The sequence below is a fragment of the Clostridium sp. 1001271B_151109_B4 genome, assembly GCF_015670405.1.
GTDB lineage: Bacteria > Bacillota > Clostridia > Clostridiales > Clostridiaceae > Clostridium.
In genome coordinates this window covers 115343-173013 of record NZ_JADPBQ010000002.1, presented here as the reverse complement: position 1 = coordinate 173013, position 57671 = coordinate 115343, and the positions used below count along the sequence as shown (strand labels likewise).

57 protein-coding genes (2 of these 57 running past the window's edge) are annotated in these 57671 nt (G+C 29.2%); 54 read left to right on the top strand and 3 right to left on the bottom strand.

The window, feature by feature from the left end:
- The 36 genes from I4V63_RS02460 to I4V63_RS02285 all read left to right on the top strand — a co-directional run.
- Positions 1-672 carry the 3' portion of a sigma-E processing peptidase SpoIIGA gene (locus tag I4V63_RS02460; protein ID WP_195999717.1) on the top strand. Its footprint begins 129 nt before the window's first position, so the window shows 672 of its 801 coding nt (coding positions 130-801); the start codon falls outside the window, past its left edge; the stop codon is at positions 670-672.
- 9 nt (positions 673-681) lie between these two features.
- Positions 682-1389: an RNA polymerase sporulation sigma factor SigE gene (gene sigE, locus I4V63_RS02455; protein WP_195999716.1), complete on the top strand. Its 708-nt coding sequence runs from the start codon at positions 682-684 to the stop codon at positions 1387-1389.
- A gap of 82 nt (positions 1390-1471) precedes the next feature.
- The gene (gene sigG / locus I4V63_RS02450) at positions 1472-2245 is read left to right on the top strand and encodes an RNA polymerase sporulation sigma factor SigG (RefSeq protein WP_195999715.1); all 774 of its coding nucleotides are present in this window, start codon (positions 1472-1474) and stop codon (positions 2243-2245) included.
- Positions 2246-2430: 185 nt separating this feature from the next.
- A complete protein-coding gene (locus I4V63_RS02445) occupies positions 2431-2712 on the top strand; it encodes a YlmC/YmxH family sporulation protein (RefSeq protein WP_195999714.1) in 282 nt (93 codons plus the stop codon).
- A gap of 60 nt (positions 2713-2772) precedes the next feature.
- On the top strand, positions 2773-3231 hold the full coding sequence (gene nrdR / locus I4V63_RS02440; protein WP_195999713.1) for a transcriptional regulator NrdR: 459 nt from the start codon (positions 2773-2775) through the stop codon (positions 3229-3231).
- Between the two features lie 209 nt (positions 3232-3440).
- Positions 3441-4181, top strand: coding sequence for a peptidoglycan editing factor PgeF (pgeF, locus tag I4V63_RS02435; protein ID WP_195999712.1), 741 nt, complete (start codon positions 3441-3443; stop codon positions 4179-4181).
- A 19-nt stretch (positions 4182-4200) separates the two neighbouring features.
- Positions 4201-4899, top strand: coding sequence for a response regulator transcription factor (locus tag I4V63_RS02430; RefSeq protein ID WP_195999711.1), 699 nt, complete (start codon positions 4201-4203; stop codon positions 4897-4899).
- A 3-nt stretch (positions 4900-4902) separates the two neighbouring features.
- Complete coding sequence (locus tag I4V63_RS02425; protein WP_195999710.1) at positions 4903-6582, top strand: HAMP domain-containing sensor histidine kinase; 1680 nt, start codon at positions 4903-4905, stop codon at positions 6580-6582.
- Between the two features lie 247 nt (positions 6583-6829).
- Positions 6830-7678, top strand: coding sequence for a phosphate ABC transporter substrate-binding protein (locus I4V63_RS02420; RefSeq protein WP_195999709.1), 849 nt, complete (start codon positions 6830-6832; stop codon positions 7676-7678).
- 91 nt (positions 7679-7769) lie between these two features.
- Positions 7770-8663 carry a phosphate ABC transporter permease subunit PstC gene (gene pstC, locus I4V63_RS02415; protein ID WP_195999708.1) on the top strand — a complete coding sequence of 298 codons (894 nt, stop codon included), beginning with the start codon at positions 7770-7772 and terminating at the stop codon, positions 8661-8663.
- A gap of 2 nt (positions 8664-8665) precedes the next feature.
- On the top strand, positions 8666-9490 hold the full coding sequence (pstA, locus tag I4V63_RS02410) for a phosphate ABC transporter permease PstA (protein ID WP_195999707.1): 825 nt from the start codon (positions 8666-8668) through the stop codon (positions 9488-9490).
- Positions 9491-9585: 95 nt separating this feature from the next.
- Positions 9586-10350 (top strand): phosphate ABC transporter ATP-binding protein PstB, encoded by a 765-nt coding sequence (pstB, locus tag I4V63_RS02405; protein ID WP_195999706.1) that lies wholly within the window; start codon positions 9586-9588, stop codon positions 10348-10350.
- Between the two features lie 97 nt (positions 10351-10447).
- The gene (phoU, locus tag I4V63_RS02400) at positions 10448-11104 is read left to right on the top strand and encodes a phosphate signaling complex protein PhoU (protein ID WP_195999771.1); all 657 of its coding nucleotides are present in this window, start codon (positions 10448-10450) and stop codon (positions 11102-11104) included.
- A 108-nt stretch (positions 11105-11212) separates the two neighbouring features.
- Entirely contained in the window at positions 11213-12550 is a 1338-nt protein-coding gene (locus I4V63_RS02395; RefSeq protein WP_195999705.1) for a DUF512 domain-containing protein, read from the top strand.
- Positions 12550-13869 carry a ribosome biogenesis GTPase Der gene (gene der, locus I4V63_RS02390; RefSeq protein ID WP_195999704.1) on the top strand — a complete coding sequence of 440 codons (1320 nt, stop codon included), beginning with the start codon at positions 12550-12552 and terminating at the stop codon, positions 13867-13869. Before I4V63_RS02395 ends, der begins: the two co-directional genes overlap by 1 nt.
- A 2-nt stretch (positions 13870-13871) precedes the next feature.
- Positions 13872-14864 (top strand): NAD(P)H-dependent glycerol-3-phosphate dehydrogenase, encoded by a 993-nt coding sequence (locus I4V63_RS02385; RefSeq protein ID WP_195999703.1) that lies wholly within the window; start codon positions 13872-13874, stop codon positions 14862-14864.
- A gap of 257 nt (positions 14865-15121) precedes the next feature.
- Entirely contained in the window at positions 15122-16600 is a 1479-nt protein-coding gene (gene spoIVA / locus I4V63_RS02380; protein WP_195999702.1) for a stage IV sporulation protein A, read from the top strand.
- A 190-nt stretch (positions 16601-16790) separates the two neighbouring features.
- On the top strand, positions 16791-17195 hold the full coding sequence (locus tag I4V63_RS02375) for a PBECR2 nuclease fold domain-containing protein (RefSeq protein WP_195999701.1): 405 nt from the start codon (positions 16791-16793) through the stop codon (positions 17193-17195).
- A gap of 392 nt (positions 17196-17587) precedes the next feature.
- Positions 17588-18556, top strand: a complete 969-nt coding sequence (locus I4V63_RS02370; protein WP_195999700.1) for an asparaginase — start codon at positions 17588-17590, stop codon at positions 18554-18556.
- A 270-nt stretch (positions 18557-18826) separates the two neighbouring features.
- Positions 18827-20191: an NCS2 family permease gene (locus I4V63_RS02365; RefSeq protein ID WP_195999699.1), complete on the top strand. Its 1365-nt coding sequence runs from the start codon at positions 18827-18829 to the stop codon at positions 20189-20191.
- A 389-nt stretch (positions 20192-20580) separates the two neighbouring features.
- On the top strand, positions 20581-21462 hold the full coding sequence (locus tag I4V63_RS02360) for a YicC/YloC family endoribonuclease (RefSeq protein ID WP_195999698.1): 882 nt from the start codon (positions 20581-20583) through the stop codon (positions 21460-21462).
- 13 nt (positions 21463-21475) lie between these two features.
- On the top strand, positions 21476-21745 hold the full coding sequence (locus I4V63_RS02355) for a DUF370 domain-containing protein (protein WP_042396960.1): 270 nt from the start codon (positions 21476-21478) through the stop codon (positions 21743-21745).
- A complete protein-coding gene (gmk, locus tag I4V63_RS02350) occupies positions 21745-22377 on the top strand; it encodes a guanylate kinase (RefSeq protein WP_042396957.1) in 633 nt (210 codons plus the stop codon). The genes I4V63_RS02355 and gmk overlap by 1 nt, the downstream gene beginning before the upstream one ends.
- On the top strand, positions 22358-22576 hold the full coding sequence (gene rpoZ, locus I4V63_RS02345) for a DNA-directed RNA polymerase subunit omega (protein WP_195999697.1): 219 nt from the start codon (positions 22358-22360) through the stop codon (positions 22574-22576). Before gmk ends, rpoZ begins: the two co-directional genes overlap by 20 nt.
- 2 nt (positions 22577-22578) lie before the next feature.
- Positions 22579-23766, top strand: a complete 1188-nt coding sequence (gene coaBC / locus I4V63_RS02340; RefSeq protein WP_195999696.1) for a bifunctional phosphopantothenoylcysteine decarboxylase/phosphopantothenate--cysteine ligase CoaBC — start codon at positions 22579-22581, stop codon at positions 23764-23766.
- A 97-nt stretch (positions 23767-23863) separates the two neighbouring features.
- A complete protein-coding gene (priA, locus tag I4V63_RS02335; protein WP_195999695.1) occupies positions 23864-26071 on the top strand; it encodes a primosomal protein N' in 2208 nt (735 codons plus the stop codon).
- A gap of 12 nt (positions 26072-26083) precedes the next feature.
- Positions 26084-26527: a peptide deformylase gene (gene def / locus I4V63_RS02330; protein ID WP_195999694.1), complete on the top strand. Its 444-nt coding sequence runs from the start codon at positions 26084-26086 to the stop codon at positions 26525-26527.
- An 11-nt stretch (positions 26528-26538) separates the two neighbouring features.
- Positions 26539-27465, top strand: a complete 927-nt coding sequence (gene fmt, locus I4V63_RS02325) for a methionyl-tRNA formyltransferase (protein WP_195999693.1) — start codon at positions 26539-26541, stop codon at positions 27463-27465.
- A 20-nt stretch (positions 27466-27485) separates the two neighbouring features.
- Positions 27486-28178, top strand: a complete 693-nt coding sequence (locus I4V63_RS02320; protein ID WP_195999770.1) for a zinc metallopeptidase — start codon at positions 27486-27488, stop codon at positions 28176-28178.
- Positions 28179-28188: 10 nt separating this feature from the next.
- Entirely contained in the window at positions 28189-29502 is a 1314-nt protein-coding gene (rsmB, locus tag I4V63_RS02315) for a 16S rRNA (cytosine(967)-C(5))-methyltransferase RsmB (protein WP_195999692.1), read from the top strand.
- 11 nt (positions 29503-29513) lie between these two features.
- A complete protein-coding gene (rlmN, locus tag I4V63_RS02310; RefSeq protein WP_195999691.1) occupies positions 29514-30545 on the top strand; it encodes a 23S rRNA (adenine(2503)-C(2))-methyltransferase RlmN in 1032 nt (343 codons plus the stop codon).
- A 16-nt stretch (positions 30546-30561) separates the two neighbouring features.
- On the top strand, positions 30562-31278 hold the full coding sequence (locus tag I4V63_RS02305; protein ID WP_195999690.1) for a Stp1/IreP family PP2C-type Ser/Thr phosphatase: 717 nt from the start codon (positions 30562-30564) through the stop codon (positions 31276-31278).
- Positions 31279-31280: 2 nt separating this feature from the next.
- Positions 31281-33416 (top strand): Stk1 family PASTA domain-containing Ser/Thr kinase, encoded by a 2136-nt coding sequence (pknB, locus tag I4V63_RS02300; RefSeq protein ID WP_195999689.1) that lies wholly within the window; start codon positions 31281-31283, stop codon positions 33414-33416.
- Between the two features lie 167 nt (positions 33417-33583).
- A complete protein-coding gene (gene rsgA, locus I4V63_RS02295) occupies positions 33584-34447 on the top strand; it encodes a ribosome small subunit-dependent GTPase A (RefSeq protein ID WP_195999688.1) in 864 nt (287 codons plus the stop codon).
- Positions 34447-35094 carry a ribulose-phosphate 3-epimerase gene (gene rpe, locus I4V63_RS02290; protein ID WP_195999687.1) on the top strand — a complete coding sequence of 216 codons (648 nt, stop codon included), beginning with the start codon at positions 34447-34449 and terminating at the stop codon, positions 35092-35094. Before rsgA ends, rpe begins: the two co-directional genes overlap by 1 nt.
- A 2-nt stretch (positions 35095-35096) precedes the next feature.
- The gene (locus I4V63_RS02285; RefSeq protein ID WP_195999686.1) at positions 35097-35735 is read left to right on the top strand and encodes a thiamine diphosphokinase; all 639 of its coding nucleotides are present in this window, start codon (positions 35097-35099) and stop codon (positions 35733-35735) included.
- A gap of 329 nt (positions 35736-36064) precedes the next feature.
- On the opposite strand, the gene rpmB is transcribed toward I4V63_RS02285, so the two are convergent.
- The gene (rpmB, locus tag I4V63_RS02280) at positions 36065-36256 is read right to left on the bottom strand and encodes a 50S ribosomal protein L28 (RefSeq protein WP_005213497.1); all 192 of its coding nucleotides are present in this window, start codon (positions 36254-36256) and stop codon (positions 36065-36067) included.
- Between the two features lie 220 nt (positions 36257-36476).
- On the opposite strand from rpmB, the gene I4V63_RS02275 reads away from it, so the two are divergent.
- The 6 genes from I4V63_RS02275 (at position 36477) to I4V63_RS02250 (ending at position 42649) form a co-directional block, all read left to right on the top strand.
- Positions 36477-36827 carry an Asp23/Gls24 family envelope stress response protein gene (locus I4V63_RS02275; RefSeq protein WP_195999685.1) on the top strand — a complete coding sequence of 117 codons (351 nt, stop codon included), beginning with the start codon at positions 36477-36479 and terminating at the stop codon, positions 36825-36827.
- A gap of 11 nt (positions 36828-36838) precedes the next feature.
- Positions 36839-38485, top strand: coding sequence for a DAK2 domain-containing protein (locus I4V63_RS02270; protein WP_195999684.1), 1647 nt, complete (start codon positions 36839-36841; stop codon positions 38483-38485).
- Positions 38486-38642: 157 nt separating this feature from the next.
- The gene (gene recG / locus I4V63_RS02265) at positions 38643-40673 is read left to right on the top strand and encodes an ATP-dependent DNA helicase RecG (protein ID WP_195999683.1); all 2031 of its coding nucleotides are present in this window, start codon (positions 38643-38645) and stop codon (positions 40671-40673) included.
- Positions 40674-41047: 374 nt separating this feature from the next.
- Positions 41048-41599 (top strand): 16S rRNA (guanine(966)-N(2))-methyltransferase RsmD, encoded by a 552-nt coding sequence (gene rsmD / locus I4V63_RS02260; RefSeq protein WP_195999682.1) that lies wholly within the window; start codon positions 41048-41050, stop codon positions 41597-41599.
- A gap of 15 nt (positions 41600-41614) precedes the next feature.
- Positions 41615-42094: a pantetheine-phosphate adenylyltransferase gene (gene coaD / locus I4V63_RS02255; RefSeq protein ID WP_195999681.1), complete on the top strand. Its 480-nt coding sequence runs from the start codon at positions 41615-41617 to the stop codon at positions 42092-42094.
- Between the two features lie 18 nt (positions 42095-42112).
- Positions 42113-42649, top strand: coding sequence for an ATPase (locus tag I4V63_RS02250; RefSeq protein ID WP_195999680.1), 537 nt, complete (start codon positions 42113-42115; stop codon positions 42647-42649).
- On the opposite strand, the gene ylbJ is transcribed toward I4V63_RS02250, so the two are convergent.
- Positions 42635-43807, bottom strand: coding sequence for a sporulation integral membrane protein YlbJ (gene ylbJ / locus I4V63_RS02245; RefSeq protein ID WP_195999679.1), 1173 nt, complete (start codon positions 43805-43807; stop codon positions 42635-42637). The genes I4V63_RS02250 and ylbJ overlap by 15 nt on opposite strands.
- Before the next feature lie 48 nt (positions 43808-43855).
- On the bottom strand, positions 43856-45061 hold the full coding sequence (locus I4V63_RS02240) for a nucleotidyltransferase (RefSeq protein WP_195999678.1): 1206 nt from the start codon (positions 45059-45061) through the stop codon (positions 43856-43858).
- Positions 45062-45287: 226 nt separating this feature from the next.
- On the opposite strand from I4V63_RS02240, the gene pta reads away from it, so the two are divergent.
- The 12 genes from pta to ffh all read left to right on the top strand — a co-directional run.
- Positions 45288-46295 (top strand): phosphate acetyltransferase, encoded by a 1008-nt coding sequence (gene pta / locus I4V63_RS02235; protein ID WP_195999677.1) that lies wholly within the window; start codon positions 45288-45290, stop codon positions 46293-46295.
- A gap of 32 nt (positions 46296-46327) precedes the next feature.
- Positions 46328-47527, top strand: a complete 1200-nt coding sequence (locus tag I4V63_RS02230) for an acetate kinase (RefSeq protein WP_195999676.1) — start codon at positions 46328-46330, stop codon at positions 47525-47527.
- Positions 47528-47685: 158 nt separating this feature from the next.
- A complete protein-coding gene (locus I4V63_RS02225) occupies positions 47686-48183 on the top strand; it encodes a DUF177 domain-containing protein (protein WP_195999675.1) in 498 nt (165 codons plus the stop codon).
- 12 nt (positions 48184-48195) lie between these two features.
- On the top strand, positions 48196-48381 hold the full coding sequence (gene rpmF / locus I4V63_RS02220; RefSeq protein ID WP_195999674.1) for a 50S ribosomal protein L32: 186 nt from the start codon (positions 48196-48198) through the stop codon (positions 48379-48381).
- A 56-nt stretch (positions 48382-48437) separates the two neighbouring features.
- Complete coding sequence (plsX, locus tag I4V63_RS02215; protein ID WP_195999673.1) at positions 48438-49439, top strand: phosphate acyltransferase PlsX; 1002 nt, start codon at positions 48438-48440, stop codon at positions 49437-49439.
- A 132-nt stretch (positions 49440-49571) separates the two neighbouring features.
- Entirely contained in the window at positions 49572-49802 is a 231-nt protein-coding gene (acpP, locus tag I4V63_RS02210) for an acyl carrier protein (RefSeq protein WP_042396875.1), read from the top strand.
- Between the two features lie 126 nt (positions 49803-49928).
- Positions 49929-50627: a ribonuclease III gene (gene rnc, locus I4V63_RS02205; protein ID WP_195999672.1), complete on the top strand. Its 699-nt coding sequence runs from the start codon at positions 49929-49931 to the stop codon at positions 50625-50627.
- A complete protein-coding gene (locus I4V63_RS02200; protein WP_195999671.1) occupies positions 50620-51648 on the top strand; it encodes a radical SAM protein in 1029 nt (342 codons plus the stop codon). The genes rnc and I4V63_RS02200 overlap by 8 nt, the downstream gene beginning before the upstream one ends.
- A 386-nt stretch (positions 51649-52034) precedes the next feature.
- Entirely contained in the window at positions 52035-55592 is a 3558-nt protein-coding gene (gene smc, locus I4V63_RS02195) for a chromosome segregation protein SMC (protein ID WP_195999670.1), read from the top strand.
- 14 nt (positions 55593-55606) lie between these two features.
- The gene (gene ftsY, locus I4V63_RS02190; RefSeq protein ID WP_195999669.1) at positions 55607-56521 is read left to right on the top strand and encodes a signal recognition particle-docking protein FtsY; all 915 of its coding nucleotides are present in this window, start codon (positions 55607-55609) and stop codon (positions 56519-56521) included.
- Positions 56522-56781: 260 nt separating this feature from the next.
- Positions 56782-57111 (top strand): putative DNA-binding protein, encoded by a 330-nt coding sequence (locus tag I4V63_RS02185; RefSeq protein WP_195999668.1) that lies wholly within the window; start codon positions 56782-56784, stop codon positions 57109-57111.
- A gap of 16 nt (positions 57112-57127) precedes the next feature.
- On the top strand, positions 57128-57671 hold the start of the coding sequence (gene ffh / locus I4V63_RS02180; RefSeq protein ID WP_195999667.1) for a signal recognition particle protein. It continues 806 nt past the right edge of the window; the window shows 544 of its 1350 coding nt (coding positions 1-544); its start codon is at positions 57128-57130; the stop codon falls past the right edge of the window.

Genomic DNA, 57671 nt, shown 5'->3' with positions numbered 1-57671 from the left:
GGCTTATACGGGTTAGTTATTTTTTGTAATGTAAATTTATTAAATTCCATAGCATTTAAATTATTGATACCTGCAATTATGATATATATTTCTTTGGAAAGTAAAAAAATTAAATATGTATTAAAATCAATCCTGGTCTTTTTTATGTTAGCTTTTATGCTAGGAGGAATATGTTTTGGTGCTTTACAAATGCAAAACACATATATGATCGGACAGGCATTTGTACTTGAAAACAATTCAATAAAATATATAGTGCTAGCTGTAGCAATTGTATTTATTTTTATAAATAGAATTGTGGATTTACTTAAAGATAGAGCCTTAGTTAAAAATTTTTTATATGATATATATATTACAGAGGGAACAAGAACAGTACTAGTAAAAGGGTTTTTAGATACAGGAAATGAATTAAGAGAGCCAGTGACAAATTTACCATGCGTTATTGTTGAGAATAACTACTTCAATCAATTTGATATTCCAGATGATAAAAAATTTGTTATTAAATATGATACTATAAACGAAGTTGGAGAAGTTAAAGGATTTAAAGGAAATATAATGATAAAAAATGAAGATAGCAATAGCTGGACAAGAGTTGATGCAATAGTATGTGGATGTGAAAGGAAATTGAGTAAAGAAGATGAGTTCCAGGCTTTGTTATCAAGGGGTATAGTATAAGGAGGATATATGGGAAAGTTAATTTTACTATTAAATAAATTTTTATCTAAATTTAATATTTTTAGAAAAAGAGTAGATTATATAGGTGGAAATGATGCACTTCCACCACCATTAAAAAAAGATGAAGAAGAAAAGTTAGTTGGGAACTTAGCAAGTGGGGGCGAAGAAGTAAGAAATATTCTTATAGAAAGAAATTTAAGACTTGTAGTTTATATTGCTAGAAAATTTGAAAATACAGGAGTTGGAGTAGAAGATTTAATTTCTGTTGGAACAATAGGCCTTATAAAGGCTGTTAATACATTTAATCCTGAAAAGAAAATTAAATTAGCAACCTATGCATCAAGATGTATTGAGAATGAGATTTTAATGTATTTAAGAAGAAATACAAAAGTTAAGGCTGAAGTATCGTTTTATGAGCCATTAAATATAGATTGGGATGGAAATGAATTGTTATTATCTGATATTTTAGGTACTGAAAATGATACAGTATATAACTTAATTGAAGATGAAGTTGACAAGCAATTATTATTTTTAGCATTAAAAAATTTAAATGACAGAGAAAAAGAAATTGTAAGATTAAGGTTTGGACTTTCTGGTAATACAGAGAAGACTCAAAAAGAAGTAGCAGATATGCTTGGTATATCACAATCATATATTTCAAGATTGGAAAAGAAAATAATAAATAGATTAAAGAAAGAAATAAATAAAATGATTTAAGGTTGTCTTTAGTATAAAACAATCCTCTAACGGAAATAATTTTAAATGCAGTATGTTATTACTTCTGAAGGAGTGATTGACTTTGATTATCAACAAAGTTGAGATTTGTGGGGTGAATACTTCCAAATTACCAGTACTAAAGGAAAAGGAAAAAAGAGAACTCCTATTAAAGATGAGAAGCGGAGATACACAAGCAAGAGAAACTTTCATTAAGGGGAATTTAAGATTAGTTTTAAGTGTTATTCAAAGATTTAATAATAGAGGAGAAAATGTAGATGATTTATTTCAAGTTGGGTGTATTGGTTTAATGAAATCAATAGACAATTTTGATTTATCTCAAAATGTAAAATTTTCTACATATGCTGTACCTATGATAATAGGAGAGATCAGAAGGTATTTAAGAGATAATAACTCTATTAGGGTAAGTAGATCTTTAAGGGATGTAGCTTATAAGGCTTTATTAGTAAGAGATAAATTGATAAAGGATAATAATAAGGAACCAACAGTATCCCAAATAGCAAAAGAATTAAATATACCTAGAGAAGAAGTTGTTTTTGCTTTAGATGCAATTCAAGATCCAGTTTCCTTGTTTGAACCAATATATCACGATGGAGGAGATGCTATTTATGTAATGGATCAAATTAGTGACTCTAAGAATAGTGATGATAGCTGGTTAGAAAACATTTCAATTAAAGAAGCTATGAAAAAATTAAATGACAGGGAAAAATTAATTTTAACATTAAGATTTTTTAATGGGAGAACACAAATGGAAGTTGCAGATGAGATTGGAATTTCACAAGCGCAAGTTTCAAGGTTAGAAAAAACAGCATTAAAGCATATGAGAAAGTATGTATAGGACTCTTTGAGTCCTATTTTTTTGTTAAAAAGGTGATATAATCTAAAATTATAAGGAGTGGACAAGTATTAGTATTTTATATATTTCTTAAAGCATAAAATATAAATAATTTAATAAAATGAAAGGTCACATCATATATATAAATATGGTAAAGAAAATACATATTTAAGTTGGAGGAGATAATTATGGAGAGTGACTTAATTTTATATTCTGTAAATGCTATAAGAAGTATGGAGGTAGTTGATATATCAACAGGAAGTAAGCTTGGATATATAAGGGATTTTAAGGTTGATTTAGATACAAATAAAATAGTATCAATATTTTTACCTTCTAATAGTAATAAAGGGTGGTTTTCTAAAGAAGATGATATAGAGATACCATGGGAGAAAATAGTTAAAGTAGGGGTTGACGTAATAATTGTCGATGCGACAGGTATAGAAATTAATCAAGATGAAAATAAAATATAGTATTAAGTACAAAAAGATTGTATAATACAAATATAACTATAAGGGAAAGGCGTGATTTGTTTGAAGTGTCCTTTTTGTTTTTATGATGAAAGTAAGGTTGTAGATTCTAGATCCACTGATGATAATACAACAATAAGAAGAAGAAGGGAATGCAGTAGTTGTGGTAGAAGATACACTACTTATGAAAAAATTGAAGATATTCCGATTTTAGTTGTTAAGAGAGATTCTACAAGGGAAAACTTTAATAGAGAAAAAATTGTAAATGGGCTTATTATTGCATGTCAAAAGAGACCTATATCTAGAAAGCAAATCGAAGAATTGGCAGAAGATATTGAAAAAAATATTTCAAATAATATGTTAACTGAAGTTGAATCAAGTGTTATTGGTGAAATGGTAATGGATAGATTGAAAAATCTTGATGAGGTTTCATATGTAAGATTTGCATCTGTATATAGAGAATTTAAGGATATAACTACATTTATTGATGAGATAAATGTATTAAGAACAAATAATAAATAAAATGGGCTACCTATGGGTAGTCTTTTTTATAGATATAATAAATTAATGACTATAATTAAAGAAATATTTTAATTTAGGTAAGGCTTATATATAAAATAAATTACTGAGTGTTTTTTCAAAGTTAAAATCGTGTTAAAAGTTGTTTAGATTAATTGGTAAATGAATATCTAAAATGTTAAAATACAGATATAGAAATATAGGGGTGGATTATGAATTATTTAAATGTTAATGATTTTAAAGCTTTTAAGGATTTTTGGATTTTAGAAGGTGAAAATATTAATGTAGTATTTTCTAATGCAGAAATGAATAGAAGCTTTAATAGACACACAGAAGATGGAATGAATAACCTTTTATCATTAAAAGAAGACTTTAAAGTTAATGAAGTTAAGTATATTAGACAAATACATAGTGACAAGGTTTTTGTTTATAAGGGTAAAGACGAAGAATTTATTGAAAATGAAGGAGATGGAATAGTAACAAATGAAAAGTCTGTTATAGTTGGTGCATTTACAGCTGATTGTGTACCTGTAATATTACTGGATGAGGTTAATTGTGTAGTTGGAGCTGTTCATAGTGGTTGGAAGGGGACCTTTAATGATATAAGCAAAAAAGCTGTAGAAAAGATGATTAATGAATATGGCTCGAATGTTAAGAATATAAAGGCTTATATTGGACCGCATATTAGACAATGCTGCTATGAGATATCGGAAGAGTTAAAAGAAAAATTTATTGAAAAATTTAATACGATTCCGGCAGAAAAACTTTTTAATGGAAGAAATTTAAGTATGGAACTTTGTATAGAACATGATTTAAAGAATATTGGGTTAAAAAGTGAAAATATTTATTCATTAAAGCTTTGTACACATTGTGAAAAGAAAAGTAAATTATTTTCCTATAGAGCTAGTAATGGTACTTATGGAAGATTATTTTCATTTATTTATATTAAATAAAATTTTGGGGTGATAGAAAATGGCAAATGAAAAAATATTAGTGGTAGATGATGAAGAACATATTTTAGAACTTATAAGCTTTAATTTAACGAATAATGGATATAAAATAATTAAAGCTAATAATGGAATTGATGCAGTAAAACTTGCAATTGAAGAAAAGCCAAAATTAATTTTATTAGATTTAATGATTCCTGGTAAAGATGGATATGATGTTTGCAGGGAAGTTAGAGGTAATAGTGAAATAAGAAACACTCCAATAATAATGCTTACTGCTAAAAGTGAGGAACTTGATAAAATACTAGGATTAGAATTAGGTGCAGATGATTATATTACTAAACCATTTTCTGTTAGAGAATTACTTGCAAGAGTAAAGGCTGTATTAAGAAGATTTTCTGTGGTTGAACCAGAAAGTAGTGTATTGGTATTTGGAAATTTAAAAGCTGATTTTGAAAAAAGAGAAATACATGTCAAAGATAAAAAGTTAGATTTAACTCTTAAAGAGTTTGAGCTTCTTGAAATTTTAATTAGGAATAAAGGAAAAATATTAACCAGAGATACTTTGCTAGATAAGATATGGGGATATGAATACATAGGAGAAACACGAACAGTAGATGTTCATATAAGATATTTAAGAAAGAAAGTTGAAGAGGATGATAAAAATCCTAAGCTTATTGAAACTATAAGAGGAGTAGGATATAGATTTAATCCTAATTGTTAAAGTATGAAAAAAAGAATTATAACATCAGTAATTATTACTGTAATATTTGCTTTAATAATAGTAACTAGTTCTTTTATAGCATTAGTTAATATTAGTACGATAAATGATGCAAAAGAAACTTTAGCATTGTATAATTCGCTTTTAGCAAAGGAAGAAACTATTAATGAGATAGATTTATCTTTATATAAATTTAAAGGTAATGTAGTTCGTTTTACTCTTGTAAATAAAGATGGGGATGTAATTTTTGATAATGAAGTTAGTGGTCTAGAAAATCATAATAATAGGCAGGAAATTATTGATGCTTTTAAAAATGGGACTGGCAGTAGCGTAAGGTATAGTGCAAGTTTAGGAACTAATTTAGTTTATTATGCAACTAAAATTGATGATAATACTGTTCTAAGAAGTTCGGTGCCAATAACTGCAATTAAGGTATTTGCATCAGGAGCTTTAAAATATTATATTGCAATAGTAATTGCTGTATTTATACTATCTTTAATATTTGCAATAAAGCTTGTAAGAATAATAGTGTATCCTATTAAGGAGCTTGAAAAAGTTACGACTAAAATAGCAAATGGTAATTTAAATAAAAGAGCAATTATTTATAATTATGATGAAATTGGATTTTTAGCACAAACTTTTAATAATATGGCGGATCAGCTTGAAATAAAGATAAAAGATTCATTAGATAAGCAAAATAAACTTGAAGCTATTTTAGAAAGTATGGAAAGTGGAGTTATTGCTATTGATAATAATGAAAAAATAATTTTAATTAATCCATATTCAAAAATGTTATTTGCTTTAAAAGAAGATATTATAGGAAAGAGTTTATCAGATTGTATTATAGATTATGATTTAATAAACTTTATTAGAGAAATGCCTGAAATAGCTGCAAGAGAAATTAAATTATTCCATCCAGTAGAAAGGGAATTAAGAGTTAAGAAAGCACCTATTATTAGTGGTTCAAAAAATACCATAGGTGTTGTAATATCTGTGCTAGATATTACTGATATTAAAAGATTAGAAAATATGAGAAGTGAATTTGTAGCAAATGTTTCACATGAATTAAAAACGCCATTAACTTCAATAAAAGGATTTTCAGAAACATTAAGATATGTAGAAAATAATGAAACTAAAAATAAGTTTTTAGATATTATCGATAAAGAATCAGAAAGATTAACTAATTTAATAAATGATATTTTGGTGCTTTCTAATATTGAAAATCTTCACAAAATGGATAGTGAATGTTTTAAACCAGGAGAAGTGGTTGAAAATGTGCTAGAAATAGTAAAAAATCAAGCTTTAAAGAAAAATATAGTTATTGAATATAAAGATGAATTTGAGGATACGATTGTAGGAAGTAAAGATAAATTTCATCAATTAGGTCTTAATTTAATTGAAAATGCAATTAAATATTCTAATGATGGAGCAATTGTTAAAATTAATTTAACTTTAGATGGTAAATACTTTATATTTAAAGTTAGTGATAATGGTATAGGAATTCCTAAAAATGATATTCCGAGAATATTTGAAAGATTTTATAGGGTAGATAAATCAAGATCTACTAGGGGAACCGGATTAGGTTTAGCTATAGTTAAGCATATTGTAAGGTTGTTTAATGGAGATATAAGTGTGGAATCAGAGCTTGGAGTAGGAAGTACGTTTACTGTTAAAATTAAAAAATAATTATTATAAATGCTAATAAAAGTGTAAATAAAGATAATGTGGTGAAATGTTTTTATGTTTCCTGCTTATCTTTATTTTTTTTATTATTATTACAGAATAAGACAAGAATATACCTATTTAACATTCTCTTAACATTTCTCTAACTCTATTTAACATTTTAGTAATATTAGTTTAACTTTAGAGGAATAATATTATTTGTGTAAGGTATATGAATAAAAAATTCATTTATGAAAGTGGAGGAATAAAAATGAGAAGTAAAAAATTGAAATTAATGGTAGGGGCATTATTAGTTACTATGGTTGGAGCAACATTTGTAGGATGTGGATCTAATGAATCAGCAGAAGGAGATACAACTGGTTCAGGAGCGGTAACTATTTCAATTTCAGGTTCAACTTCAGTAGGTCCATTAATGGAAAAAGTCCAAGAAATTTATGAAGAAGAAAATAGTAATGTTACATTAGAAATACAACAAAATGGTTCAGGAGCAGGAATAAAAGATGTTATTGGAGGAGTTTCAGAAATAGGAATGTCTTCAAGAGAATTAAAAGATGAAGAAAAGAGTTCAGTAGAAGCAACTACTGTTGCATATGATGGAATTGCCTTATTAGTAAATCCCAAAAATACTGTTAAAAACATAACTTTAGAAGATGTTAAAAAAATATATACAGGTGAAATTACAAACTGGAAAGACTTAGGTGGATCAGATGCACCAATCGTAGTTGTTTCAAGAGAAGAAGGTTCAGGAACTAGAGATGCATTCCAAGAAATTGTTGGATATAAATCAGAAGAGTTAACTAAAGATGCATCAATTTCAGATGGTAGCGGAGCTGTTAAAACTACAGTAGCTGGAAATGTAAATGCAATTGGATTTGCTTCTTTCGAATATATTGATGATACAGTTTCAGCTTTAAATGTTAATGATGTTGAACCAACAGCTGAAAATGTAAAAGCTGGAGACTATAAGATTTCTAGACCTTTCTTATTAGTAACTTCAAAAGATAATTTAACAGAAGAAGGACAAAAGTTAGTTGACTTCGTATTAAGCTCAGAAGGACAACAAATAGTAGCGGATAACAAATTAATAACTATAGAATAACAAAATAAATATTGTGAAAATGCCTCTATGGAGGAGGCATTTTTACTATAAAAATCAATATTAGTGTGTTATTACCATTAGGAGGACTAAAATGGTAGAGGAAAATAAAAAAAATAAAAGTAAATACATCGTAGATAAAGCTACGAGAACAATATTTTTAATATGTGCGCTTATAGCAGTTATAAGTTTAGTTTTAATAATAGGATTTGTATTTTATAAAGGATTGAGACCATTTTTTGTAGAAGGAAAATCATTTACCCAATTTATTTTTGGTACTGAATGGTATCCTACATCAGAAAATCAAAAGTATGGTATATTACCAATGATAATTGCATCTATTTATGGTACGATAGGAGCTTTAATAATAGGGGTACCAATAGGATTGTTAACAGCAATATTTATTGCAGAAGTTGCACCAAAGGGTGTATCAAAATTTATTATTCCAGCAGTTGAGCTTTTAGCTGGAATTCCATCTGTATTATACGGATTATTTGGTTTGGCAGTAATTGTTCCATGGATACAGAATACCTTTAATTTACCACAAGGACAAAGCTTATTAGCAGTAATTATAGTTTTAGCAATTATGATGCTTCCAACAATAATTTCAGTTTCTACTACTGCAATAAAAGCTGTTCCTAAAAGTTATAAAGAAGGATCTCTTGCACTTGGAGCTTCACATATAGAAACAACGTTTAAGGTTGTTGTACCTGCAGCAAAGTCAGGTATACTTGCAGCCATAGTTTTAGGCTGTGGTAGAGCAATTGGAGAAACAATGGCTATTATATTGGTTGGCGGAAATTCAGTTCAAATACCTACATCTATTTTTGATAAGGTTAGACCTCTTACAAGTAATATAGCTTTAGAAATGGGATATGCAACTCAATCACACCAAGAGTTATTATTTGCTACAGGTGTTGTATTATTTGCATTCATCTTAATATTAAATTTAGTTATTTCTAAACTTTCTAATAAGGAAGGTAAGTAAAAATGAGAAAATTTAAAGAAAATATCTTAAAGATATTATTATATTTATCAGCATTAATAACTGTTGGAATTTTAGTATTTATAATAGGATTTATATTTTTAAAAGGATATAAACTTATAAACTTTAATTATTTATTTGGTGAATATAAACCATCAGGTGGTGGTGGAATTAAGCCATTTATAATTTCAACTTTATATACTATTGGATTATCATTAGTTATTGCTACACCAATAGGTGTATTAGCAGCAGTTTATTTGCAAGAATATGCTAAGCAAGGAAGATTAGTTAGAATAATTAGATATTCAACTGAATCTCTTGCAGGTATACCATCAATCGTATATGGATTATTTGGTGCAGCATTTTTTGTAACAACATTAAAATTTGGATATTCACTTATAGCAGGATCTTTGACTCTTGCAATAATAATTTTACCAGTAATTATTCGTACAACAGAAGAAGCTTTAAAGGTAGTTCCACCATCATATAGAGAAGCTTCACTTGGGCTTGGGGCAACAAGATTCCAAACTTTATACAAAGTTATACTTCCAAGTGCAATTCCAGGAATACTTTCAGGAGTAATACTATCAATGGGGCGTGTGATTGGAGAATCAGCAGCACTTTTCTTAACCGCAGGTACAGTTTATAAGGTGCCTACTAGTATAATGGCAAGTGGTAGAACTTTAACAGTTCATGCATTCCTTGAGACTAAGGAGAAGGGTGATATTGCCTCAGCAGCTGCAGCTGGAATAGTTTTAATTGTAATGATTTTAGTATTAAATATTTTAGCAAAGTTTGTGAGCAAGAAATTTAATAAAGCAAATTACTAATGTTTAATTTTGAGTATAGTGAAATAATTAATAGTTTTTATTATGATAAGCAATTATTTTAATGAAAGAAAATCATAAGATTTTGAGGTGTAAATATGTCAAATATAATTAAGCCTGAGATTCAGGTTAAAAATTTAGAACTGTTTTATGGTGATAATAAAGCATTAAAAAACATAAATTTAGATATAGAATCAAAAAAGGTTACGGCATTAATAGGTCCTTCAGGATGTGGTAAATCAACATTCTTAAGAACTTTAAATAGAATGAATGACTTAATTGAAGGTGTAAAGATTAATGGTCAAATATTAATAGATGGAAAAGATATATATAAAGATTATGATGAAATAGATTTAAGAAAAAAAGTTGGAATGGTATTCCAAAAGCCTAATCCATTCCCTATGTCAATTTATGACAACATAGCTTATGGACCAAGAATTCATGGAATTAAAGATAAAAAGAAATTAGATGAAATAGTAGAAACAAGTTTAAGAGGTGCAGCTCTTTTTGATGAAGTTAAAGATAGATTAAAAAAATCTGCGTTAGGTCTTTCAGGTGGTCAACAACAAAGATTATGTATTGCTAGAACTATAGCAGTTTCACCAGAAATAATATTAATGGATGAGCCTACATCTGCATTAGATCCTATTTCAACTAACAAAATGGAAGAACTTATGGATCAATTAAAGAAGCAATATACTGTAGTAATTGTCACTCATAATATGCAACAAGCAGGAAGAATTGCTGATAAAACTGCATTTTTCTTATCAGGTGAAGTAATTGAATATGGTAAGACGGAGGATATATTCTACAGACCAAAGGATAAGAGAACAGAGGATTATATCACAGGAAGATTCGGCTAAAATTTAGAAATGGATAAATTTAAGTATTGCTAGGTGTAAATTAAAGTTTTAATATAAAAATCATTTGAATAGAATTAAGTAAGTAGGGAGTGAGATGATGACAAGAAATCTTTTAGATAAAAGAATGAAACTTCTAAAATCTGAGCTTGCTGAAATGGGAAGTTTAGTAGAAAAGCAAATATATAATAGTATAGAAGCTTTTAAAAACAAGGATATGGCCCTTGCAAAGCAAGTAATGGATAATGATGATAAGGTTGATGAATTAAATAGAAAAATTGAAGAGCAATGCTTAAAGTTCATGGCTATGGAATCTCCTGTAGCAACTGATTTAAGAAAGATATTTACTACTTCAAAGATAGTTACGGATTTAGAAAGAATGGCTGATTATGCAGTTGATATTTGTAAAATTGCTCAAAGAGTAGAACTTGATGTATTAGGTGAAGAATGTGAACCAATCTGGCAAATGGTAGATATTTTGAGAAAAATGATAAAAAAATCAATAGAAGCATTTGTTGCAAGTGATGTAGAAGCTGCTTATGAAATTTGCAAAATGGATGATGAAGTTGATATTTTATATCGTGGATTATTTAATGATATGTTAAAGAAGATGGCAAAAGATGAAGCAATGATAAATAAGGGAGCACAAATATTATTTGCATCTAAATACCTAGAAAGAGTTGGGGACCATGTTACAAATATTTGTGAATGGATAATTTTTTCTTCAAAAGGTGATTATGTAGATTTAAATGAGTAATAATAAAGAATATGGGGGAAACCTATATTCTTTTTTTGTTAGTTGACAAAAATAAAAATATTAGGTTAATATAACATAGAGATGGTAGGTAATTATAGGAGTGACATTATGAAAAATGTAATAACAAGTGTAATGCCTGATAGTATTGCTGAAGAAGTAGGCATTGAAGAAAATGATATTTTATTATCAGTAAATGGAGAAAAGATAGTTGATATTATAGACTACAGGTTTTTAACTAACGATGAAGAAATAGTTTTAGAAATACAAAAGCCAAATGGAGAGGTCTGGGATTACGAAATAGAAAAAGACTATGGAGAAGAATTGGGCCTAGAATTTGGTGGAGGTATTATGGATAAAGCAAAAAGATGCAGTAATAAATGTATGTTTTGCTTTATAGACCAAAATCCTAAAGGGATGAGAGAAAGTTTATATTTTAAGGATGATGATTCGCGTCTTTCTTTCCTTCAAGGTAACTTTGTTACTTTAACTAATATGAAAGAAGAAGATATAGATAGAATTATTAAATACAGAATAAGTCCTATAAATATTTCGGTGCATACAACAAATCCAGAGTTAAGAGTAAAAATGCTTAGCAATAGATTTGCAGGTGCAGTTTATGATAGAATGAAAAGACTAGCTGAAGCTGGAATAGAAATGCATTGTCAAATAGTTCTTATACCTGAAGTAAATAATGGTGAGGAGCTTAAGAGGACAATTACTGAGTTATATGAATTATATCCTTCAGTTGCCAATATTGCAGTAGTGCCTATTGGAGTTACAAAATATAGAGAAGGATTAGTTAAAGTAAAAACATTTAATGAAGAAACTGCAAGAAAAGAATTAGAAATGATTATGGAATTCCAAAAAAGATTTATGGAAGAGATAAATGATCCATTTGTAAGATTTTCTGATGAGTTTTATTTAGTATCAGGTATAGATGTACCTGATGAAGATTTTTATAATGGATATGAGCAAATAGAAGATGGAATTGGAATGATTAGATGTTTTAGAGAATCCATAAACTATACAGCTCAAGATTTGAATAAAAATATAAAAGGAACCTTTTCAGTACCAACAGGTAAACTTGCTTATGAAGAAGTAAAAAGTGGAATGGAAAAGTTAATGAACGCTAACCCTAATATTAAAATAGATACATATGAAATTATTAATAATTTCTTTGGTGAAACAATAACTGTTGCAGGGCTTCTTACTGGAACTGATATTATTGGACAATTAAAAGGAAAAATTAATAGTGAGTACTTAATCATGTCAAACAATATGTTTAGAAAAGGATATGAATTAGGTCCAGCTGAATATATCATGCTAGATGATACAAGAATAGAAGATATAGAAAGAGAGTTAGGGGTTAAAGTTCTTGTATGTGATCATACAGGAGAAGATATAGTAAGCATAATAAATGATGCGTGTCAGGAGGAAATAAAATAATGGCAAAACCAATAGTTGCTATAGTTGGAAGACCTAATGTAGGGAAATCTACATTATTCAATAAATTAGCAGGAAAAAGAATTTCAATAGTTCAAGATACACCAGGTGTAACAAGAGATAGAGTATATGCAGAGGCTGAGTGGCTAAATCATACTTTCACAATGATTGACACTGGTGGTATAGAACCAGAAAACCAAGATATAATAGTTAAGCAAATGAGAAGACAAGCAAACATTGCTATAGAAACTGCTGACGTAATAATGTTTGTAGTTGATGGTAAAGAAGGAATGACGGCTGCTGATAATGAAGTTGCTACAATGCTTAGAAAATCTAAAAAACCAGTAGTTTTAGTTGTTAATAAAATTGACAACTTAAAAGATGAAGAAAATGCTTGGGAATTCTACAATTTAGGAATTGGAGATCCAGTAGCTGTATCTGCAGGACAAGGAAAGGGTCTTGGAGATATGCTTGATATGGTAGTTGCTCATTTTGATTCAATTGCTGGAAAAGATGAAGAAGATGATGACATAAAAATTGCTATGATAGGTAAACCTAATGTAGGAAAATCATCTTTAATAAATAGATTATTAGGTGAAGACAGATTAATAGTATCTGACATAGCAGGTACTACAAGAGATGCTATCGATAGTAAAATTGAATGTGAATTTGGTAAATTTACATTAATTGATACTGCTGGTCTTAGAAGAAAGAGTAAAGTTAAAGAAGAAATCGAAAGATATTCTGTAATTAGAACTCTTGCTGCTGTTGAAAGAGCTGATGTATGTATTTTAATGATAGATGCTACTGAAGGTGTTACTGAGCAAGATGAAAAAATAGTAGGCTTTGCACATGAATTAAATAAGGCTATAATGGTTATAGTAAACAAATGGGATCTTATTGAAAAAGATGATAAGACAATGGAAAATTATAAAAAAGACTTACAAAGTAAGCTTAAGTTTATAAAATATGCTAAATTCTTATTTATATCAGCATTAACTGGTCAAAGAGCACATAAAGTTTTAGAAGTTGCTAGACAATGCTATGATAATTACGATAAGAGAGTTGGTACTGGTGTATTAAATGATGTTATAAATAAAGCAATATTAATGAAAGAACCACCAGTAGTTGCATTAAAGAGATTAAAAATATACTATGCAACTCAAGTAGCTACAAAACCACCAAAGTTTGTATTCTTTGTTAATGATTCTAGCTGCAGACATTTCTCTTACGAAAGATATTTAGAAAATCAATTAAGAGATAATTTTGATTTCAGCGGTACTGGAATACAAATAGAATATAGGGAGAGAAAGGATAAGTAATTATGAGTAAGGTGACTTTTTTAGGCGGAGGAAGTTTCGGAATTTCTTTAGCTATCTTATTAGCAAACAAAGGAAATGTTGTATCAGTATATGATAGAGATAGTAGTGTTGTTGAGGACATTAATGTTAATAGACGAAATGATAAATTCATTAAAGGATTAGATGTACCTAAAAATGTTACAGCTTATAATAATTTAGAGGATGCAATACAAGATTCAAATTATGTTGTATTAGCAGTTCCATCTCATGTAATTAGAAGTGCATCAAAAAGTATTAAAGGATTAATAAAAGAAGATGTACCGGTTATTTGTATTGCAAAAGGAATAGAAGAGGGCAGTAATAAAACATTAGTTGAGGTTATTGAAGAAGAACTTAACAATCCTGTAGTAGTTTTATCAGGTCCAAGTCATGCGGAGGAAGTTGCCTTTGATATTCCAACAACAGTACTTACATCTTCTAAAAATATGAAGGTTGCAGAAGAAGTTCAAGATCTATTTATGACTAAAACATTTAGAGTATATACTAATGATGATTTAGTTGGTGTTGAAATTGGAGGAGCTGTAAAGAATATTATAGCTTTAGCAGCAGGAGTTTGTGATGGATTAGGTTATGGAGATAATACAAAAGCAGCTCTTATGACTAGAGGTATGGCTGAGATAGTTAGAGTAGGAACTAGACTTGGTGGAAGAGTAGAAACATTCTTAGGACTTACTGGAATGGGTGATTTAATTGTAACTTGTACTAGTATGCATTCTAGAAATAGAAGGGCAGGATACTTAATAGGAACAGGTAAGACAAGAGAAGAAGCTGTTGAAGAAGTTGGAATGATTGTTGAAGGTATTAAGGCATGTCAGGCATTTTACAATTTGAAAGAAAAGTTAGATGTTGAAATGCCAATAACTGATGCTCTATATAAAGTTCTTTTTGAAGATAAGGATGCTAAAGAAATGGTAAGCGAATTACTGCAAAGAGATAAAAAAGCAGAAAATTATTAATTGTTAAAGAAGCTATAAGTTGATTTATAGCTTCTTTTTTTTAGCAAAATTTAATTTTTATTTATTATGTAAAAAATATCATATTTGCTTTTCTAACTACATATTTTTAACTATATAGATAATGAAAAAAATAAAGAAAAACAAATGCATTTGAAATCTGGGAATTTTCATTAATTTATTAAAATTAAAAAAGTAGTATACTTTTTTTGACTATGGAATATATATATAGTGTTAAAAATAAATAGGAGGGTGTACTTATGGGTGATTTCAATATATATAAAGATATTGCGGAAAGGACTCAAGGGGACATATACTTAGGTGTTGTAGGACCTGTTAGAACAGGGAAGTCTACATTTATTAAAAAATTTATGGACCTTATGGTTATACCAAAGATTGAAAATACTTATAAAAAAGAAAGAGCTAAAGATGAACTACCACAAAGTGGTTCAGGAAAAACTATTCATACAACAGAACCAAAATTCGTTCCGAATGAAGCTGTAGAAATTACAATTGATGAAGATGTAAAGTTAAAGGTTAGATTAGTAGATTGTGTGGGGTATATAGTTAAGGGGGCTTTAGGATACTTAGAAGATGAAGAACCTAAAATGGTTAATACTCCATGGTATGAATATGAAATACCTTTTGAAGATGCTGCAGAAATTGGGACAAGAAAAGTTATTACAGATCATTCAACTGTGGGGCTTGTAGTTACTACAGATGGAAGTATAACAGGAATAGATAGAGAAGAATACGTAGAGGCTGAAGAAAGGGTTGTAGATGAGCTTAAGGCTATAAATAAACCTTTTATAATTGTACTTAATACCAAGAACATAAACTCTCCAGAAACTGATACATTAAAGCTTGAACTAGAAAAAAAATATGATGTAGAAGTTCAAGTTATGGATGTTTCAAATATGAGTGAAAAAGATGTGGAAAAACTTTTTAAACATGTACTTAAAGAGTTCCCTGTAAAGGAAATAAATATTGATATGCCAACATGGGTAGAAAGCTTAGACCCTGATCATTGGCTAAAGAAAGAATTCTTTAAAATTATTAAGGGAATGTGTGATAGTATAGATAAAATTAGGGACATAAAACCAGCATTTTATGATGCTAAACAAAATGAAAATTTAAGTGCATCTGATTTGACTCAAATAAAACTTGGTGAAGGAACAGCTAATATACTTTTAAAGCCAAGTGAAACTATTTTCTATAAAGTACTTAGTGAAAATTGTGATGTTGATATTGAAAGTGAAAGTGATTTAATTGCACTAGTAAAAGATTTAAATATAGCAAAGAGAGAATATGACAAAATCAAGGATGCGTTAGTTGACGTTAGAGAAACTGGATATGGATTAGTTGCTCCACAATTGAGTGAAATGAAATTTGAAGAGCCTGAGATTGTAAAACAAGGAACAAAATTTGGTGTTAAATTAAAAGCAAGTGCACCATCACTTCACTTTATAAAAGCTGATATTAAAACTGAAATTAGCCCAATTATGGGTTCAGAAAAAGAAAGTGAAGAGCTTGTTACAGCTTTAATGGAGCAATATGAAAAGGACCCAGCATTGTTATGGCAAAGTAATATGTTTGGTAAATCATTAGAGGTTTTAGTAAAAGAAGGCTTACAAAACAAATTATATAAGATGCCAGAAGATGTACAAGTTAAAATCCAAAAGACACTTCAAAAAATTATTAATGAAGGTAATGGCGGTTTAATTTGTATAATACTATAACATAGGGATAATCTGCTACTAAATATTTATAATTTAGTAGTAGATTATTTTTTTAGCGTAAAAACACGAATATTAAGGTTCAAAAAATATAAAATATTTTCATGTTTTAGTGTAAACTGTCCATTTACTAGAATAGAATATATTAAGCAGATAGTATTATGCTTAATATATTATAGTGAAGAGGGATAGTATGGAGAGCAGATTTTGTACCTATAAAAGAGTAGGATATTTAAGGCAAAAGATAGCTAATGAGTTAGGTATAGAGTTTACTGGAGCAATATATGCCTCCCCAGGAGTGCTAAAGCATATCATGAAAAGACATGGAAAACAATTAGATAGAAAAACTAAAGCAAGCATTCTTGATTGGATGAAGAAAATTCTAGAAGATCCTGACTATATTGGGATTTATAAAAATGGCGAGGGACAGACTGCTGTAGAATTTATTAAGAGGGTTTATACTAATTTGCTTTTAGGAGTTGAAGTTGATGAAGAAAAAGAATATATCTATGTAACAACTATGTATCCTATAACTGATAAAAAAATTGAAAATAGAATTTATAGTGGTAAGCTAATCAGTATTAAAGAAAATAAATAATTTATTTGCTATAAATAATTTGAAAATGTATAATATGAAATAATGTATATAAATAATTGTTGAGGTGAGAAAGGGCTCCTCATGCGCTGAAAATTTCAGTAACCAGAGATGCAGGAAGTGTCGGCCTGCCGATAATTATTTAGTGAGTTAAGAGTGATAAGGATTTGAAGTTAGTTAGGGTAAATATAATGTTAAGGATTAGTCTCCTTAAGCATTTTTTATAGAAATATAATTTACTAAATTCCGAATGGATTAAATTTTCCTTGCAACTTAGTACTTGGCACTTATAACTTTAAAGTTAAACTAAAAAGCCTTAGGTAATTTAAAAAATAAAAAGGTAAAATAGATAAAATGTATCTAAAAGGAAAACGTAAAAAGCTTGGAGGATGAAAATGAAGAAAATAGCAGTAATTTTTAATGGTGGAACTATATCTATGAAAGTTGATGAAAGAATTAAAGCAGCAGTACCTAGTTTAACTGGGGAAGAGATAATGTCAATGGTAACTGGTATAGAAGAGTATGCAGAAATAGAATCTTACAACTTTTCAAGTATGCCATCACCACATATGACTTTTAAAACAATGTTAAAGTTAAGCGAATTTTCGAGAGAATTATTAAATAGAGATGATATTGATGGGGTTGTTATTACACATGGTACAGATACATTAGAAGAAACAGCCTATCTTTTAGATTTAACAATAAATAGTGACAAGCCTGTTGTAATTACAGGAGCGATGAGAAGTGGATCGGAATTAGGATATGATGGACCTTCTAACTTAGCAGCTTCAATTTGTACCGCTATATCTGAAGATTCTAGGGGAAGAGGAGTACTTGTGTGTTTTAATGGAGAGTTAAATTCTGCAGCAGAAGTAACAAAAGCAAATTCTATGGCTTTAAATGCATTTAGAACTCCGAATTTTGGACCAATTGGAATAGTTGATAATAATAAAGTAATGTTTTATAGAGAAGCTAAAAAATCTGAAAAGTATGAAGTGAAAGAAATAAATAAAGATGTTGCTATTATTAAATGTGTTGCAGATATGGATTCTACATTAATTGATTTTGTTGTAGAAAAAGGTTTTGGTGGAATTGTTATTGAAGCTTTAGGAAGAGGAAATGTACCGCCTAGAATGGTGGATGGAATAAAGAAAGCAATAGATAAGGAAATTCCAGTTGTGGTTGTTTCAAGATGCTTTGAAGGAAGAGTTCATGAATCTTATGGTTATGAAGGTGGAGGAAAAATGCTAAAGGATTTAGGCGTTATTTTGGGGGATACTTTACCAGGTCAAAAAGCGAGAATAAAGCTTGCGTTAGCGATTAATAGCAATATAAGAAAAGAAGAGATAAAAAAACAATTTTAAAATACGAACATTACATAATTTAAATAAATTAATGTACGCAAAAATGTTGACTTACAAGTAAGTATACCGTATAATTTAAGTATAAGGTAAATTATATATTCGTATTTTTTTATGTTGCTTGTTCAAAATTTAATATAATGCGAATATTATTAGTATTAATTTAGCTACAAAGTATATCTTATGATTTTGTAGCTTTTTTTTGTTAAGGCATGCTTACTAGAATGAAACTAGTAATAGCTTTAAATATATAAAGTATAAGGGGGAATTATAATGGAGAATTTAACTATGAGAGAAAAGCTTCTTCCTATTTTATCAAACAAGAAAGTTGATATGAAAAAGGAAATGCTTGCTGGATTAACAACATTTTTAACTATGGCTTATATTATTGCTGTTAATCCAAATATCTTATCTACAACTGGTATGCCAGCAGGAGCACTAGTAACTTCTACATGTTTAGCAGCTGGTATTGCTTGTATACTTATGGGTGTGTTTGCTAACTTGCCATTTGCTTTAGCTTCTGGAATGGGACTAAATGCATACTTTGCATATACTGTAGTTGGACAAATGGGAGTTACGTGGGAAGTTGCATTATCTGCAGTGTTTATTGAAGGTATTATTTTTATTATACTATCGTTATTCAAAGTAAGAGAAGCAGTTGTAAATGCAATTCCAAAAAATATGAAATTAGCAGTAACAGGTGGTATTGGATTATTTATTGCCTTTATAGGTATGGTTAATGCGGGATTAGTTGTAGCAAATGAATCTACAATGGTAGAGTTAGGACATTTTTCGCCAGCTGTAATAATTACAGTAATAGGTTTAATTATAATTGCAGTTTTAGATAAAAAGAAGGTAAAAGGAGCCATCCTTTGGGGGATTTTAATTTCATCATTAATTGGATGGGGATATGCTTTAATGAATACTGATGCTGCAGCTGCACTTGGAATTTACTTACCAACAGGGATATTTAAATTTGAAGGGATTGGAGAAATTGCAGGTAAAGTAGATTTAGTACATGCTTTCAGTGTTGATAATATTAAAATGTTTATTACAGTAATATTTACATTTTTATTTGTTGATTTCTTTGATACTGTGGGAACTTTAGTAGGTGTTTCTTCTAAGGCAAAAATGCTTGATAAAGATGGGAAAGTTCCTAATGCAGGAAGAGCTTTGTTAGTAGATGCAGTTGGTACAACAGCAGGATCTTTATTAGGGGTTTCTACAGTAACTACTTATGTTGAAAGTTCAACTGGTGTTGCAGCAGGTGGAAGAACAGGATTTACAGCAATAACAACAGGGGTATTATTTTTAATAGCTATGTTTTTCTCACCAATATTTATAGCTATACCAGGTTGTGCAACGGCCCCAGCATTAATTTATGTTGGTTACTTAATGCTTGGAGCAGTTAAAGAAATAGAATTTGATAATATTACAGAAGGAGTACCAGCATTCTTGACTATTGCAGCAATGCCATTAACTTATAGTATTGGTGATGGTTTAACACTAGGAATATTATCATATGTAATTATTAATTTCTTATACAATATATTTTCTAAGAAAGAAGACAGACATAAGGTTTCTTGGATAATGTATGTATTAGCAATTATATTTGTATTCAAGTTAATATTGCTATAAGTGAGAGTCCAAATTTTAATTTGGCTACTCGAACTTACTCAGCGACGTTCAGGAGTTGAGTTTCATTTGAAAATAGTAAATTTTAATTTGGCTACTCGAACTTGCTTGAAACTCCAAATTTTAATTTGGTCAGTTGAAAGTACACTTTAGTGTACTCAGCGACGGTTAGGAGCTGAGTTTGATTTAAACAATTAACGAAAATATTAATATTTTATTTGAAAGAAGTTAGATATTATCTAGCTTCTTTTTATTTAAAAAAAATAATTATGAACAATTTGTTAACAAAATATTGACATCAAAGTCACTTAGGTTATAAACTAAGAACTGTTATTAAGAACGCAATAAATTTTATTGAGAGATAAAAAATAATAAGCAGTGAGGAGAATAATATGATAAGGAGTATGACTAGCTTTGGTAGAAGCAGTAGTGAAGAAGGTAAAAAAAGAATCTTTACTGTTGAAATGAAAAGTGTAAATAGTAGATACTTAGATGTAAACATAAGAATGCCTAAAAGTATAATTTCTTTAGAAGAAGAAATTAGAAAAATGATTAGCAATTCTCTTAGCAGAGGAAAAGTTGATGTATTTATTAACTTAAAAAGTTACAACGAAGGTAGTGGAATTCCTAAATTAGATATTAATTTAGCTCAAGAATATTTAAAATGTCTTAAAGAAATTGAAAATAACCTAGATGTTAAAAATGATATATCAGTAATGCAAATTGCAAGATTCCCAGAGGTAATTACTATTGTCGAAGAAGAAGATAAAGTTGATGAAATGTGGGAAGAGTTAAAACCTTTAATAAGTGCTTCATTAGATATGATGATTGGTATGAGAGAAGTTGAAGGAAATAAATTAAAAGAAGATATATTAGCTAAGGTTAAGCAAATTGAAGAATTAGTAGTAAGAGTTGAAGAATTTGCAGATAGCATTCCGAAAGCATTTAAACAAAAACTTGAAGATAGATTAAAAGAATTATTAGGAGCAGTTGAAGTAGATGAAAATAGAGTAGCTACTGAAGTTTGTATATTGGCAGATAAAGCAACTGTTGATGAAGAAATAATAAGATTAAAAAGCCATATTAATCAAGTAAGAGAAACCTTAAAATTAAATGAACCTATTGGAAGAAAACTTGATTTTATTGTTCAAGAAATGAATAGAGAGACTAATACAATTGGTTCAAAATCTAGTGATATTCAAATGACTAATATAGTTATTGATATAAAAAATATACTTGAAAAAATAAGAGAACAAGTGCAGAACATAGAATAGTAGGAGGAGAAGAATGGGAATAAAATTAATTAATATTGGTTTTGGTAATATTGTTTCAGCTAATAGATTAGTTGCAATTGTAAGTCCAGAATCAGCGCCGATTAAGAGAATAATCCAAGAAGCCAGAGATAGAGGAATGCTTATTGATGCTACTTATGGAAGAAGAACAAGAGCAGTTATAATTACTGATAGTGACCACGTTATATTATCAGCAGTTCAACCTGAAACTGTTGCACATAGATTAGTAGTTAAAGATGAAGCTGTAGATGAGGTTGATGAATAATGCATAATAGAGGACTATTAATTGTAATTTCCGGTCCATCAGGAGCTGGAAAGGGAACTATCTGTAAGGCGCTTTTAGAAAAAAGAGATGATTTATTTATTTCTGTTTCAGCAACTACAAGAAGTCCAAGAGCAGGTGAAGTTGATGGTGTAAATTATCACTTCCTTACTAAAGAAGACTTTATAGCAAGAGTAGAAAAAAATGACTTTTTAGAGTATGCTAATGTTCATGGCAACATGTATGGAACTCCAAAGTTTAAAGTGGAGGAAATGTTAGCAGAAGGAAAAAATGTAATATTAGAGATAGATATTCAAGGTGCACTAAAGGTAAAAGAAAACTTTAGTGAAGGAGTATTTATTTTTATACTTCCTCCATCTATGGAAGAATTAAAGCATAGAATAATAAAAAGAGGAAGCGAAACTGAAGAATCATTAATGACAAGATTTAAAAATGCATATCAAGAAATAAACTATGTTTCTAAATATAATTATGCAGTAGTTAATGATGAAGTTGATACGGCAGTTACAAAAATAGAAGGAATAATTGCCGCAGAAAAATGTAGAGTAGATAGAATAAAAGATACAATATTAGATTCTAAGGAGGGCTTAATTCATGAACAACTCTATGATTAATCCATCAGTGGTGGACTTATTACAAAAGGTAGAAGACAGATATTCACTAGTTATAGTGACATCAAGAAGAGCAAGACAAATAATAGATGGTGCTAAACCATTAACTTCAGTTTCTTCAAAGAAACCATTAACATTAGCAATAAATGAAGTAAATGAAGGTGAAATTTCTTATCATAAAAGTGATGAAGGACTTAAATAGTTATGAGTAAATGTGTTGTTATTGGCGTTACTGGAGGAATTGCAGTATATAAGGCATTAGATGTAATTAGTGCCTTAAGAAAAAAAGGTATCGAAGTTCATGTAATAATGACTGAAAGTGCATCAAAGTTTGTAAATCCATTAACATTCCAATCTATAAGTCAAAATATGGTTGTTACTGATATGTTTGCAGAACCTAAAGCGTGGGAAATACAACACATATCATTAGCACAAAAAGCTGACTTAATGTTAGTTGCTCCTGCAACTGCAAATATTATTGGAAAGATTTCTAATGGAATTGCAGATGATATGTTATCAACAACTATAATGGCAACAAAAGCTAAAGTTCTTATAGCACCAGCTATGAATACAAATATGTATGAAAATAAAATAGTTCAAAATAATATTTCTAAATTAAAAGATTTTGGTTATAAATTTATTGAACCAGCTAGTGGTAGATTAGCTTGTGGTGATATTGGAATCGGTAAATTAGCAGATGTTAATACAATTGTTGAAAGAGTATTAGAAGAGCTAGAAGAAAAGGAACAGGATTTGTTAGGAAAGAAAGTGCTGATTAGTGCTGGTCCAACTATTGCGCCTATTGATCCAGTAAGATATATTACAAATAGATCAACAGGAAAGATGGGATATGCAATTGCAGAAGAAGCAAGAGAAAGAGGAGCAGAAGTAGTATTAGTATCAGGTCCTACAAATTTAAATCCGCCTAAAGACGTAAAAATAATTAACATAAAAACTAATGAAGAAATGAAAAATGAAATTTTGCAGTATTTTGAATGGGCAGATATAGTTATCAAATCAGCAGCTGTTGCTGATTATAAGCCAAAGGAATATAGTGAAGAAAAGATAAAAAAAGGTGATGGTGATCTTAACCTTTGTTTAACTAGAGATAATGATATATTAAAATCTTTAGGAGAGATAAAAAAACACCAAATTTTAGTTGGATTTGCAGCAGAAAGTAATAATGTTATTGAAAATGCAAATAAGAAACTAAAAAATAAGAACTTAGATTTTATAGTAGCAAATGATATTACATCTTCTGATACTGGTTTTGGAAGTGAAGATAATAAAGTAATCATTTTATCTAAAAATGATGAAAAGGTTGAGCTTGAAAAAATGAGTAAAAAGGAAGTTGCAAGTAATATATTTGACATGATTTTAGAAAAGCGCTAATTGCGCTTTTCTTTATATATAGTATTCAATCTAAAATATTAAATATGTAATTATATTAGTATTTTACTGTTGTAGCTTAAGGTAAGAAGGTGATAATTTGAATTTATATGCTGAAATAATTGTAAATTCTGAAGCGTTAGAAATAGATAGACCTTTTACATATAAAGTACCAGAAGAACTTAAGGGTGATATTAAAGTAGGACAGATAGTAAAAGTTCCTTTCGGAAAAGGTAATAAAACATCTGAAGGCTTTGTATTAACAGTAAAAAGTGAAGAAGAAGTTGACATAAGGTTTAGAACAAAAAATATTTCAACTATTTTAGTAAAAGAACCTGTTATTGATGCTGACAATATTAAGCTTATTGATTTTTTAAGGGAAAAGACATTATGCAAATATATAGATGCTTTTAGACTATTAATTCCTGTTGGGATAATGAAGGGTGCAAAGAGTAAAAGCAAAAAGGTTATAGTATTAAAAAGTGAAGATTTAAGTAGTATACAAAAACCAGATGGATATAAGAATATTATAGAATTTTTCAAAAATAATTCTGGAAAATATACTAAGAGTGAACTTATTAATAATTATTCAATTTCGCAATATAAACTAAATAAATTAATTGAAAAAGATGTTTTGACAGTAGAAGAAGAAACTGTTTTTAGATATAATAATAGAACATATAATGATGATAACGCAAAGCAATTGACTATTGAGCAGCGAAAGGTAATAAATGAGTATAATAGCTCTAGAAGTAATTTGTTTTTGCTTAAAGGTGTCACAGGTTCTGGTAAAACGGAAGTTTATATGAGGCTTGTAGAAAAGGCTTTATTAGAAAATAAGTCATCAATTATATTAGTTCCAGAAATTGCACTAACTCCACAAATGATTGAAAGATTTAAGGGAAGGTTTGGAGTAAATGTTGCTTTATTTCACAGTAAATTATCTGATGGGGAAAGATTTGATGAATGGTATAGAGTCAAAGAAGGAAAAGCAAAGGTTATAGTTGGAGCTAGAAGTGCTATTTTTTTACCGGCACAAAACTTAGGTCTTATTATTATAGATGAGGAACATGAAAATACCTACAAATCTGAGCAAAATCCTAAATATCAAACAAAGGAAATAGCAGAATTCATAAGTGAGTTAAAGAATTGTAAAGTAATTTTAGGTTCAGCAACACCAACCATAGAAACTTACTATAGGGCATTAACTGGGGAGATAGAATTATTAGAACTTAATTCTAGAGTTGATGGTAAAGCAATGCCACCAATGAAAACTGAAGATATGAGAAATGAACTTAGAAGTGGAAACAAATCATTATTTAGTAGAGAGTTATTCAAAGCAATTGAAGATAGATTGAAAAAGAAAGAGCAAGTAATTTTATTTTTAAATAGAAGAGGATTTTCTACCTTTGTTTCATGTAGGGGTTGTGGTTATGTTTTCAAATGTGAAGAATGTGATATTTCTATGACTTATCATAAAAATGGATTATTGGTATGTCATTATTGTGGGAAAACACAGAGAGAACCTAAAGAGTGTCCAAAATGCCATAGTAAGTACGTTAAATTTTTTGGCGCTGGTACACAAAGGGTTGAAGAAGAAGTAAAAAAATACTTTAAAAATGCCAGAGTAATAAGAATGGATGTTGATACTACAAGAGACAAAAATTCTTATGAAAGAATTTATAATAGCTTTAAAAATGGTGAAGCAGATATTTTAATTGGAACTCAAATGATTTCCAAGGGATTAGACTTTAAAAATGTTACATTAGTTGGTATTTTAGCTGCTGATATGTCTATTAATATACCAGATTATAGAGCAGCAGAAAGAACTTTTCAAATAATAACACAAGTTGCAGGAAGAGCTGGTAGAGGTGATAAACAGGGAGAAGTTATAATTCAAACTTATACTCCAGATCATTACAGCTTACAATATGCTATGAATTATGATTATGAAGGGTTTTATGATAAAGAATTTACTATTAGAGCAATGATGAAATACCCACCCTTTGGAAAGTTGTTGTTAATAAATGGTACAGCTAAAAAAGAGGATTTATTAAAGAATTTTATGCATAAAATATCTAATATGATTAAACCTTTGGTAGAAAGGGAGTTTGATGTTGAACTTTTAGGTCCAATTCCATGTATGATTTCTAAGGTTAGAGAAAATTATAGATGGCAAATTGTGATAAAAGGTGAATTTAATTCAGATTTTGCAAAAAAAATTAAAGAATTACTTTATGATGAGAACAAGAACGTATATAATGATATACGAATAAGTATAGATATAAATCCAAATAATTTATTCTAGGAGGACAAAAAGATGGCAATAAGAAAAGTTAGAACTGTTGGTGATGATGTTTTAAGAAAGAAGTGTAAAGAGGTAGTTGAAATAACAAATAGAGAACTTACTCTTATTGAAGATATGATAGACACTATGTATGAAGAAAATGGAGTTGGGTTAGCAGCACCACAAGTAGGGATACTTAAAAGAATATTTGTTATAGATATTGGTGATGAAAATGGAGTTATGGTATTCATAAATCCAGAAATTTTAGAAACTAGTGGTACTCAATGTGATGATGAAGGATGTTTAAGTATACCAGGAGAAACAAAGCAAGTTGAAAGACCTAATTATGTTAAAGTAAGAGCATTTAATGAAAAAGGTGAACAATTTGTTTTAGAAGGAGAAGAATTATTAGCAAGAGCTATACTTCATGAAAATGACCATTTAGATGGTATATTATATATTGATCATGTAAAATAGGAGGAAAGTTAATGAAAATAGTATTTATGGGAACTCCTGATTTTGCTGTTCCATCATTAGAAGCTTTAATAGAAAGGTTTGGTGTAGAATCTGTATTTACGCAACCAGATAGACCAAGAGGAAGAGGAAAGAAAATGGTCTTTTCTCCAGTGAAAGAAGTAGCTGTAAAGCATGATATTAAAGTGTTTCAACCTGAAAAGTTGAAAGATGATAGAGAAGCAGTGGAATATTTAAAGGAATTAAAGCCAGATTTTATAATAGTAGTAGCATTTGGCCAAATATTAACTAAAGAAGTGTTAGATATACCTAAGTATGGATGTATAAATTTACATGCCTCATTATTACCAATGTACAGAGGTGCAGCACCGTTAAATTGGGTTATAATTAATGGTGAGAAAAAGAGTGGTAACACAACAATGCTTATGGATGTAGGATTAGACACAGGAGATATGTTATTAAAAGATGAAGTAGAAATTACAGAAAATATGACATCTGGAGAATTACATGATATTTTAATGGGCAGAGGCGGAGAACTTTTAATAAAAACTATTGAAGGATTAGTTGATGGTTCCATTAAAGGTGAAAAGCAAGAAGGAGAAACTTGCTATGCTAAAATGCTTTCAAAAGAAACAGGTAAGATAAATTGGAATAATTCATCAAAATCTATCCATAATTTAATTAGAGGCCTTAATCCAAGACCTATTGCACATACTACTTATAAGGATGAAAATATGAAGATTTATGAATCAGAAGTTTTAGGTGAAAGTAGTAATAAAGAAGCAGGAACTATAATAGAAGTAAGTAAAAAAGGAATGAAAATTTCTTGTGGAGAAGGTGTTTTATTAGTTAAAAAAATACAATTTCCAAATGGAAAACCACTTACGATTGAACAATATATAAATGGTAAAGATATTGAGGTTGGATGTAAATTAGTATAATATGAAAGGAGAGGTGTATGATGTATCCTGGATTTTATTTTGATAGAACTATGATTTTATTGCTTCCGGCAGTTATAATTGCTTTTTGGGCACAAACGAAAGTTAGTAGTACTTATAAGAAATATAAGTCTGTAAGAACAATAAATGGGTATACTGGCGAAAATATTGCAAGAATGATACTTGACTCAGCAGGTCTTTATGATGTGCCTGTAGTAGAGGTTAGAGGTGAGTTAACTGATCACTATGACCCTGTAAGTAGGCAAATTAGATTATCTACTGAAGTTTTTCATAGAGCTAGCATAGCATCCGCAGGTGTAGCAGCACATGAAGTTGGGCATGCAATTCAACATGCGCAAGCATATAAGCCTTTAGTACTAAGAACATCTATAGCAAAAGCTGTTAATTTTAGCAGTCAAGCATCAATAATAATCTTTATGCTTGGATTATTATTTAGTATTCCAGTATTAACGAATCTAGGAATTATATTTTTCACTGTAGCTGTATTTTATCAATTAGTTACATTGCCAGTAGAATTTAATGCATCTAAGAGAGCTTTAAATATATTAGAAAATAAAAATATTTTATATGGTGATGAAATTAAAGGAGCTAAAAGTGTTTTAAGTGCAGCAGCTATGACTTATGTAGCAGCAGCATTAATGTCAATATTACAACTAATAAGATTAATTGCAATTAGCAATAGAAATAATGATTAAGAGGTAACGTATGAATAGTAGAGAAGTAGCATTAAACATAATTAACAGAGTTTTACTTGAAGGGGCTTATTCTAATTTAGTTTTATCTAATGAATTAAATGAAGTAGATTTAAATGAAAAAGATAGAGCCTTAGTAACAGAACTTGTTTATGGAACTATAAGAAGAAAAAAGACATTAGATATGATAATCTCAAATTATATTAAAGACATATCATTAATGGATGAAAGAGTTTTAAACATATTAAGAATGGCAATTTATCAAATGCATTTCTTGGATAAAGTTCCAGAATTTGCAGCTTGTAATGAGGCTGTTGAATTAGCAAAACAAATTTCAGTTCAAGATTCTAAATTAGTGAACGGAATACTAAGAAGTTACACTAAGAATCCTGATGATATGGATGTTAAGGATAAAATTGATAGATTAGTATATCAATATTCTTATGAACCATGGTTTATTAGAATGATCTATAAACAATATGGTGAAGAAAATGGAAGAAAGATATTAGCAGGATTAAATGCTACACCTAAAGTAACGGTAAGAGTTAATACGAGCAAGGCTGATTATGATGAAGTTTACGAAAGACTTGAGGAAATGGGCTACGATATAGAAGAAGGATATGCTTGTCCAGAAGCTATAATAATAAAAGGTGGTAGTTCTATAGAAAATAATGAGTTATTTAGAGAAGGTTTAATAACAGTTCAAGATGAAAGTGCTATGATTGTAACACCACTTTTAGACTTGAAAAAAGGAGATATAGCATTAGATCTTTGTGCTGCTCCAGGTGGAAAAACTACTCATATGGCTGAACTTTTAGAAGGAGAAGGAAAAGTATATTCTTTTGATTTACATGAAAATAAGTTATCTTTAATTAAGGAAAACTTAGAAAGATTAGGATTAAATGATGTTGAAGTAGAAGTAATGGATGCAACTAAATTAGATTCTAAATATGTTGAATTTGCAGATAAGATTTTAATTGATGTTCCTTGTTCAGGTCTTGGAATAATAAGAAAGAAGCCAGAAATTAAATGGAATAAATCAAGAAAGTCTCTTAAGGATTTAGTACCAACTCAAAGAGCTATTATGGAAAATGCTTGGACATATTTAAAAACAGGAGGAACTATGCTTTATTCAACTTGTACTTTAAATGTTGAAGAAAATCAAGATAATATTGAATGGTTCTTAAATAAATATAAGGATGCTAAGGTAGAAAAGATATTCTTAGGAAACATGGATAACTTTATATACAATAATGATGGTTCATTAACAATATTACCAAATGAGTATATGGATGGTTTCTTTGTTGCTAAGATAAGCAAGAAATAGTAGGTGAACAAATGTATAATATTTTAGATTTTACATTAGAGGAATTACAAAGCTGGATGAAGGAAAATGGAGAAAGTGCTTTTAGAGCAAAGCAAATTTTTTCATGGATATATAAAGATGTATGGAATTTTGATGGCATGAAAAACATTCCTGGATCTTTAAAGGAAAAATTAAAGGAAAACTTTATTATAGATATTCCTAAAATAATTGAAGTATATGAATCTAGTGTAGATGATACTAAAAAGATATTATTATCTATGAAGGATGATAATTTAATTGAATGTGTTCTTATGAAATACAAACATGGAAATTCAATTTGTATATCTACTCAAGTTGGTTGTAGAATGGGGTGCAAATTTTGCGCCTCTACAATCGGCGGGAGAATAAGAGACTTAAGTGCAGGAGAAATTTTAGCAGAAATTATGGTTGCACAAAAGTATTTAGGGGAAAGAATTTCTAATGTAGTATTAATGGGAAGTGGAGAACCACTTGATAACTTTGAAAATGTCGTGAAGTTTTTAAAATTAGTTAATGCTGAATATGGATTAAATATAGGTCAAAGACATATTACTTTATCGACTTGTGGAATTGTACCAAAAATAATTGAATTAGCAGATTTGGATTTAAGTATTACTCTAGCTATTTCTTTACATGCATTTAGTGATGAAAAAAGAAAGGTTATAATGCCTATAGCTAATAAATATACTATTGCAGAGATATTAGACGCTTGTAAGTATTATATGAATAAAACGGGGCGTAGAATTACCTATGAATATTCGTTAGTATCAGGAGTTAATGATAGTAAAGAGGATGCAAAATCATTATCTAAGCTTTTAAAAGATATGAATGGTCATGTGAATTTAATTCCAGTAAATGAGATAAAAGAAAACACATTAAAAAGACCATCTAGAAAAACTATTGAAGACTTTGAAGAAATATTAAAAGTACATGGAATAGAAGTGACAGTTAGAAGAGAAATGGGTACAGATATTAATGCTGCATGTGGTCAGCTTAGAAGAAGTTATTTAGAGACACAAAAATAAAGGGGCGAAGAATAAAATGGTTGGTATAAAAAGTGATGTAGGTGTAGTAAGGACATTGAACGAGGATTATGCTGGATACATTGAAGAGCCTAGATATAGATTATATGTAGTAGCTGATGGTATGGGTGGTCATAATGCTGGTGAAGTAGCCAGCAAAATAGCTGTTGATACTGTTAAGGCTTATGTGAGAGATAATTATGAGAATGAAGGAAGTGCAGTTCTTGAAAATGCTGTGAATTTTGCTAATTCTAAAATTTATGAAAGTGCAACAAATGGCAGTGAGTATAGAGGAATGGGTACTACCTTAGTAGCAGCATTAATTAGTAATGCAGAAATTATTATTGCTAATGTTGGAGACAGTAGTTGTTTTGGCATAAAGAATGATATAATAGTAAAAATTACTAAAGATCATTCTTTAGTTCAAGAGTTAATTGATTCTGGAACAATTACAGAAGAAGAAGGAAGAAATCATCCAAAGAAAAATGTTATTACACGTGCATTAGGCACAAACAATATAGTAAAGATTGATATATTTAAATATGATTTGAGTTCTTATGATAAATATTTATTGTGTACAGATGGATTATCAAATGAAGTGTTAAATGAAGAAATTTTGGAAGAAATAAATGAAGTTAATGACTACAATCATGCCTGTGACAAGTTAGTTTTATTAGCGAAAAGTCGAGGGGGAAGAGATAATATTACGGTCTTGCTATTTGGAGGAGAGGTGTAGAGATGATCGGTGAAGTATTAGGGAATAGATATGAGCTGATGGAAAAGATTGGCGAAGGTGGAATGGCTATTGTTTATAAGGCTAGAGATAATAAGCTAAGTAGATTAGTTGCTGTAAAAATATTAAAAAAGGAATTCGCCAATAACAAAGATATATCAGACAAATTTAAAAAAGAAGCTACAGCGGTAGCTAATTTCTCAGATGCTAATATTGTAAATGTATTGGATGTTGGACATGAAGAAGAAGAAAATGTTGATTACTTTGTTATGGAATATGTTAATGGCAAAACTTTAAAGGAATTAATTGTCGGTAGTGAAAAATTAAGCTATTCTACAGCTATAAGTATTGCGATTCAAATAGCAAAGGCATTAGAGTGTGCACATAAAAACAATATTATTCATAGAGATGTTAAACCGCAAAATATTTTAGTTACAGAAAATGGATTAGTTAAAGTCACTGATTTTGGAATAGCTAAAAGTTCAACTTCGGCAACTATAACAAATACAACTACAATTATGGGATCTGCTCATTATTTATCACCAGAACAAGCTAAAGGAGCATTCATAGACTTAAGGTCTGATATTTATTCTTTAGGAGTTGTGTTATATGAAATGGTAACAGGTGTACTTCCCTTTGATGGAGAATCTCCAGTTACAATAGCATTAAAACATATTCAGTCAGAGCCAATTGAACCTAAAAAACAAAATCCATCCATACCAGATAGTTTAAATAATTTAATTGTCAAGTGTATGAGTAAGGAAAGTGTTAATAGATATCAAAATTGTAGAGAACTAATAAATGATTTGCAAAAAATAAAGGAAAATCCAGGTGTGAATATTGGGGCTAGAGATAATTATGATGATGGAAGAACTATCATAATGGAGCCTATAAGAAGTGAAGATTTATTAAATAATCAACCCACAAATGTACCACCTAAACAAAATAGTAATAATCTTTATACTAAATCTGATTTTGAAAATGATTATGATGATGACGATGATGATGATGATGAGGATGAAAGAAAAGAAGTCTTTAAGAATAAAGGAACTTCAAAAAAAGGAAATAGAAATATTGGAATTATAGTAGGTATAATTGTTATAGTTTTAGCTTTGATGCTTGGAATTACTTTTGGAAGTGGATTGATTGGTGGTTCTAAGGTTAAAAATGTTACAATTCCTAATATTGTTGGAATGTTAACTGATGATGCTACAAAAGAATTAGAAAAAGTAGGATTAAAAATAAATATTATAGAAACAGTTGAGAGTGATAAAGAGGAAGGTACAATACTAGAAATGTCACCAGAAGCCCATGGAACTGCAAAAAAGGGTGATACAATTAATGTTAAGGTTTCAGGTGGATTAGAAAAAATTACTGTGCCGGATTTAAGAGATAGAGAAATTAACTATATTAAGGACTTTTTAGAACAAAAAGGATTAAAGTATAATATTACGGAAGAATATAGTAATAGTGTAGAATATGGATATCTAATAAAGCAATCACCAGATAAGGGTACTGAAGTACCAACCGGAACAATAATCGAACTTACAATTAGTAAAGGGCCAGAAGTAAAGTACGTTTCAGTTTCAAATTACTTAGGGCAAAATGTTGATAATGCGAAGAGTGAGTTAGAGGGCTTAGGATTAGTTGTAAAACTAAAAGAGCAGCAAACAGAAAATGAATCAGAAAATGGTCTAGTGTTAAATCAAACTATTGAAGCAGGTACTAAAGTATCAAGTGGATCTGCTATAACACTTACTTATGGAAAGTACACAGAAACTTCAATAGATGTTAGTCAATATATTAGTGTTGGAATGGCATTAAATGATGCAGTAAGTAATTTAAGTTCTGCAGGAATATCATATAGTATTTCTGGTGGGACACCTCAAGATGGGGATATGGCTTCATATGTTGTAAAAGGATTTAATAGTAAAATAAAAAAAGGTGAAAGTGTTAAAATACAAATAGAAAAAGTTATTTCATCTAATAATAATAATAATAATAATAATAACAGCGATAATAGTGATAATGACGGTGAAGATCAACCAACTGATACAAAACCAAGTACAGGTGAAGATGTTACAGATACTACAACAAATAATAATTATGATACTGGCATAGCCACTGATTCTGTGAGTTAAAATATAAACAAATATTTTTTAGTTGATAATAATATTAAAGTTAGAAAGTATAAAATGGGATTACCATAGTGTAATCTCATTTTTTTAAATTTTATAAAATAAAATATTGCAATTGTTTTATAATAGTGTTTATTATAATTAAGAAGAGTAAAAATTTTGGAGGTACTATGAAAGGAAAAATAATCAAAGGAATTGGTGGGTTTTATTATGTAAAAACTACTGATGGACTAATAGAGTGTAAAGCAAGAGGAAAGTTTAGACATAGGGATATGAAACCTCTTGTTGGAGATGACGTAGAAATAGTAGTAGAGAATGGGAAAGGTGTTATTTCTGAAATACATGAAAGAATATCAGAACTTATTAGACCAACAGTTGCTAATGTAACTCAGGCATTTGTTGTTTTTGCAATTAAGAATCCAGATATTAATTATGATTTATTGAATAGATTTTTAGTATTATGCGAACATAATAATATAAAAGCCATTGTTTGTTTAAATAAAGTAGATTTAGTATCTGATGAAGAAAGAGAAATTGTTAAAGAAAAAATTAATTCTATAGGTTATGAGGTATTATATATTAATGCTAAGAAGGGATTAGGTGTTGAAGTTTTAAAAGAAAAATTAGATGGTAATGTAACTGTACTTTGTGGTCCATCTGGAGCGGGAAAATCAACGTTAATTAATACATTAACTGAAAAATATCATATGGAAACTGGTGAGGTTTCTAATAAGCTAGGAAGAGGAAAACATACTACAAGACATAGTGAGCTTATTGATGTACAAGATGGATACATAGTTGATACACCCGGATTTTCAACATTAGAGGTTACTTTTATAGAAAAAGATGATTTGAAATATTGCTTTCCAGAGTTTGAGGAGTATAATAATAAATGTAAGTTTAGAGGTTGTTCACACTATAAGGAACCTAGCTGCGCAGTTAAAAATGCAGTGGAAGAGGGAAAAATCAATAAGGTAAGATATGATTTTTATATAAAGACACTACAAGAAATAATGGATGGGAGGAAATATTAATGGTTAAAATAGCACCGTCAATATTATCAGCAGATTTTTCAAAATTAGGAGAAGAAGTTATAAGGCTTCATGATGCAGGAGCAGACTTTATTCACATAGATGTAATGGATGGAGAGTTCGTACCTAATATATCATTTGGTATGCCTGTAATTAAAGCAATAAGAAATAAAACAGATAAGGTTTTTGATGTTCACTTAATGATTAATAATCCACAAAGGTACATAGATGATTTTATAGATGCAGGAGCAGATATAATAACTTTACATTATGAAGCAGAAAAACATTTAGATAGAGCTGTTCAATATATTAAATCTAAAGGTATTAAAGCGGCAGTAGCTTTAAACCCTGCAACTCCAACTGTTGTATTAAAAAATATTATTGGAATCTTAGATATGGTTTTAATAATGTCTGTGAATCCTGGATTTGGAGGACAAAGTTTCATTCCTTACTCTTTAGATAAAATTAAGGAAGTAAAGCAAATGGCGATTGAAGCAAATAACAAAGATATATTAATCCAAGTTGATGGTGGAATAGATAGCAATAATGTTAAGGATGTTGTTGAAGCAGGAGCAAATGTAATTGTTGCTGGATCAGCTGTGTTTAAAGGTGGAAATATAGAACAAAATATTAAATCATTAAGAGTGTAGTAATGAAGTGTTTAATAATGTCTGGAGGGGTAAAGCCTGAGGATAAAATTATAATGAAGTATGCAAACTCTTGTGATTTAATTATTGGAGTAGATAAAGGATGTAATTATCTTTATAATTTAGATATAAAGCCTGATTATATAGTAGGTGACTTTGATTCTTCTAATACAGAGGTTATTGAAGAGTTAGAAAAGAGAGGCTCTATAAAATATAAATATAAATGTGAAAAAGATTTTACTGATTCAGAGGAAGCTTTTGAGGTTGCTATTTCTAGTGGGGTAACTGAAATCTATTTTTTAGGAGCTACAGGGCAAAGATTTGATCATACATTAGGAAATTTAGGGTTATTGTTAAAAGCGCTGAAATCAAATGTTAGAGCGGAAATTATTGATGATATGAATAAAATGTTATTGGTAAACACTAATACAAATATAAAAAATGAAAAAGAGTATAAATATATATCTTTCTTAGCATATAATGAAACTATAAAAGAATTTTCTATTAATAAAGCAAAATATGAATTAAATAAATATAATTTAGAAGTTGGAGATTCGCGAACTGTTTCAAATGAATTTGTTTCAGAGGAAATAGGAATAGAACTTTCTAATGGAAACATACTTATAATATTTTCAAGAGATTAAAAATAAAAAATAAAAAAAACATGCACCATTTCACTTTTTACTGCATACAATTAGTAGTAAGGAATGGTGTTTTTTTATTTTGCAAAAAGTAAATAGCACAAAGTTTGTTAGAGGGTCAATGAATGGGGGGAGAAGAATGAAGATCGTAGCAATTAAGTTACCTAAATTTTTATCATCAATTATTAAATTTTTTACTAGAAAGAAATAAGTACATATGAGAAAAAGATAACGTATGTTATTAAGGATAGTGTGCCTTTTATTTAAAAAATTATTAAAATAAGAAAATAAAAAATGCAATTGATATAATCAATTGCATTTTTTATTTGAACTTATATTGCTCTTTCAACCTTACCAGATCTAAGACATCTTGTACAAACGTGAACAGTTTTTGGTGTTCCGTTAACTAAAGCCTTTACTCTCTTTATGTTAGGAGCCCAAGTTCTCTTAGATTGACGATGTGAGTGTGAGTATTGAGTTCCAGATACTACACCTTTATTACAAACTTCGCATCTTCTTGCCACTTGAAAACACCTCCTTATTATATGAAGATAATTTCTCTTCAATAGGACAAAATTGATTTTAACATAAGTTATATAAAAAAAGCAAGGCTATTTAAAAAAAATATTTAAAAAAATTATAATATGACGGTAAATGAAGAATGAAAAGGATAAATTCTCTTGAATTAATATAGTAACTAATATACAATGTTTTATATGGAAAGATAAAAAAGGAGGAGTTTCTATGGTAGGATATTCAAATGACCTTGGAAGTATACATTACTCTGAAGAAGTATTAGCAAAAATAGTAGGATTATCAACAATGGAATGTTATGGTGTTGTTGGTATGGTATCTAAGAATGCTACAGAAGGCTTATGGGAGTTAATGAGAATTGAGAATTTAAGTAAGGGTGTTAAATTAAGTTTTAATGATGAAGATAAATTAGTAATTGAATTATCTATAATGGTTGAATACGGAACTAAAATTTCTGTAATAGCTAATAATATTATTCAAAAGGTACGTTATAGTGTTGAAAATTATACTGGACTAAAGGTTGCTTCAGTTACGGTTAATGTTCAAGCGGTTAGAGTCTAGGAGGGAACAGGATGAAATATGATAGAATAAACGGCCATGATTTTTATAACATGGTTGTTAATGCTAGTAATAGATTGTTAGAGGAAAGTGACTTTGTTAATGCTTTAAATGTATTTCCAGTACCAGATGGTGATACTGGAACAAATATGTCAATGACATTTAAAGCTGCAGTTAAAGAAATTGAAAACTTAAACTCAGAATCTATTGGCGAAACTTCTAAAAAGTTAGCTAAGGGTGCTTTAATGGGAGCAAGAGGGAATTCAGGAGTTATTTTATCTCAAATACTTAGAGGAATTTCTAAGGGATTAGAAGGTAAAACAAGTGTAGATAGTGCTGAATTAGCTAATGCCTTTGTTGAAGGAAGTAAAGCTGCATATAAGGCTGTTATGAAGCCAACAGAAGGTACTATACTTTCTGTAATTAGAGCAGCATCAGAAGGCGCTGTAAAAAGTGATAAAACTGATGTAGTTGAACTTTTAAATGAAGTGGTTAAAGAAGCAAAAGTAATGCTTGATAGAACTCCAGATCTTTTACCAGCACTTAAAAAAGCTAAAGTTGTTGATTCAGGTGGTATGGGACTATATATCATATTACAAGGTATGCATGATGCTTTAAAAGAAGATATAAAGGCTGAGATAAAAGATATAGTAGCTAATGGTTCAACAGGAACAAATGCACAAGGGACTGAAGAAATTGATATAAAATTTGGTTATTGTACAGAATTTATTATATTAGGAGATGCTTCAAAAGCAAAAGCATTCCAAGATGAAATAGAACCATTAGGAGATTCTATGATCGTAGTTGGATATGATGATGTTATTAAGGTACATATCCACACAAATGATCCAGGATTAGTGTTATCTAAAGCTGTGGCTGTTGGTGAATTATCTAAGATTAAAATAGATAATATGAGAGAAGAGCATAGAGAACTTTTAACTTCTAAGGAAGAACAAGAAGCTGCAAAGCAAGAAGAAGTTGAAGCTGAAGTTGCAGCAGAAAAGAAAAAATATGCATTTATTTCAGTAGCTATGGGTGAAGGAATAACTCATGTTTTAAAAGATTTAGGGGTTGACTATGTTATTGAAGGTGGTCAAACAATGAATCCATCTACTCAAGATATGATGGAATGTATTTCGAAATTAAATGCAGATCATATATTTATTTTACCTAATAATAAAAATATAATCATGGCAGCTACTCAAGCTTCTGAAATTTCTGAAAAGGATGTTAGAGTTATACCAACTAAGAGTATTCCTCAAGGGATAACGTGTATAACAATGTTCAATGCAGAGAATGAAGTAGATGAAAATGAAGCTGCATTAATGGAAGCATTAGAACTTGTTAAGACAGGCTCTGTTACTTATGCAGTTAGAGATACTGAAATGGATGGTATTGAAATTAAAGAAGGTAATATGTTAGGTCTTGTTGAAGGTAAGATCAATAAGGTTGGTAATGATTACTTTGATGTAGCAGAAGAAGTTCTTGGATCTATGGTTGATGAAGATAGTGAACTTATAACTGTTTTCTATGGCAAGGATGTAGATGAAAGTAAAATAGAAGAATTTACAGAAAAGTTAGAAGAAAAATATGAAGATTGTGATGTACAATTCTACAAAGGGGATCAACCTTTATATTACTTCATAATGGCTGTAGAATAATTATTTATAAAGTACAGGGAGATTATCTTCTTGTGCTTTATTTTTTTATTATACTATTATAAAATTATATTTAGGATTTTATAACAAATTGTATTGTATTTATTATTTTACAGTTTCGTAAAAGATATTTGTAATTTTGCAGATTAGGAGAAGTTTTATGGATATATCGCAAGATGTAAAATGTTTAAAGGGAGTTGGACCAAAGCTTCTAGAAAAGTTAAATAAATGTGGGATTTTTTCAGTTTTGGATTTGCTTTTATATTTTCCAAGGGATTATGAGTTTTTAAGAAGTAATATTCCTTTTAATGAAATTGATGAAGAGGATAAACAAGTTTTATCCTGTGTTTGTGTTGGAATAGATAGAGATGTTAGAACTAAAACAGGAAAAACTTTAACAACTATTAGATTTAACTATTTAGGTAATTTAGTTGTTGGTAAATGGTTTAATCAAGGATTTATTAAAAATACTTTTAAAATAGGTGAAAGTTATGACTTAATGGGAAAATTCAAAAGGGTAACTAATAGATTAGAAGTTATTAATCCTATTATAGGGGTTAAAATGGCAAAAGAAAACGAAATAGTGCCTAAATATAGTTTAAAAGGTGATTTAAGTGATAAGGTTTTAATTAAGCTTATAGGAACATGTCTAGAACAAATAACAATTAAAGATAATTTACCTCAATATTTATTAGATAAATATAAAATGACTAATTTAGATTTTGCTATTAAAAATATACATTTTCCTAAGGGAAGAAGGGAACTTGAATTAGCAATAAATAGGTTAAAGTTTCAAGAACTATTTACTTATTCAATGAAGCTTTTAATGTTAAAAAAGAATCTTAGAACTAAAAATGGGATTACATTTCAATTAGTTGATGAATTAAGAGATTTAAAGGCGGCGCTTCCATATAGTTTAACAGAAGCACAAACGAGGGTTGTACGAGAAATATTAAGAGATCAAAAAAGTCCATGGCCAATGAATCGATTAGTTCAAGGTGATGTTGGGAGTGGGAAAACAGTAGTTGCATTAATTGCAATGTTTAATGTAGTCAAAAACGGGTATCAAGCTACATTAATGGTGCCAACAGAAATATTAGCAAATCAACATTATTTAGAAGCTAAGAAATTATTAGAACCATTTAATATACATATAGAATTATTAACTGGAAGTACGTCGATGAAAGAAAAGAGGCGTATTAAAGAACTTATTACAACAGATGAGCCACTTATTGTAATTGGTACCCATGCGTTGATACAAGAAGATGTTGATTTTAAAAATTTAGGTATGGTAATTACGGATGAACAGCATAGATTTGGTGTTGAGCAAAGGAGTAGATTGATTAATAAGGGAAGAAGACCTGATGTAATGGTAATGACAGCTACACCAATTCCAAGAACTTTAGCGTTGTATGTTTATTCGGATTTGGATATTTCAGCTATAGATCAGCTTCCACCTGGAAGAAAACCTATAGATACAAGATTTTTTAATGAGAATGAGAGAAATTCTGCTTATGATTTAGCTTTGGATGAAATAGAGAAGGGTAGACAGGTTTACATAGTATGCCCATTAATTGAGGAAGATGAAGATATGAAGCTAAATTCTGTAGAAAAACTTTATAATGAATTAAGTGATGGTATGTTTAGAGGTATACCAATAGAAATTCTTCATGGAAAAATGAAACCAAAAGAAAAAGATGATATAATAGGAAGATTTAAAAATAATGAAACTAAAGCTATTATTTCAACAACAGTTATTGAAGTTGGAGTTAATGTACCTAACGCTTCTGTAATGATAATTGAAAATGCAGAAAGATTTGGGCTTGCACAGTTACATCAACTGAGGGGAAGAGTTGGTAGGGGTAGCTATGAATCGTATTGTTTCTTAATTGCAAAGGCGAAAAGTGAAAATACTAAAAAGAGAATGGAAATAATGACAACTTCCACTGATGGATTTTATATATCAGAAGAGGATTTAAAATTAAGAGGTTCTGGTGAAATGTTTGGTAGAAGGCAAAGTGGAGATGAAGAATTTATTTTAGCAAATATATATGATGATTTAAATATATTAAAATGTGCTAAAAGTGAAGCAACATTGCTACTTGATTCAGATGAACCAGAAAAGGTAAGGTTCTGTAACGAAGTTAAAAATTCATTGGAACGATGGAGTAAATACATTTGTTTTAATTAAGTGAACCTCCAAATTTTAATTTGGTCAGGTGAACTTACTCATCCGACAGAAATGAGGAGGAGTTTCCTTAAATTAGCCTTCAAATTTTAATTTGGCTAGATGAACTTACTCATCCGACTGAAATGAGTAGTGCTTTAATTTAAATTAATATTTAAGTTTTAAGTTGTTTAGGTGAAATTATTTATTCTGATTATAAGAAAGAGTGGATTTGCTTAAGATTATTATTATTCATTGTGAATATTAACATTTTAACTTGATTAAATAGATTTTCCCTAATGAGTAAAAGTGAATAGTAAGTTTAGCTTAATAAAAAAATTGTTAATAAATTAATTATATGTTAGAATTATTATGTTAATGACAAAGGAGGAAATTAAATGAGAATTATAGCAGGAAAAGCAAGAGGACGTAAGTTAATACCTCCAGCAACTATGGAAACTAGACCGACTTTAGATAGAGTTAAAGAAGCTATGTTTAGTACTATACAAAATCATTTATTAGATGCGGTAGTAATTGATGTATTTGCTGGAACTGGTAGCTTAGGTTTAGAAGCGGCGAGCAGAGGTGCTAAAGAGGTATATTTAGTAGATAAGAGTGCTGTAACATTTCCATTATTAAAAGAAAATGTTGATAATTTAAAGTTTGATGATTTTTGTTTTCCTTTAAATAAGGATTCATATGATGTGTTAAGAGATTTAGCTAAAAAAGGAAAGATGATGGATGTTATATTTATAGACCCACCATACTGTAAAGAGATGATTCCTGAGGCAATGAAAATTATAGAAGAAAATAAAATGTTAAATGAAGATGGTATTATAGTCACTAAAATAGATTCTATAGAAGAAATATATGAAGGCTATGGTAGTATAAAGTTATATAAATCTAAGAAATATGGTAACACAACGGTTTGTTATTATAAAATCAATTAACTTAGGGAGAAGAATATGAGAGTAGCGATTTATCCAGGGAGTTTTGATCCTATTACTAATGGACATTTAGATATTATTACGAGAGGATCTAAAGTATTTGATAAGCTTATAGTTGGTGTATTGGTTAATATTGATAAAGTAGGGTTGTTTTCTATTGAAGAGAGAGTAGAACTAATAAAAAAGGTAACAGCACATTTACCAAATGTAGAAGTAGTTAGTTTTAATGGGCTTTTAGTAGATTTAGCAAGAAGACATAATGCAAAAGTTATACTTAAAGGATTAAGGGCTGTAACGGATTTTGAGTATGAGTTTCAAATGGCGCTTATGAACTCTCAGTTAGATTGTGAGATTGAAACACTATTTATGACTACAGCCGCTGCAAATTCATTTTTAAGTTCATCATCAGTAAAGCAGGTTGCAAAGTTTGGTGGTAAAATTAATGGATTGGTTCCAGATGAAATAGTTGAAGATGTTGTTAGAAAAATTAAGGGATAGAAGTTAGGGGGATTATTTTTGGAGAATATGGATTCAAGTGTATATGAATTACTAGAGTATCTACAGGATATGGTAGAAAATTCAGCTAAAATGCCTATTACAGGTAAAACGATAATTGATAAAAAAGAATTTAATGAAGTAATTGAACAAATAATGAACTGTCTTCCGGATGAATTTAAGAAGGCGCAATGGATTGTTAATAAGAAAGAAAGAATTCTTGATGATGCACAAAAAGAATATGAAAGTGTAAAAAGAGAAACAATTGAAATTATGAAACAAAATGTTGAGAGTCATGATATTGTAAGAGAAGCTAAGTTAAGAGCCAATGAAATAATAGCCTTAGCACAACGAGATGCTAAAGCTATTAGAATAGGATCAAGAGAATATTCAAATGAAATATTAACGCAATTAGATGTAGAAATTGAAAAGCAAAAGGCTGCATTGATAAAATCTATGCAAGACTCATTTGAAAAGGTAGCAAAAGATATAGATGAAAATTTAACACAAACAGGTACTGTAATTAAAGAAAATATAGAAGAATTAAGAACGATGTAATTTTTTTGATACTGCAATAATTAAAGTACATATCAGTGATAGCAATATAATTAGATAGATAATTATTGGGATATTGTAGTTAGCAGGAATAGATGTTGATGTATAGGTAGTGTATTTAATGGTAAATATACTGCTTATTGCAAATGTAATGAAAAAACTAATTATTCCTTGGATTAATTTATAGAGACTGTATTTTGCTAGTGATACATTGTATTTTGATACAAATGAACTTATTTGAGCTATTACTGATAAACCAGAAAAAGAACAAATAAAACTAATTATAGCTAGTTTAAATGGAATTGTTAGCGGTAGTGTAGTTATAAGTTTACAACCATTTGTAAATTCTACGCTACCTAAAAATATACCATAAAGTGAATATTGAGGAAGATTTAAAAAACTTTCTATATTATTAAAAATAATGCTTATATAAGCATTATTTTTTATTATGCTTATAATTATAGAAAATAAAACTACAAAAGAACCAACTTGTAAGGTTGTATTTACACCATTATCAAGAGCGGATTTTAATGCGGTTCCAAAATTAATATTGGATGTATTTGACGGAACTTCCTTCATATTTGATATATTTTTATTGTGTTTAATTGTTAAAATACCTACAATCATTGGTGAAAAATAATTACCTATAAGTAAAATAAATCCTAATTTTATATCCCCGAGCATTGTTGCTCCTATAGATCCAATTAAAAACATAGGACTTGCATTACTAGCGATATTTAATAATCTTTCAAATTCTTTTCTATCTATGTAACCTAAAGAATACAGGTCACAACAATATTTGCAACCAAGGGGGTAACCACTTAATATACTTGCGATTATTGGAAAAGATGATGATTTTGAAAGTTTTAATGGTTTGCAAAATAAAGGTCCTAGAATTTTAGAATATAAGCTGACACCATCATAGGAAATTAATAAATTACATATAACTGAAAATGGAAAAATTGTTGGAACTATGGTCTTAACTACAAGATTAACACCTACCAGAGCTGCATCGATACAACTTCGAAGATTAGAAACAAATAAAAAGATAAATGCTGTAATTAAGAGACACATAAAATAATTTTTGTTAAGTTTTAGTAATTTAAATAAAAGTAACAGTAGTAAAAATATGATTATTAGCAAAAAAATAATACTATACATGGTCATCCCTCCCATCTATAGTATTTATATGCTGTATATATTGTAATATTAATATTTTATTATTGGACTTTTTAGATAATCATTATAAGGATTAACTTTATTATTTAATATTGAATAAGCAGCTGTTGCTTGTAAATCAAATTTTAATAAAGGATTATCTGAAAATCTTGGTACTTTAGTTATTAAAGGTATAGAGGAATTGCTTTTAATTAATGAAAGAATTTCTCTTCCTTTTTTATTGAAGCCCAAAACTCTGGCGTATAAATTGTTAGTATTCTCTATATCATTAAAACAATCATTATCAAGTCCAAGGTATATATGTGTAAGCAGTCTAGAAATTTTACTATATGTATACCTTTTGCTTTTTATTTTTAATATAAAATCTTCGTATGAAATAGATGAAGATATTTCCTTAATTATTTTATTTTCTAAACCTTCTGTTATTTCATAAAGATTGTTAAAATTTATACAGTTAGTTTGGATTTTATACTTAATATATTTAAACATTTCTTCATCAAAGATAAAATTATAATCTTCTTCTTGCAATTTACTAAAAATTTCATAAGATCCTAAAGGAATCAAATTTTTAATATTTTCAATAGGGGATGAAGATTTTAAAATTTCTCTAATTGAAGTTGCAGAAGAGAAAGAATTAGATATCTCTTTGTCGTTATAATTTGAACCTTCACGTTTCAAGGTTACAGGATTAATGGAGCTTCCTAATTTTAAAATAGCTTTTATATATTCGATACCTAAAATGTTATTTGATGAAGTAATAATATTATTTATATCTTCATCATTTAAATATTCTATTAAACTTTTTTCTCGAGCTTTTGCAAAAGTAAGACCTAATGATAAATTTTGTTTTAATAAGTTTTGAAAATCAGAGTCTTCACTTACAAGGACTTTAGCAATTTTTAAAAGTTTTTTGCTGTCTCCACATTCAGAGCCAAAGAAAATATTATCAACTACGCCTAAAGAATTTAATATTGAAACAGCACCTTTTGCAAAAAATTCTGCAGAAGAAACAGCGTAAAAGGTTGGAAGTTCTATTATTAAATCAACTCCATTATTTAAAGCCATTTCTGTCCTTTGCCATTTGTCTATTATTGCTGGGCCGCCTCTTTGTACAAAGTTACCGCTCATAATGCATATTACTCCATCACAGTTTGTTTGTTTCTTTGCTTCTTCTAAATGGAATTTATGCCCATTATGAAATGGATTATATTCAGTAATTATTCCTGTTATATTCATATTTTAACTCCTTTTTGGGAAATATAAAAATATTATAGCATAGGGAAGGAAAAGTAAAAGCTTTTATATAATATATTATATAAGATTTAAACAGGTGTAAAATTCAGAAAATTTATAATATAAAGAATTAATTTTTTAAGTAATTTAGGTATTGAAAAATGTGTATACATAGGAGTATATTAGTATTGTTGATGAGACCGTATAAATTCGAAAGGGGAAATTAGATATGGAACTTATGGATAAATTATGGAACGCTGCTAAAGAAAATAAGCAAAGAATTGTTTTACCTGAAGGTGATGAAGAAAGAACAATTGTTGCTACAGAAAAAATCCACAAATTAGGTTTAGCATTTCCAATTCTAATCGGTAACGAAGAAAAAATATTAGAAAAGGCTAAAGAGCTTGGAGTTGATTTAACAGGAGTTGAAATTATAAATCCTGAAAAATCAGATAGGCTGCAAGATTATATAAATGCATTTTATGAGTCAAGAAAAAATAAAGGTATGACTATAGAAAAAGCTGATAAAATCGTTAGAGATCCATTATACTTTGGAACAATGATGGTAAAGTTAGATGATGCTGATGGAATGGTTTCAGGTGCTGTTCATACAACAGGTGATTTATTAAGACCAGGTTTACAAATTATAAAAACTGCACCAGGAGTTTCAGTAGTATCAAGCTTCTTTATTATGATGGTGCCAGGATCTAAGTATGGAGAAAATGGAATGTTATTATTCTCTGACTGTGCTGTTAATCCAAATCCTAACTATGAGCAATTAGCTGCAATTGCAATTGCAACAGCTGATACAGCACGTAACCTTTGTAAGGTTGAACCAAGAGTTGCTATGTTATCATTCTCAAGCATGGGAAGTGCAGATCATGAAATGGTTGACAAAGTTAGAAAGGCAACAGAACTTGCAAAAGAATTAAGACCTGATTTATTAATTGATGGTGAGCTTCAATTAGATGCAGCTATAGTTGAAAGTGTTGCAGCTCAAAAAGCTCCAAATAGTAAAGTTGCAGGTAAAGCAAATGTGTTAATATTCCCAGATTTACAATCAGGAAATATTGGATATAAGCTTGTTCAAAGATTTGCAGGGGCAGATGCTATAGGACCAATGTGTCAAGGATTTGCAAAGCCAATTAATGATTTATCTAGAGGATGTAACTCAGAAGATATCGTTAATGTTGTTGTTTTAACAGCAGTTCAAGCACAAGCTCAAAATACAAAATAGATAAATTAAATAGTTTTAAGAGGTGTTAAAAAATGAAAGTATTAGTTATAAACTGTGGAAGTTCTTCACTTAAATATCAATTAATCGATATGTCTACAGAAGAATCATTAGCTCAAGGATTAGTTGAGAGAATAGGAATTGAAGGCTCTGTTTTAACTCAAAAGGTTGAAGGTAGAGAAAAATACATTGTAAAACAACCAATGGCAGATCATAAAGATGCGATAAAGCAAGTTTTAGAAGCTTTAGTTGATGAGAAAAATGGAGTTATTTCATCTATGGATGAAATCTCAGCAGTAGGACATAGAGTTGTTCATGGTGGTGAAAAATACAATCAATCAGTTTTAATAAATGATGAAGTTAAAGCATACATAGAAGAATGCTTTAAATTAGCTCCACTTCACAACCCAGCTAATATGATAGGAATTAATTCTTGTGAAGAATTAATGCCAAATACACCAATGGTAGCTGTATTTGATACTGCTTTCCATGGAACTATGCCAGAAGAAGCATACATTTATGCTTTACCATATGAATTATATCAAAAACATGGAATAAGAAAATATGGATTCCATGGTACTTCACATAAATATGTTTCTCAAAAGGTAGCAGAAGTTATGGGAAGAGATATTAAGGATTTAAAAATAGTTACTTGTCATTTAGGAAATGGTGCAAGTTTATGTGCTGTTAAAAATGGTGTTTCTATAGACACTTCAATGGGATTCACACCGCTTGAAGGAGTTGCTATGGGAACTAGAAGTGGTAACATTGATCCAGCAATAGTTACTTTCTTAATGAAAGAAGAAGGATTATCAGTTGATGAAGTAAATGATTTAATGAACAAAAAATCAGGTGTTCTTGGAATTTCAGGAATAAGCTCAGATTTCAGAGATATTGAAGATGGAGCATTCAAGGATAAAGATCCAAGAGCTATCTTAGCACTTAAGGTATTTGAATATAAAGTAAGAGCTACAATAGGATCATATGCTGCAATTATGGGTGGAATTGATGCTATAGTATTTACTGCTGGTGTTGGAGAAAATGGTCCAGAAACTAGAGAAGAGTGCTTAAAGGGATTAGAATTCTTAGGAGTAGAAGTAGATAGAGAAGCTAACAATGTTAGAGGTAAGGTAAGAGAAATATCAAAACCAGGATGCAAAGTTAAAGCATTTGTTATACCTACAAACGAAGAATTAATGATTGCAAGAGACACTTTAGAATTAATACAAAAGTAATTATGTAAATAGGCTTGACTTTTATGTCTTAGCTTTATATAATAAATTGTGTTTGAATTCAGTAAATTTTAGCGAGGAGTGAAAAATCGCTTGGCTCGAGCTATACATAAAGTATAATATGTCTTTAAAGGCATGAGGGAAGTCCCAGAGCATAAGATATGATTATTAATTTTTCAGATTTAGTGTCTAAAAAAAGTAGAAAAAAAGAAATATCTTTATCATTCGAGTTAGAACCTTTTGAATTCGAAGGAGAAGAAATTAGAGCAATTGAAAAAGTTGATGTTAAAGGGGTTGCAATATCTGAAAAAGATGTTATATTAATAGAGGCTTCTATAAAAACGAAACTAAAGTTAAATTGTTCGAGATGCTTAGATACCTTTATCTATCCAATAGATATTGATATAGAAGAAAGGTTTACAAACGATCCAGAACTTGAAGAAGATGGAATAATGTTTGTAGATGGTGATACAATTGATATTACCGAAATTATTGAAAATTGTATTATTTCAACCTTACCTATCAAAAGACTTTGCAAAGAGGACTGTAAGGGACTATGTTCTGAATGCGGTGCGAATAAAAATGTTGAAAATTGTAGTTGTTTAGATTATGATGTAGATGTTAGGCTTGCAAAGCTTAGAGAGTTGTTTGGGGAATAAGGAGGTGTAATAATGGGAAATCCAGCTAGAAAGACATATAGAGCAAAAAGAGATTCTAGAAGAGCTCAAACTTTTAAGTTAAGCTTACCAGGAATAGTTGAATGTCCACAATGCCACGAAATGAAGATGGCTCACAGAGTTTGTAAGAACTGTGGATTCTACAAAGGTAAAGAAGTAGTTGCTTCAACTCAAGAATAAAAGAAAGTCATTTGACTTTCTTTTCTTTGTATATAAAGAAATAAGGGGTGAAATAAATGAGAATTGCTATAGACGGTATGGGTGGAGATAATGCACCACAAGCAGTTATTAGTGGTGTTATTCAAGCTTTAAATGAATATAACGATTTGGAATTTTACATTACAGGCCCAGAAGGGATTATTAAAGATCAGTTAGCAAAAGAAGGCTATAATGGTGATAAGATTAATATAGTTGATGCTAAGGAAGTTATAAGTACTAATGAGCATCCGGTTATGGCCATAAGAAAGAAAAAAGACTCAAGTCTTTGTAAAGCTTTAAGCCTTGTTAAAGAGAAAAAGTGTGATGCAGTATTATCTGCAGGAAGTACTGGAGCATTTTTAGCAGGTTGCAATTTTATAGTTGGAAGAATTAAAGGTGTTAAAAGACCAGCATTAGCACCTATTATGCCAGGTAAGAATGCACCATTTATGATTGTTGATGCTGGAGCAAATGTAGATTGTAAACCTGAATATTTAGTTCAATTTGCACATATGGGAAAAGAATATTATAAAGGTGTGCTAAATGGTGAAAATCCTAGTATTGGATTGGTTAATATTGGCGCAGAAGAAGAAAAAGGTAATGATTTAACAAAAAATACATACCAATTATTAAAGAATGAAGAAGGACTTAATTTTATTGGTAATGTTGAACCTAGAGATATTACTTTAGGAGATACTAATGTACTTGTGTGTGATGGATTTGCTGGTAATACTGTGCTAAAGATGTATGAAGGAACCGCATCGACAGTATTAAATATTGTTAAGGATGGTATGCTATCTTCAGGACTAACTGCCAAAATTGGTGCACTTTTATTGAAGCCTGTTTTTAAAGATATAAAGAAAAAATTTGATTATAAAGAATATGGAGGGGCTCCTTTCTTAGGTGTAGATGGGATATGTATCAAAGCTCATGGAAGCTCAGATGGGAAAGCCTTTAAAAATGCTATAAGACAAAGTAAACAATTTTATGATAACAAAGTGTTAGATAAAATTAAGGTGGAATTAGAATTAAAAGCTTAAAAAGTTCATTTAATATTATGTATTTTAAAAATAATATTTCAATTTATTTTCATAATAAATATAAGTAATGCATATTGACTGTAGTAAAAATATATAATATTATCTAAATGGGTGTGTTTAGGAGGTGAAAGAATGTTTGAGAAAGTTAGAGAAATCATTGCTGATAAGTTAAGCATTAGTGAAGATGAAATTACTATGGATTCATCATTTTTAGAAGACTTAAATGCAGATTCTTTAGATATCGTTGAGTTAATAATGGCTTTAGAAGATGAGTTGGATATGGAAATACCAGACGAAGATGCTGAAGGTTTTGTAACTGTTGGCGATGTAGTTAAATATGTAAAGTCACATGTTGAGGAATAAATAAAATCCCGCAGAATTTGCGGGATTTTATGTTATAAATTACTTTAAATAAAATTAATCAAATAGTTTATTCTTGAATTTGTTTTTGTAAGCAAATTGAAGAATAAACTTGAAGGAGTGTAAAAAATGAATAATTTCTATCAGAAGGAAGCAGAAGAAATAATAGGGATAAAATTTAATGAACCTAAATTATTACTTACGGCTTTAACACATTCATCTTATGCAAATCAGCATAGAGATGAAGAGTATAATGAAAGATTTGAATTTTTAGGAGATGCTATTCTTCAAGTATGCATAACTGAATACTTATTTTTAAATTATAAAGATAAAAGTGAAGGTGAATTAACAAAAATTCGTAGTTTAATTGTTTGTGAAAATTCACTATATGAAATAGGTAAATCTCTTAATTTAGGATATCTTCTAAGAATGAGTAAAGGTGAAGAGTTAACAGGAGGGCGTGAAAGAGTTTCGTTAATTGCTGATGCAGTTGAAGCTTTAATTGCGGCTATATACTTAGATAAAGGGCTAGAGTTTAGTAAGGATTATATTATAGGTAGATTTGAAGATATAATTAAAAAAGCGATAAATAATGATATTATTTTAGATTATAAAACTAGATTACAAGAATATCTTCAAAAAAATGGTGAAATATCGATAGTTTATGAGCTTATTAAATTTGAAGGACCACCACATAGAAGAAAATTCTACACAAAACTAATTATTGATAATAAAGAATTAACATGCGGAGAAGGATATAGTAAAAAAGAATCTGAACAAAATGCAGCAAAGGCAGCATTAGAAATTTTGGAGGAAAAAAATGAGTAAGAATTATTATATAATTCCTATTTTTATTTCACATCAAGGATGTCCTCATCAATGTGTTTTTTGTAATCAAGATAGAATTGCAGGTAAATATGAAGAAGTATTTGCGACAGATGTAAGAAATACAATTGAGGAGTATTTAAGCACAATTAATAAAGGTGCTACAGTAGAGGTATCATTCTTTGGTGGAACATTTACAGCTATTAGTGTTGCGAAGCAAAAAGAATTGCTAGAAGTAGCTAGAGAATATAAGCAAAAGGGGCTAATAAATAAAATAAGGTTGTCTACAAGACCAGATGCCATATCTCCGTATATTTTAAGTTATTTAAAGGAATATTGTGTAGATATTATTGAGTTAGGAGTGCAATCATTAAATGATGAAGTGTTAAGAAAATCTGGAAGAGGTCATTCTGTAGAGCATGTTGAAAAAGCATCGCAATTAATAAAGGAAGCTGGGTTCACTTTAGGGCATCAAATAATGCCAGGATTACCAGGTGATAATTTTGAAATAGATATTGAAAGTGCTAAAAAATCTATAGCAATGAAGCCAGATATTTGTAGAATATATCCATCATTAGTTATTAAGGATACTCCAATGGAAGATATGTATAATAGAGGAGATTATAAGCCTTATTCATTAGATGAAGCTGTATATATTTCAGCAGAAATGTTAAAGTTATATAATGAAGCTAAAGTAAAAGTAATAAGAATTGGACTTCAGCCAACAGATACTATTACTACAGGAAAAGATATAGTTGATGGTCCTTTCCACCCGGCATTTAGAGAACTTGTTGAAGGATATTTAATTTGTGAAAGTCTAAAGGAAAAAGTGCCACAAGAAAAAGATATAATTATAGAAATAAATGAAAAGGATATTAGTAAGTTATATACTAATAGAAAATATTATTTTAATAAATTTTTAAATAACAGAGATAGTAAGACTTATGTACATACAAATAATAAAATAAAAAAAGGTAAGTTAAAGCTAACTGTTATTGAAAAAGTAGAAGAATTTAAAATATAAACTGAATTTTATCTTATGATGGAGTTGTGGCTTATTCTTAAGGTTAGATTCATTATCTAGGGGCTGTCCGTTGTTATCTCTTAACTAAAGAGACAAGAGTATTACAAGGCTAGAAGGCTAGTCATCAGATAAATTTAATTTATATGACAAGGGCAAAGGGTAAAAAGTAAGGGGTTAAGTGTGCTCTATTTATACCTTTTGAATCTTGTCATTGCTTTATTGATATTTCATTAGCTTTAATATAAACTAAAGGAAGAATGGAGTGTGTTATTTATGAAAGCAAAGACAAGACAAAAAATGCTTTATGTTATTACAGTGTTTATGCTCATTGCATTTATACTTGGGTTAATGCCAGCAATTTTCTAAATTAGATAAGGAGTGTATTTATGTTTTTAAGGTCGCTTGAGATACGTGGATTTAAATCTTTTGCAGATAAAACAGAGCTAAGGTTTAAAAAGGGTGTGACAGCAGTAGTTGGACCTAATGGTAGCGGTAAGAGTAACGTATCTGACTCTGTAAGATGGGTTCTAGGAGAGCAAAGTGTTAAGAGTCTTAGAGGGGGAAAGATGGAAGATGTAATTTTTTCAGGTACTCAATTCAGAAAACCCCTAGGACTTGCACAAGTATCTCTTACATTGGACAATTCAGATGGTAAATTAGCAACAGAATATAACGAGGTAACTGTTACAAGAAGAATATTTAGATCTGGTGAAACAGAATATTTAATTAATAATCAAAAATGTAGATTGAAGGATATTACTGAATTATTTATGGATACAGGTATAGGTAAAGAAGGATATTCTATAATTGGACAAGGTAAGATAGATGCTATATTAAGTGGTAAACCAGAAGAAAGAAGAGCACTTCTTGAAGAAGCAGCAGGAATTGTAAAATATAAGTCTAGAAAAGAAGAAGCGGAAAAAAGACTTGATAATACAGATGATAATCTTGTTAGAATTAGAGATATTATTGCTACATATGAAGAAAGATTAGAGCCATTAAGAATTGAAAAAGAAAAGGCTCTAAAATATAAAGAGTTAGCTGAACAGTTAAATGTTAAAGAAGTTTCTGTTTTAGTAAACTATATTGATAAAGTTTCTGTAGATATTGAAGGATTAAGTTCTGAAATAGAAAAGAGACAAGAAATTGTTGATAAAAAGAGGGAAGAACTTAGGATATTTAAAGAAGAACTTGATAAACTACAAGAAAAAATTGAAGGTTTAGAGAGAAAAAATAAGCTAGAAAAAGAAGAGTATTATAGCAAGAAAGAAGAACATTCTAATCATAATAGAGATATAGAACTATTTAATGAAAGAATTAATAATTTCACTTCATTAATTGAAAAAGAAGAAAATGAAATAAAGGGACTTAAAGATTCTTTAGAAAGATTATATAGTGAAAAAAAGGAATTAGAAGAAAGTTTAAATGCTAAAGCTCAGGAAAATAAAGATAAAACTACAGAAATAAGAGAAATAGAATATTTAATTAATGAAATTACTATAAAAATAGATAAAACACAAAGAGAGTTATCAACTCTTAAAAATAATGAGTATGAAATTATCTCTAAGAATTCGAATATTAACAATAGTATTCAATTATTAGAAAAAGATATAAAAGATAAAAATGAAATTGAAGAGTCTTTAGAGAGTTCTATAGTGACTTTAGAAGGTAATTTAGCTATAAATGTAGGAACTGTTGAAGAGTTTAAGCAAAAGCTTAAAAATACAAGGAATGATATTTCTATTATTGAAGAGGAAGTAGTTTCTATAAGAAAAGAATTATCTAAAGCCCATTCTAATTTAAATAATCAAGATAATAAACTAAAGATATTATCAAAGAAAATAAATGAATCAGAAGCAACTCATACGACTTTATCTAATTTAGAAAAGCATTATGAGGGATATAATAGAACTGTTAAGAATTTAATGGAGCATATTGAAAAGGGTAGGGTACAAGGGATAAAGGATATTAAAGTTCTTGGTGAAGTCTTTGAGGTAGAAAAAAAATATGAAACTGCTATTGAAATTGCATTAGGTGGATCAATTTCTAATGTTATTACAATAACTGAAAATGATGCAAAAAACTTAATATCTTATTTAAAGGCAAGAGGCCTTGGAAGAGCTACTTTTTTACCACTTAATATAATTAAGGGTAAAAGATTAGATGTGCCTCAAGAAATTCAAAAGTCTAAGGGATATTTAGGAATTGCATCAGATATTTTAAGATATGATGTAAAATATAAAGGTGTAATTGATTATAATTTAGGAAGAACTATTATTGCTGAAGATATGGATTGTGCTCTTAATATCTCCAAAATAGGAAGACATAATTATAAAATTGTAACTTTAACTGGCGAAGTAATTAATCCAGGTGGAGCGCTAACTGGAGGAAGTATACAGGGAAAGAATGCAAATCTTTTAGGGAGAAAAAGAGAAATTGAAGAGCTAGCTTCAAATATTTTAAAGCTAAAAGAAACTTATAATAATGAAGTAGCTATCTTTAATGAAATAAAGCGTACTATTAAAGAGTTAGATGATGGTATATTAAATAAAAGAGAAGAAATTCATAGTAAAAATATTGAATTAACAGTCTTAGAAGGAGATATAAAAGGACTTGTTAATGATGGAGATAAACTAAATAAAAGTATAGAAAAGGCAAAGAAAGATATAGAAGAAAACAAACGTAATATTAAGTATTTAATTGAAAAACTTGAAATAAAAAAGGAAGAGTTAAGTAAATTAGATGCAAAAAGGGAAGAACGAGAAGAAAGATTAAAAGTTATAGAAGAGGAGTTAATTAATAATACTAAAGAAAGGGAAAGACAAAAGGAATTATTAGTTAATTTAAAAGTTAATAGTGCTACATTAGAAGAAAGTCTTCAAGGTCAAAGAATGCAATTATCATCTAAAAACCTAGAGATAAGAGAAAAAGAAGTGAAAATAAAGCAATTACTAGTAGGGATAGCTACTAATAAAGATAATATAAAAGCTTTAGGTGAAGATATTGATAAAAAGAAAAAAGCATTAAAGGAAATTGAAGTAAGGGTAATAGAACTTGAAAATATTTTTAAAGAAGACGAAATTTTAAAAATAAAAATCAAAGAAGAGTATAAAGTAAAAGAAAGTTCTACTAATGAAATAATCGAAGCTATAAGAATAGATGAAGGTGAACTTAATAAAAGAGCAATACAATTTGCTAGAATAGAAAGTGAACAAGAGTCATTATATAATAGATTAAATACAGAGCTAAATTTAACTCTTGCAGAAGCAAAAGAAATTGCTGTAGAAGTAGAAAACGTAAATGATTTAAAAGAAGAAATTTCAAGGCTTAAATCAAAGATAGCTTCTTTAGGAACTGTAAATTTATCTGCAATTGTTGAATATGATGAAGTTTGTGAAAAATATGAATTTATGTCATCACAAGAATTAGATTTACAAAAGGCAAAAGAAGAACTTATTGGAGTTATTGAAGAAATGACAATCCAAATGCAGGAGTTATTCAAAGAAAACTTTAAAATTTTAAATGAAAATTTTGGAGAAACATTTAGAGAATTATTTAAAGGTGGTAATGCAGAACTTATTTTAGGTGGAGATGATATATTAAATTCTAATATAATTATTAATGTTGAACCACCAGGAAAGAAACTTCAAAACATTAATTTAATGTCAGGGGGAGAAAAGGTTCTTTCTGCAATTGCATTATTATTTGCAATATTAAAAATGAAACCTACTCCGTTCTGTATTCTTGATGAAATAGAAGCTGCCTTAGATGATGCAAATGTTTATAGATTTGCAGAATTTTTAAAGGAATTTTCAGAGAATATTCAATTTATAGTAATAACACATAGAAAAGGAACAATGGAAGCTAGTGATGTAATGTATGGTATAACTATGGAAGAAAAGGGAATATCAAAAGTAGTATCAGTAGACTTATCTAATAATTAGGAGGAGTTAAGATTATGTTTGGAAAATTATTTAACAATCTTAAAAGTGGATTAACTAAAACAAGAAATGCGTTAACAGATAAAATAAATGAAGCTTTAAATTTAGCAGTAACTATTGATGATGATTTATATGAGGAATTAGAAGAAATACTTATAATGGCTGATATAGGTATGGATACTACTATGGAAATTATCGATAGATTAAAAGATAAAATAAGAAAAGAAAAAATCAATGATGTTGAGTTAGTTAGACCTGCATTAAAGAGTGTAATAGCTGATATGATGAAGAATGACAATGAAGTAAGTGAAGAAAGTATTACTGGAAAAGAAGTAATTTTAGTAATAGGGGTAAATGGTGTTGGTAAAACTACTAGTATAGGAAAACTTGCTGCAATGAATAAAGAGGCAGGAAAAAAAGTCTTACTTGCAGCAGCAGACACTTTTAGAGCTGGAGCTATTGATCAACTTGTTGTTTGGAGTGAAAGAGCAAAGGTTGATATAGTTAAGCATGAAGAGGGATCAGATCCAGCAGCAGTAGTATTTGATGCTATAAATGCTTCTAAATCAAGAGGTGTTGATTTACTGATTTGTGATACTGCAGGTAGATTACACAATAAAAAGAATTTAATGGATGAGTTAGGGAAAATCAACAGAGTAATAGATAGGGAACTTTCAGGAGCTCATAAGCAAACTTTATTAGTTTTAGATGGAACAACAGGGCAAAATGCTGTAATTCAAGCTAAGCAATTTATGGATGTTTGTCCTATAGATGGGATAATATTAACTAAACTTGATGGAACAGCTAAAGGTGGAGTTGTAATATCAATTAAAAATACTTTAAACATACCTGTTAAGTATATAGGTGTAGGAGAAGGTATTGATGATTTACAAGTTTTTGATCCAGAAAGTTTTGTAGAAGCACTATTTTAGTTAGGAGTTAAATTTATAAAATATATATAAAACTTCTTAAAGAAGTTTTAACTACTAACTATAAACTAAAAAAAAGTTGTTGCTAAAATTTATTTTACTAATTAAAATAACTATAGATACCAAATAGGTATAAATCATAGGAATAGCAGTAGTTTAGCACTTTATATAGAGATTTAAAAAAATAATTAAGTGTTAAGTAAAAATACTTGACACCTAATTATTATTCTGTTAGAATCTCATATGTGGGTAAGGTGATATGCATGGAAGATAGAGTTGAGATTTCCTTGTTAATGGATTTTTATGGTCCATTACTTACGGAAAAACAAAAAAGTATCATGGAGCTATATTACAATGAGGATTTATCATTAGCTGAGATTGCTGAATTAAACAACACGAGTCGCCAAGCGATTCATGACCTTATAAAAAGATGCTATAAACAATTTCTAGCCTATGAAAGTAAATTAAATTTACTGCAAAAGTATTTTGAAAAAGAAAAGAAAATTATTGATTTATTAGAGAAAATTAATGAAAAATATTCTTTATCAAATGAAGATTATAAGATTTATAAAGAAGCACTAGAAAATTTATAGGCATAGGAGGGTTACCATGGCTTTTGAAGGTTTAGCTGATAAGTTACAAGAAACGTTTAAGAAACTTAGAGGCAAAGGTAAATTAAATGAAAAAGATATAAAAGAAGCCATGAGAGAAGTAAAGCTTGCATTATTAGAAGCTGATGTTAACTTTAAAGTTGTAAAAACTTTTGTTAAAAATGTTAGTGAAAAATGTGTAGGTAGTGAAGTGTTAGAAAGCTTAACACCTGCTCAGCAAGTCATCAAGATTGTTAATGATGAACTTACAGATCTTATGGGTGGTAGTGAAAGTAAAATTAACTTCTCAAGTGTAGGACCAACTGTTATTATGTTAGTTGGGCTACAAGGGGCAGGGAAAACCACAATGGCTGGTAAACTGGCACTACAATTAAGAAAAGATAAGAACAAGAAACCTCTTTTAGTTGCATGTGATATATATAGACCAGCAGCTATTAAACAATTAGAGGTAGTAGGAAAGCAAATTGACATTCCAGTTTTCCAAATGGGTGATAAAATTAGCCCTGTACAAATTGCCAAAGAAGGTATAAAATACGGTAGGG

Coding starts and splice junctions, on each gene's coding strand:
- sigE (WP_195999716.1), top strand. CDS start 682: ATGGGAAAGTTAATTTTACTATTAAATAAATTTTTATCTAAATTTAAT.
- I4V63_RS02445 (WP_195999714.1), top strand. CDS start 2,431: ATGGAGAGTGACTTAATTTTATATTCTGTAAATGCTATAAGAAGTATG.
- pgeF (WP_195999712.1), top strand. CDS start 3,441: ATGAATTATTTAAATGTTAATGATTTTAAAGCTTTTAAGGATTTTTGG.
- I4V63_RS02430 (WP_195999711.1), top strand. CDS start 4,201: ATGGCAAATGAAAAAATATTAGTGGTAGATGATGAAGAACATATTTTA.
- I4V63_RS02425 (WP_195999710.1), top strand. CDS start 4,903: ATGAAAAAAAGAATTATAACATCAGTAATTATTACTGTAATATTTGCT.
- I4V63_RS02420 (WP_195999709.1), top strand. CDS start 6,830: ATGAGAAGTAAAAAATTGAAATTAATGGTAGGGGCATTATTAGTTACT.
- pstC (WP_195999708.1), top strand. CDS start 7,770: ATGGTAGAGGAAAATAAAAAAAATAAAAGTAAATACATCGTAGATAAA.
- pstA (WP_195999707.1), top strand. CDS start 8,666: ATGAGAAAATTTAAAGAAAATATCTTAAAGATATTATTATATTTATCA.
- pstB (WP_195999706.1), top strand. CDS start 9,586: ATGTCAAATATAATTAAGCCTGAGATTCAGGTTAAAAATTTAGAACTG.
- phoU (WP_195999771.1), top strand. CDS start 10,448: ATGACAAGAAATCTTTTAGATAAAAGAATGAAACTTCTAAAATCTGAG.
- I4V63_RS02395 (WP_195999705.1), top strand. CDS start 11,213: ATGAAAAATGTAATAACAAGTGTAATGCCTGATAGTATTGCTGAAGAA.
- der (WP_195999704.1), top strand. CDS start 12,550: ATGGCAAAACCAATAGTTGCTATAGTTGGAAGACCTAATGTAGGGAAA.
- I4V63_RS02385 (WP_195999703.1), top strand. CDS start 13,872: ATGAGTAAGGTGACTTTTTTAGGCGGAGGAAGTTTCGGAATTTCTTTA.
- spoIVA (WP_195999702.1), top strand. CDS start 15,122: ATGGGTGATTTCAATATATATAAAGATATTGCGGAAAGGACTCAAGGG.
- I4V63_RS02375 (WP_195999701.1), top strand. CDS start 16,791: ATGGAGAGCAGATTTTGTACCTATAAAAGAGTAGGATATTTAAGGCAA.
- I4V63_RS02370 (WP_195999700.1), top strand. CDS start 17,588: ATGAAGAAAATAGCAGTAATTTTTAATGGTGGAACTATATCTATGAAA.
- I4V63_RS02365 (WP_195999699.1), top strand. CDS start 18,827: ATGGAGAATTTAACTATGAGAGAAAAGCTTCTTCCTATTTTATCAAAC.
- I4V63_RS02360 (WP_195999698.1), top strand. CDS start 20,581: ATGATAAGGAGTATGACTAGCTTTGGTAGAAGCAGTAGTGAAGAAGGT.
- I4V63_RS02355 (WP_042396960.1), top strand. CDS start 21,476: ATGGGAATAAAATTAATTAATATTGGTTTTGGTAATATTGTTTCAGCT.
- gmk (WP_042396957.1), top strand. CDS start 21,745: ATGCATAATAGAGGACTATTAATTGTAATTTCCGGTCCATCAGGAGCT.
- rpoZ (WP_195999697.1), top strand. CDS start 22,358: ATGAACAACTCTATGATTAATCCATCAGTGGTGGACTTATTACAAAAG.
- coaBC (WP_195999696.1), top strand. CDS start 22,579: ATGAGTAAATGTGTTGTTATTGGCGTTACTGGAGGAATTGCAGTATAT.
- def (WP_195999694.1), top strand. CDS start 26,084: ATGGCAATAAGAAAAGTTAGAACTGTTGGTGATGATGTTTTAAGAAAG.
- fmt (WP_195999693.1), top strand. CDS start 26,539: ATGAAAATAGTATTTATGGGAACTCCTGATTTTGCTGTTCCATCATTA.
- I4V63_RS02320 (WP_195999770.1), top strand. CDS start 27,486: ATGTATCCTGGATTTTATTTTGATAGAACTATGATTTTATTGCTTCCG.
- rsmB (WP_195999692.1), top strand. CDS start 28,189: ATGAATAGTAGAGAAGTAGCATTAAACATAATTAACAGAGTTTTACTT.
- rlmN (WP_195999691.1), top strand. CDS start 29,514: ATGTATAATATTTTAGATTTTACATTAGAGGAATTACAAAGCTGGATG.
- I4V63_RS02305 (WP_195999690.1), top strand. CDS start 30,562: ATGGTTGGTATAAAAAGTGATGTAGGTGTAGTAAGGACATTGAACGAG.
- pknB (WP_195999689.1), top strand. CDS start 31,281: ATGATCGGTGAAGTATTAGGGAATAGATATGAGCTGATGGAAAAGATT.
- rsgA (WP_195999688.1), top strand. CDS start 33,584: ATGAAAGGAAAAATAATCAAAGGAATTGGTGGGTTTTATTATGTAAAA.
- rpe (WP_195999687.1), top strand. CDS start 34,447: ATGGTTAAAATAGCACCGTCAATATTATCAGCAGATTTTTCAAAATTA.
- I4V63_RS02285 (WP_195999686.1), top strand. CDS start 35,097: ATGAAGTGTTTAATAATGTCTGGAGGGGTAAAGCCTGAGGATAAAATT.
- I4V63_RS02275 (WP_195999685.1), top strand. CDS start 36,477: ATGGTAGGATATTCAAATGACCTTGGAAGTATACATTACTCTGAAGAA.
- I4V63_RS02270 (WP_195999684.1), top strand. CDS start 36,839: ATGAAATATGATAGAATAAACGGCCATGATTTTTATAACATGGTTGTT.
- recG (WP_195999683.1), top strand. CDS start 38,643: ATGGATATATCGCAAGATGTAAAATGTTTAAAGGGAGTTGGACCAAAG.
- rsmD (WP_195999682.1), top strand. CDS start 41,048: ATGAGAATTATAGCAGGAAAAGCAAGAGGACGTAAGTTAATACCTCCA.
- coaD (WP_195999681.1), top strand. CDS start 41,615: ATGAGAGTAGCGATTTATCCAGGGAGTTTTGATCCTATTACTAATGGA.
- ylbJ (WP_195999679.1), bottom strand. CDS start 43,807: ATGTATAGTATTATTTTTTTGCTAATAATCATATTTTTACTACTGTTA.
- I4V63_RS02240 (WP_195999678.1), bottom strand. CDS start 45,061: ATGAATATAACAGGAATAATTACTGAATATAATCCATTTCATAATGGG.
- pta (WP_195999677.1), top strand. CDS start 45,288: ATGGAACTTATGGATAAATTATGGAACGCTGCTAAAGAAAATAAGCAA.
- I4V63_RS02230 (WP_195999676.1), top strand. CDS start 46,328: ATGAAAGTATTAGTTATAAACTGTGGAAGTTCTTCACTTAAATATCAA.
- I4V63_RS02225 (WP_195999675.1), top strand. CDS start 47,686: ATGATTATTAATTTTTCAGATTTAGTGTCTAAAAAAAGTAGAAAAAAA.
- rpmF (WP_195999674.1), top strand. CDS start 48,196: ATGGGAAATCCAGCTAGAAAGACATATAGAGCAAAAAGAGATTCTAGA.
- plsX (WP_195999673.1), top strand. CDS start 48,438: ATGAGAATTGCTATAGACGGTATGGGTGGAGATAATGCACCACAAGCA.
- acpP (WP_042396875.1), top strand. CDS start 49,572: ATGTTTGAGAAAGTTAGAGAAATCATTGCTGATAAGTTAAGCATTAGT.
- rnc (WP_195999672.1), top strand. CDS start 49,929: ATGAATAATTTCTATCAGAAGGAAGCAGAAGAAATAATAGGGATAAAA.
- I4V63_RS02200 (WP_195999671.1), top strand. CDS start 50,620: ATGAGTAAGAATTATTATATAATTCCTATTTTTATTTCACATCAAGGA.
- smc (WP_195999670.1), top strand. CDS start 52,035: ATGTTTTTAAGGTCGCTTGAGATACGTGGATTTAAATCTTTTGCAGAT.
- ftsY (WP_195999669.1), top strand. CDS start 55,607: ATGTTTGGAAAATTATTTAACAATCTTAAAAGTGGATTAACTAAAACA.
- I4V63_RS02185 (WP_195999668.1), top strand. CDS start 56,782: ATGGAAGATAGAGTTGAGATTTCCTTGTTAATGGATTTTTATGGTCCA.